55 protein-coding genes are annotated in these 50664 nt (G+C 34.7%); 26 read left to right on the forward strand and 29 right to left on the reverse strand.

The features are described from left to right. From Q0Y61_RS05860 to purH, 4 genes are all read left to right on the forward strand, one after another. Positions 1–261: 50S ribosomal protein L25 (locus Q0Y61_RS05860; protein WP_297812825.1), on the forward strand; the 261-nt coding region annotated here is incomplete at its 5' end. Between the two features lie 3 nt (positions 262–264). Beyond that, positions 265–885: an aminoacyl-tRNA hydrolase gene (pth, locus tag Q0Y61_RS05865; protein ID WP_297812828.1), complete on the forward strand. Its 621-nt coding sequence runs from the start codon at positions 265–267 to the stop codon at positions 883–885. Between the two features lie 18 nt (positions 886–903). Then, positions 904–1980, forward strand: a complete 1077-nt coding sequence (locus Q0Y61_RS05870) for an LptF/LptG family permease (RefSeq protein ID WP_297812832.1) — start codon at positions 904–906, stop codon at positions 1978–1980. Positions 1981–2000: 20 nt separating this feature from the next. After that, the gene (gene purH / locus Q0Y61_RS05875) at positions 2001–3533 is read left to right on the forward strand and encodes a bifunctional phosphoribosylaminoimidazolecarboxamide formyltransferase/IMP cyclohydrolase (RefSeq protein WP_297812837.1); all 1533 of its coding nucleotides are present in this window, start codon (positions 2001–2003) and stop codon (positions 3531–3533) included. Between the two features lie 72 nt (positions 3534–3605). Here purH and Q0Y61_RS05880 read toward each other — a convergent pair whose 3' ends face one another. Together Q0Y61_RS05880 and Q0Y61_RS05885 are read right to left on the reverse strand one after the other, a co-directional pair. Beyond that, entirely contained in the window at positions 3606–4253 is a 648-nt protein-coding gene (locus tag Q0Y61_RS05880) for a hypothetical protein (RefSeq protein ID WP_297812841.1), read from the reverse strand. Between the two features lie 59 nt (positions 4254–4312). Beyond that, positions 4313–5377 (reverse strand): tyrosine-type recombinase/integrase, encoded by a 1065-nt coding sequence (locus Q0Y61_RS05885; RefSeq protein ID WP_297812844.1) that lies wholly within the window; start codon positions 5375–5377, stop codon positions 4313–4315. A gap of 223 nt (positions 5378–5600) precedes the next feature. Here Q0Y61_RS05885 and Q0Y61_RS05890 point away from each other — a divergent pair, with 223 nt between their 5' ends. Further along, the gene (locus Q0Y61_RS05890; RefSeq protein WP_297812847.1) at positions 5601–6830 is read left to right on the forward strand and encodes a hypothetical protein; all 1230 of its coding nucleotides are present in this window, start codon (positions 5601–5603) and stop codon (positions 6828–6830) included. A gap of 34 nt (positions 6831–6864) precedes the next feature. Here Q0Y61_RS05890 and Q0Y61_RS05895 read toward each other — a convergent pair whose 3' ends face one another. From Q0Y61_RS05895 to Q0Y61_RS05955, 13 genes are all read right to left on the reverse strand, one after another. Beyond that, positions 6865–7404, reverse strand: a complete 540-nt coding sequence (locus Q0Y61_RS05895) for a hypothetical protein (RefSeq protein WP_297812850.1) — start codon at positions 7402–7404, stop codon at positions 6865–6867. Further along, complete coding sequence (rsmH, locus tag Q0Y61_RS05900) at positions 7391–8347, reverse strand: 16S rRNA (cytosine(1402)-N(4))-methyltransferase RsmH (RefSeq protein WP_297812984.1); 957 nt, start codon at positions 8345–8347, stop codon at positions 7391–7393. Before rsmH ends, Q0Y61_RS05895 begins: the two co-directional genes overlap by 14 nt. A 6-nt stretch (positions 8348–8353) precedes the next feature. Then, positions 8354–9622 (reverse strand): UDP-N-acetylglucosamine 1-carboxyvinyltransferase, encoded by a 1269-nt coding sequence (gene murA / locus Q0Y61_RS05905; protein WP_297812853.1) that lies wholly within the window; start codon positions 9620–9622, stop codon positions 8354–8356. A 9-nt stretch (positions 9623–9631) separates the two neighbouring features. Continuing rightward, a complete protein-coding gene (locus Q0Y61_RS05910) occupies positions 9632–10084 on the reverse strand; it encodes a hypothetical protein (RefSeq protein WP_297812857.1) in 453 nt (150 codons plus the stop codon). Further along, the gene (gene galU / locus Q0Y61_RS05915) at positions 10085–10912 is read right to left on the reverse strand and encodes a UTP--glucose-1-phosphate uridylyltransferase GalU (RefSeq protein ID WP_297812860.1); all 828 of its coding nucleotides are present in this window, start codon (positions 10910–10912) and stop codon (positions 10085–10087) included. Positions 10913–10923: 11 nt separating this feature from the next. Further along, a complete protein-coding gene (locus tag Q0Y61_RS05920) occupies positions 10924–11688 on the reverse strand; it encodes an ATP-binding protein (RefSeq protein ID WP_297812864.1) in 765 nt (254 codons plus the stop codon). Next, positions 11685–14012, reverse strand: a complete 2328-nt coding sequence (locus Q0Y61_RS05925) for an AAA family ATPase (protein ID WP_297812867.1) — start codon at positions 14010–14012, stop codon at positions 11685–11687. The genes Q0Y61_RS05920 and Q0Y61_RS05925 overlap by 4 nt, the downstream gene beginning before the upstream one ends. 9 nt (positions 14013–14021) lie before the next feature. Next, positions 14022–14327, reverse strand: coding sequence for an ATP-dependent Clp protease adaptor ClpS (locus Q0Y61_RS05930; protein WP_297812870.1), 306 nt, complete (start codon positions 14325–14327; stop codon positions 14022–14024). A gap of 120 nt (positions 14328–14447) precedes the next feature. Continuing rightward, the gene (locus Q0Y61_RS05935; RefSeq protein ID WP_297812873.1) at positions 14448–14858 is read right to left on the reverse strand and encodes a hypothetical protein; all 411 of its coding nucleotides are present in this window, start codon (positions 14856–14858) and stop codon (positions 14448–14450) included. Between the two features lie 73 nt (positions 14859–14931). Then, the gene (locus tag Q0Y61_RS05940; RefSeq protein WP_297812876.1) at positions 14932–15645 is read right to left on the reverse strand and encodes a glycosyltransferase family 8 protein; all 714 of its coding nucleotides are present in this window, start codon (positions 15643–15645) and stop codon (positions 14932–14934) included. Then, entirely contained in the window at positions 15590–15847 is a 258-nt protein-coding gene (locus Q0Y61_RS05945) for a hypothetical protein (protein ID WP_297812879.1), read from the reverse strand. The genes Q0Y61_RS05940 and Q0Y61_RS05945 overlap by 56 nt, the downstream gene beginning before the upstream one ends. 94 nt (positions 15848–15941) lie before the next feature. After that, a complete protein-coding gene (locus Q0Y61_RS05950) occupies positions 15942–16289 on the reverse strand; it encodes a hypothetical protein (protein ID WP_297812882.1) in 348 nt (115 codons plus the stop codon). A 95-nt stretch (positions 16290–16384) separates the two neighbouring features. Continuing rightward, on the reverse strand, positions 16385–16834 hold the full coding sequence (locus Q0Y61_RS05955; protein ID WP_297812885.1) for a DMT family transporter: 450 nt from the start codon (positions 16832–16834) through the stop codon (positions 16385–16387). Positions 16835–16938: 104 nt separating this feature from the next. Between Q0Y61_RS05955 and der the strand changes: the two genes are divergently transcribed. Further along, entirely contained in the window at positions 16939–18324 is a 1386-nt protein-coding gene (gene der / locus Q0Y61_RS05960) for a ribosome biogenesis GTPase Der (protein ID WP_297812887.1), read from the forward strand. Positions 18325–18592: 268 nt separating this feature from the next. Here der and Q0Y61_RS05965 read toward each other — a convergent pair whose 3' ends face one another. The 5 genes from Q0Y61_RS05965 to Q0Y61_RS05985 form a co-directional block, all read right to left on the reverse strand. Further along, positions 18593–19135 carry a hypothetical protein gene (locus Q0Y61_RS05965; RefSeq protein ID WP_297812897.1) on the reverse strand — a complete coding sequence of 181 codons (543 nt, stop codon included), beginning with the start codon at positions 19133–19135 and terminating at the stop codon, positions 18593–18595. Positions 19136–19161: 26 nt separating this feature from the next. Further along, positions 19162–19431, reverse strand: coding sequence for an AtpZ/AtpI family protein (locus Q0Y61_RS05970; protein ID WP_297812987.1), 270 nt, complete (start codon positions 19429–19431; stop codon positions 19162–19164). Positions 19432–19531: 100 nt separating this feature from the next. After that, positions 19532–20851 carry a glutamate-1-semialdehyde 2,1-aminomutase gene (gene hemL / locus Q0Y61_RS05975; RefSeq protein WP_297812899.1) on the reverse strand — a complete coding sequence of 440 codons (1320 nt, stop codon included), beginning with the start codon at positions 20849–20851 and terminating at the stop codon, positions 19532–19534. A gap of 73 nt (positions 20852–20924) precedes the next feature. Further along, positions 20925–22094: a glutathionylspermidine synthase family protein gene (locus tag Q0Y61_RS05980; protein ID WP_297812990.1), complete on the reverse strand. Its 1170-nt coding sequence runs from the start codon at positions 22092–22094 to the stop codon at positions 20925–20927. 1 nt (position 22095) lies between these two features. Beyond that, positions 22096–22731 (reverse strand): UPF0323 family lipoprotein, encoded by a 636-nt coding sequence (locus Q0Y61_RS05985; protein WP_297812901.1) that lies wholly within the window; start codon positions 22729–22731, stop codon positions 22096–22098. A gap of 215 nt (positions 22732–22946) precedes the next feature. Between Q0Y61_RS05985 and Q0Y61_RS05990 the strand changes: the two genes are divergently transcribed. From Q0Y61_RS05990 to Q0Y61_RS06035, 10 genes are all read left to right on the forward strand, one after another. Further along, the gene (locus tag Q0Y61_RS05990; protein ID WP_297812902.1) at positions 22947–24308 is read left to right on the forward strand and encodes a major outer membrane protein; all 1362 of its coding nucleotides are present in this window, start codon (positions 22947–22949) and stop codon (positions 24306–24308) included. Between the two features lie 53 nt (positions 24309–24361). Next, positions 24362–24505, forward strand: coding sequence for a FeoB-associated Cys-rich membrane protein (locus Q0Y61_RS05995; protein ID WP_297812904.1), 144 nt, complete (start codon positions 24362–24364; stop codon positions 24503–24505). A 185-nt stretch (positions 24506–24690) separates the two neighbouring features. Then, a complete protein-coding gene (locus Q0Y61_RS06000; protein WP_297812906.1) occupies positions 24691–25104 on the forward strand; it encodes a hypothetical protein in 414 nt (137 codons plus the stop codon). Next, the gene (locus tag Q0Y61_RS06005; protein WP_297812908.1) at positions 25082–27211 is read left to right on the forward strand and encodes an STT3 domain-containing protein; all 2130 of its coding nucleotides are present in this window, start codon (positions 25082–25084) and stop codon (positions 27209–27211) included. Before Q0Y61_RS06000 ends, Q0Y61_RS06005 begins: the two co-directional genes overlap by 23 nt. Before the next feature lie 9 nt (positions 27212–27220). Then, on the forward strand, positions 27221–27694 hold the full coding sequence (moaC, locus tag Q0Y61_RS06010; RefSeq protein ID WP_297812910.1) for a cyclic pyranopterin monophosphate synthase MoaC: 474 nt from the start codon (positions 27221–27223) through the stop codon (positions 27692–27694). A 225-nt stretch (positions 27695–27919) separates the two neighbouring features. Beyond that, positions 27920–28315, forward strand: coding sequence for a FlaG family protein (locus Q0Y61_RS06015; RefSeq protein WP_297812912.1), 396 nt, complete (start codon positions 27920–27922; stop codon positions 28313–28315). 23 nt (positions 28316–28338) lie between these two features. Next, positions 28339–30411: a flagellar filament capping protein FliD gene (fliD, locus tag Q0Y61_RS06020; protein ID WP_297812914.1), complete on the forward strand. Its 2073-nt coding sequence runs from the start codon at positions 28339–28341 to the stop codon at positions 30409–30411. Between the two features lie 16 nt (positions 30412–30427). Continuing rightward, a complete protein-coding gene (gene fliS / locus Q0Y61_RS06025) occupies positions 30428–30805 on the forward strand; it encodes a flagellar export chaperone FliS (RefSeq protein WP_115550738.1) in 378 nt (125 codons plus the stop codon). Beyond that, entirely contained in the window at positions 30792–31043 is a 252-nt protein-coding gene (locus Q0Y61_RS06030; RefSeq protein WP_297812917.1) for a hypothetical protein, read from the forward strand. The genes fliS and Q0Y61_RS06030 overlap by 14 nt, the downstream gene beginning before the upstream one ends. Positions 31044–31083: 40 nt before the next feature. Beyond that, positions 31084–31989 (forward strand): phosphatidylglycerol lysyltransferase domain-containing protein, encoded by a 906-nt coding sequence (locus Q0Y61_RS06035; protein WP_297812919.1) that lies wholly within the window; start codon positions 31084–31086, stop codon positions 31987–31989. A gap of 69 nt (positions 31990–32058) precedes the next feature. Here Q0Y61_RS06035 and Q0Y61_RS06040 read toward each other — a convergent pair whose 3' ends face one another. From Q0Y61_RS06040 to truB, 9 genes are read right to left on the reverse strand one after another with little or no spacing between them, the layout of a single operon-like run. Next, the gene (locus Q0Y61_RS06040; protein ID WP_297812922.1) at positions 32059–32847 is read right to left on the reverse strand and encodes an OmpA family protein; all 789 of its coding nucleotides are present in this window, start codon (positions 32845–32847) and stop codon (positions 32059–32061) included. Then, on the reverse strand, positions 32847–35522 hold the full coding sequence (locus Q0Y61_RS06045; protein ID WP_297812925.1) for a hypothetical protein: 2676 nt from the start codon (positions 35520–35522) through the stop codon (positions 32847–32849). Before Q0Y61_RS06045 ends, Q0Y61_RS06040 begins: the two co-directional genes overlap by 1 nt. Before the next feature lie 9 nt (positions 35523–35531). Beyond that, on the reverse strand, positions 35532–35723 hold the full coding sequence (locus tag Q0Y61_RS06050) for a hypothetical protein (RefSeq protein WP_297812929.1): 192 nt from the start codon (positions 35721–35723) through the stop codon (positions 35532–35534). 11 nt (positions 35724–35734) lie between these two features. Then, the gene (gene exbD, locus Q0Y61_RS06055; protein WP_297812932.1) at positions 35735–36124 is read right to left on the reverse strand and encodes a TonB system transport protein ExbD; all 390 of its coding nucleotides are present in this window, start codon (positions 36122–36124) and stop codon (positions 35735–35737) included. Beyond that, positions 36121–36573 carry a TonB-system energizer ExbB gene (exbB, locus tag Q0Y61_RS06060; RefSeq protein WP_297812935.1) on the reverse strand — a complete coding sequence of 151 codons (453 nt, stop codon included), beginning with the start codon at positions 36571–36573 and terminating at the stop codon, positions 36121–36123. Before exbB ends, exbD begins: the two co-directional genes overlap by 4 nt. A gap of 8 nt (positions 36574–36581) precedes the next feature. Continuing rightward, complete coding sequence (smpB, locus tag Q0Y61_RS06065) at positions 36582–37040, reverse strand: SsrA-binding protein SmpB (RefSeq protein ID WP_297812938.1); 459 nt, start codon at positions 37038–37040, stop codon at positions 36582–36584. Beyond that, complete coding sequence (locus tag Q0Y61_RS06070) at positions 37037–37921, reverse strand: 4-(cytidine 5'-diphospho)-2-C-methyl-D-erythritol kinase (RefSeq protein ID WP_297812941.1); 885 nt, start codon at positions 37919–37921, stop codon at positions 37037–37039. Before Q0Y61_RS06070 ends, smpB begins: the two co-directional genes overlap by 4 nt. A 5-nt stretch (positions 37922–37926) precedes the next feature. Further along, entirely contained in the window at positions 37927–38163 is a 237-nt protein-coding gene (gene csrA / locus Q0Y61_RS06075; RefSeq protein WP_297812944.1) for a carbon storage regulator CsrA, read from the reverse strand. Continuing rightward, on the reverse strand, positions 38157–38999 hold the full coding sequence (gene truB, locus Q0Y61_RS06080; RefSeq protein ID WP_297812947.1) for a tRNA pseudouridine(55) synthase TruB: 843 nt from the start codon (positions 38997–38999) through the stop codon (positions 38157–38159). The genes csrA and truB overlap by 7 nt, the downstream gene beginning before the upstream one ends. A 71-nt stretch (positions 39000–39070) precedes the next feature. Here truB and Q0Y61_RS06085 point away from each other — a divergent pair, with 71 nt between their 5' ends. The 10 genes from Q0Y61_RS06085 to Q0Y61_RS06130 form a co-directional block, all read left to right on the forward strand. Then, positions 39071–39514 (forward strand): hypothetical protein, encoded by a 444-nt coding sequence (locus tag Q0Y61_RS06085; protein ID WP_297812949.1) that lies wholly within the window; start codon positions 39071–39073, stop codon positions 39512–39514. A gap of 3 nt (positions 39515–39517) precedes the next feature. Then, entirely contained in the window at positions 39518–40639 is a 1122-nt protein-coding gene (gene hypD / locus Q0Y61_RS06090; protein ID WP_297812952.1) for a hydrogenase formation protein HypD, read from the forward strand. Beyond that, positions 40599–42293 carry an AAA domain-containing protein gene (locus tag Q0Y61_RS06095; RefSeq protein ID WP_297812957.1) on the forward strand — a complete coding sequence of 565 codons (1695 nt, stop codon included), beginning with the start codon at positions 40599–40601 and terminating at the stop codon, positions 42291–42293. The genes hypD and Q0Y61_RS06095 overlap by 41 nt, the downstream gene beginning before the upstream one ends. 39 nt (positions 42294–42332) lie before the next feature. After that, positions 42333–43769: a hypothetical protein gene (locus Q0Y61_RS06100; RefSeq protein WP_297812960.1), complete on the forward strand. Its 1437-nt coding sequence runs from the start codon at positions 42333–42335 to the stop codon at positions 43767–43769. 67 nt (positions 43770–43836) lie between these two features. Beyond that, positions 43837–44940, forward strand: a complete 1104-nt coding sequence (gene hisC / locus Q0Y61_RS06105; RefSeq protein WP_297812963.1) for a histidinol-phosphate transaminase — start codon at positions 43837–43839, stop codon at positions 44938–44940. A gap of 9 nt (positions 44941–44949) precedes the next feature. Then, positions 44950–46668: a flagellar basal-body MS-ring/collar protein FliF gene (fliF, locus tag Q0Y61_RS06110; protein ID WP_297812966.1), complete on the forward strand. Its 1719-nt coding sequence runs from the start codon at positions 44950–44952 to the stop codon at positions 46666–46668. Further along, positions 46668–47702, forward strand: coding sequence for a flagellar motor switch protein FliG (gene fliG / locus Q0Y61_RS06115; protein ID WP_297812969.1), 1035 nt, complete (start codon positions 46668–46670; stop codon positions 47700–47702). The genes fliF and fliG overlap by 1 nt, the downstream gene beginning before the upstream one ends. After that, positions 47695–48531, forward strand: a complete 837-nt coding sequence (fliH, locus tag Q0Y61_RS06120) for a flagellar assembly protein FliH (protein ID WP_297812973.1) — start codon at positions 47695–47697, stop codon at positions 48529–48531. The genes fliG and fliH overlap by 8 nt, the downstream gene beginning before the upstream one ends. Beyond that, complete coding sequence (gene dxs, locus Q0Y61_RS06125; protein ID WP_297812977.1) at positions 48531–50393, forward strand: 1-deoxy-D-xylulose-5-phosphate synthase; 1863 nt, start codon at positions 48531–48533, stop codon at positions 50391–50393. The genes fliH and dxs overlap by 1 nt, the downstream gene beginning before the upstream one ends. 8 nt (positions 50394–50401) lie before the next feature. Next, positions 50402–50664: MlaA family lipoprotein (locus Q0Y61_RS06130; protein WP_297812980.1), on the forward strand; the 263-nt coding region annotated here is incomplete at its 3' end.

Below are 50664 nucleotides of genomic sequence, written 5' to 3' on the forward strand. Positions count from 1 at the left end.
GGTATAGAGGCAAAATATTCCGTTAAAGTTCGCACAATTGGCACTCCAAAAGGTCTTAAAAATAAAGGTGTTTTAATGATGTCCAAAAAACGCATTAAAGTCAAATCTAAACCTGAAAATTTACCAAAAGACTATGAAATCAATGTAACGGATTTAGATGTAGGCGATGTTGTGCTTGTAAGAGATCTACCAGCATTTGATGGTGTAAAGATTGTTGAACGTGATGATGTAGCCATCGTTGGTGTTATAAAATCTCGCTAAAATATGTTTTTGATTGTAGGTTTAGGGAATCCGGGTCAAAAATATCAAAATAATCGCCACAATATCGGTTTTAGAGTTGTGGATTCCCTAATCTCTTCACTTAATGCAGTAAAGCAAAGTGATAAAAATTTTCAAGGTGAAGTTTATAAATCTAATCAACTTCTACTCTTAAAACCCCAAACTTTTATGAATCTATCTGGTAAATCTGTCCAAAGTGTTAAAAGATTCTATAAAATCACTAACTTTTTAGTGATACACGATGAGTTAGATTTGCCTTTTGGTGCAGTGAAATTTAAATTTAATGGAGGAAATGGCGGACATAATGGATTAAAATCTATTGATTCTTTGTGTGGGAGTGAATATTATAGAATCCGCTATGGAATAGGTAAGCCAAATATCAAAGAACAAGTGACTCATTGGGTGTTAAGTGATTTTAAAAATGAAGAAGAAAATGAGAATTTAACCCTGATTGCACATTGTGCTAAAGTGGCTTTAGAAATTGCAAAGTTGCAATCCCCGCAAGAGTTAGCTAGTCAAATTTCTAGCCTTTTTACTTTAATGCCAAAATTACAAAATGAAACTCTTGGTCAAAGATTGAATGCAGATTTCATAAAAGGGCCATAAAAGCGGTAGAAAAATCAAATGAGTTTATTTTTTCGTTATATTGGAATTTTATATTTAAAATACTTTTTTATTTTATTTGTTTCTTTAGAATGCTTTTTTGTTGTGATTGATTTAGTAAAATATCTAGATGAGTTGCCTGATTCTGCAAACTTAATTGTGCTTTTATTAATCTATGATTTTATGTATGCTAGTCAATTTATCTTGCCTCTTTCTTTAATTTTAGCACAAATTGTGCTGACAATTGTTTTACTTAAAAACTCACAATGGACTGCATTTTTAGCACTTGGTTATTCAAAATTTAAAATATTTTTACCTATTTTTATCCTTAGCTTCTTAATAACATTGTTTTTCATTATATTGAATGCAACGCCCTTTGCTTACGCAAAAGAAAGGGTAGATTTAATTATTAACGAAGGTTTCTTGGGAAACTTTAAAAATGACTTATTTGTGAAATACAATAATACCTATATCTATTTTGAAAAAATTTTTCCATTATTGCAAAGTGCAGAAGGGGTGTATGTGTTTGAACTTAATCAAGATAATAGTTCTATTTTAAGCATTGTAGAGTCTCAAAAAGCAATTTTTAACGGGGAAGAATGGGAGTTACAGAATGTTATGATTACAAATTTTAATGATGATAATTTGCAAATTGGACAAAATCCTCTCATAATCCAAAAGAGAGAAACTTATGTAACCTTATATGGATTTAAGCCTAAGATTTTAGAAAACATTTATGAAAAAAAAGGGAGCATCTCTATTATGGACGCATATGAAGCCATTTCACTTTTAAAAGAACAGGGTGTAAATACGCAAAAAATTCGTGGCTTACTCTATAATTTAATCTTTTTTCCACTTTTTGCACCTTTGGTGATGGTTTGTCTTGTTAACTTTACCCCAAATTCTAATCGTTATGTAAATTTAAGTCTGATTACATTGAGTATGATATTAGGAATATTGGTAATGTGGGGGGTATTCTTTAGCTTTTCGAGGTTATCTATCAGTGGATTCTTGCAGCCAGAAATTAGTATTTTAATACCTATTTTTATACTATTTTTAGTAAGTTTTTGGACATTAATCAAAATGCAAAAAGCATAATTTATCCTAAGGAGTGAAAAATGACAGCACTTTTAAGCGTCAGTGATAAAAGCGGAATTGTAGAGTTTGCAAAAGGTTTGCTTCATTTGGGCTATACAATTCTATCCACAGGTGGGACATTGAAAGCCTTGCAAGAAAATGGCGTTCAAGCATTAGATGTTGCCGAATATACACAAAGCCCAGAAATGTTTGATGGACGTGTGAAAACTTTGCACCCCAAAATTCACGGCGGGATTCTATATCGGAGAGATAACGCGGAGGATAGAGACAAGGCAGAAGAGTTCGGAATCTATAACATTTCTTTAGTATGTGTTAATCTTTACCCCTTTAAAGCCACAATAAAGCGCACTAATGATTTTAATGAAATTATTGAAAACATAGACATTGGTGGTCCATCAATGGTGCGTGCTGCGGCAAAAAATTTTGAATCTGTATTAATTGTTACAAATCCTAGCGACTATAAAGAAGTTTTGACACGTCTTAAAAACAATCAAAATACATTAGAGTTTCGTCAAGGTATGATGATTAGAGCTTTTGAACATACTGCGCACTATGATTGTATGATTGCAAATTATATGAATCAACGTTTTAATAATGGATTCGGTGAATCTCATTTTATCTCTGGAAAGCTTGTCTCTCCAACGCGTTATGGAGAAAATCCTCATCAAAAAGGTGCATATTATGAATTTGGCGATTTTTATTCCAAAACTTTTAAGCCACTTAAGGGAGAAATTAGCTTTAATAATCTAACAGATATTAATAGTGCAGTCAAAATCGCTTCAAGTTTTGGCAAACGCCCTTGTGTATGTATCGTTAAACACGCAAATCCTTGTGGATTCGCACTTAAAAATACTCCAGTGGAATCTTATATAGAAGCACTCAAATGTGATTCTATCTCTGCTTTTGGGGGTGTGGTAGCAGTCAATGGAATCGTAGATTTGAATCTTGCAATAGAAATAAATAAGATTTTCATTGAAGTATTAGTTGCCCCACAAATCACATCTGAAGCTTTAAATCTTTTTACAACAAAGAAAAAGATAAAAATTTTTGTCTGTGGTGGAGAATATTTGGAATTTCCGCAAGATGCACAAGATTTTAAACATATTGAGGGTGGATTTGTTTTACAGGATTCTGATTCCATTACAGAGAATGAAGTAAAAAGCGCCAGGTGCGTTAGCAAAACACAGGCGACAGAATCACAAATGCAGGATTTAGAAATCGCCTATAAAGTCGCAAGTTTAGTAAAATCAAATTGTGTAGTTTATGTGAAAGATTCCGCAATGGTGGCAGTGGGTATGGGCATGACAAGTCGCGTAGATGCTACAAAAGCTGCTATTAGAAAGGCACAAGAAATGGGACTAAATTTAAAAGATTGCGTTTTGGCAAGTGAGGCATTTTTTCCTTTTAAAGACAGCATTGAAGAGGCGCATAAAGTAGGCGTTAGTGCAATAATACAGCCCGGTGGAAGTATCCGAGATGAGGAAGTCATTGAATGTGCTAACACTAATGGAATTGCGCTTTATTTCACAGGTAAAAGACACTTTTTGCACTAATTCTTACGCTTACCAAAGGGGTAGGGTAGGGATTCTATGCTATGGAATCCCAAAGCCTCTTGTAAGTTTTTGTTATATTTCCAAATTCAAGCGATTTTGTCCTTGCAAAGATTCTTGAAATTTCTCTTGAATCGTTTGCATATTAAGCCCACTAACACTGAAAATATTATCTTGCTTTTGTTCCTGCGAGATTTTTAGCGATTCCTCAAACTCTTTTTGTTTCTCTAGTCGCTTTTGCTCTTGCTTTTCTTGCAGTCTTTTTTCCTCTTGTTTGCGCGCTGCATTCTCTCTTGCGATTCTGCCATCAGGGTCGCTTGAACCGCTTGTTATCATCGTGATTTCTCCTTTGGCGTCTATGCTATAACTTACTTGCGTGAGAGTTCCTGCAAACATTCCTGTGTTTAAGGATTGCATTGCCGCTAAATTTTCCTCTAGCCACTGCATTTTTTCAGGATTTTTCAGTGCTTCTTGCAAGAAGGCAGGGGATACGCTAATAGAAGCTGGGATTCCCTCGATACTTTTACCTGCTTGATTGAACCCATATTTTTGCTTTAATTCCTCTTGCAATTCCTCCAAAGTTTGCGGCTTTTTAGAATCGTTGGTGATAGTTGTAGCTACCATATCGTCTGTTTCATAATAGCTTATGAGTTTCGCTCCTAATGCCGCTGCATTTGCCTTTGCTGCTTGATAGCCACTTGTGTTTGTGTGAATGGGATTCATCATTGCTCCTAAGAATTAATTTAGGAATATATCGGCTTTTTTTAAAAAAAATTTATAACTTAATTCATTATTTCTGTTGTGTTTTTTAGTTTTTGTTTGTCAAAATGCGTGTAAATGCGCGAAGTATCTAGACTCGCGTGTCCAAGTGCTTCTTGGACTAGCACTAAGTCTTGGCTTTTTTGATAGAGTAGGGTGGCAAAACTATGTCGCAACATATGCGCACCATTTTTCTCCTTGCGGATTCCATTGGTTAGTAAAACTTGCTCAACAATGCGGCTAACATAAGCTTGTGTCAGCTTTTTACCCTTATGGTTACAAAAAATCAAATCGTCTTGCACTTCATTAGGACGAGAATTTACCCAACCTGAAAAGTCATTATGAATGTTTTTTGTTTTTATCATTACAACACGTGGTTTATTACCTTTACCACGCACTTGAATGATGAAAAATTCCCCATCTAACATAATGTCTTTGATTTTCAGATTCAATGCCTCACTGACGCGAATCCCTGTATAAATAATGATTTTTAATAGCAGACGATTGCGTGCGCCCAAAGACTCGTGTTTAAAGGGAAAACAATCAATTCCATTTAAAAAGCGATGCACCTCATTTTCATTCATATAAGAGGGTAATTTTTGCCCACTTTTGCCACGTAATCCACCCCAATTTTTAAGTTCAATGCGAAAATTATAAGAAGCGCCATCCTCATCTTCATTTTGTTTATCAATAAAGCTAAAGAAATTTAAAAGTGTTATGCGATAATTTTTTTTTGTTGCATCTGAAAGCGCACTCGTATGAATAGTCAAAAACTCCTTAAGCATCTCTTCATCTACTTCTTTAATACTTGCAAGTCCTAGATAAGTTAGATAATTATAAAGTTTTAAAAGCGGTTGAACATAAATATTAATACCGATTAATCCAGCATTTCGGCATTGCTTACAAACCTCTTGTAAATCTTTAATCTCTGTAATTCCACGTCTTAGTTTATTCAAAGCATTGATGATTTCCTTCTTATCTCTTACTTGATGATTGGATAAGCTATTAAGTTTGCTATAAATAAAACGTTCCATCCAAAATAATAAATTCATTGAAAAATCATCTTTAAAATCAACCGAATAACGCAATAAGGATCCTTATAGTTTTTATGGCTTTATTATTATACAGAAAAATTATTAATTTTGTATTGAAAACTATAATTTTCAAACTTTTTTTATTTGGAATCGCAAAAATGTGCTTGTGGATTCTATGTGCTCTATTTTTTAATTTTTGCTAAATCTTTGTTCTTTCTCTAAAGTTTTTTTGAGACTTTTACGATATTATAATATATTAAAATTTGGGGAGCTAAAAATGGCAATTGCATTTCAAAACAACAATCCATTTGGCACTTTTAATAATCCTTTTGCAAGCAATTCATTTGAGAATCTCAAGCCACATATCAAGCAAAATGGTAGAGAATCCAACGCAAAAGAATCAAGAAAAGTAAATGAAAACACAGAAAATCAAGTAGCAGAAACAACAAAAAACCCATTGGACGTATTAAGGTCAAGTCTCACAAGCAAGATTTTGGGTGGGCTTTTGAACTTTGGGCTACAAAATGCAAAAAACAATGCGGCAAATTTACATAATCTTAGAACTCTACCCAATGAAATGAAGCCAAAAGAGGAGCAAGGTAAGCCTCTAGCATTTTCAAATCCGCTAGACACTTTAAAGGAAGTTACAAAACGAGATAACACAAGCAAAAATACTCCTGAATTAAATGAACTAACATTTCTCAATGGCGACAAAGCTGGTACTATTGGCAGTGTGAAGCCAGAGGATATAAATATTGTCCGTGCAAGTAGCATTGAAATCCAAGAGAGTATCACCTACACAATCAGCTACGATAGCGCAAGTGGGCAGTATGCACAAAGCCTCTCCTACTCTTCCTCGTTGGTCGCAAATTTTGATTCTGAAATCACAGATAAAAATGGCAATACTTTCATTTCGCGCGCACAGCTTGTAATAGGCAAAAGCCTTGAAAGTCAAATCACAGGTGGTGTAGAGAGTGTCAATGACACACTTAAAGGTTTCTTGGAAGGACAAAAATTTGCACTAGAATATGATGGCGAACTAGACGAGGAAAGCTTCAAAAACAGCGGATTAGACAATATGCTTTTGATTATGAATAGCAAGAATAATGCTATTGCAGACACCTTTAAAGAAGTTTTGGGACAAAAAAATGACTTCGGTAAAATCTATGGAAGAGCTGATGAAGAGCTAGTTTCACTCTTTGAAAATTTGCATAATCAAAAAGCACGAGAGAAAAACTCTAGCTTACAAACAAAAGAGGATAAAATAGCTTTCCTCCAAAATTTGATTAATTCTAGCCTTGAAATATTTGTTGGGATTCCTAAAGAAAATCAAAACAACCCTACTCTCCAAGATTGGCTCAAAAGCTCAAATGCGCTTACGATTTCTACTTCCTACGAGCAATATAGCGCACAATGGATAGGTAAAAAACTTGACAATTCTGAATCTGGCTTGTGGTGGTATGGCTCTTATTCTTCCAAGAGTGCTTCTTTCAAATTTGAAGCCTAAAGGGATTCTACAACCACCCTCCCCCTAGCCTTTGCTAGAAATCTAACTCGTGCGTCAAATTTTTAAATTTAATATCCTCTAGCTGTTTTTTAATATGTTTATTTTCTTCGTTCAAAGAATCTAGTTGCGCTTGAAGTTGAATCAAATTGCGACTTGTATAATAAATATTATTACGAACATAGATTTTTGGCACAAAAATTAAAAGGGCAATAAACATAAAAACAAACACAAGGCATACGCTTTTAAATGGAATTTCTTTATAGTTTAAATCTACTTCTAAAACTGCTTCTTTTTCCTCTAAATTTAAACTTGTGGTTTGTGATTCTGTTGATTGAAAGGAGTTTCCCATTTTTCTTTTAAGCAAGAAATTATCTAATGAAATGAGGTTTTCTTCTGGTTCTTGTGCTTTGGAATCCTTATAAATAAACTCTTGGTTAGCTTTTGCGTAACGTTCTTCTAAAAAATCTAAATTTTCTTCAGAGATATTACTTTCTTTTTTGAAAAGTTTTTCCCAAAAATTTCGTTTTTGTATTTTGTCTTTTTGCTCTAAACGTAGATTTTCATAAGATTCCATTTCGCCCTCTAAACTCAAAGCTACGCAACTTTGCACTGCGTGAGCGTGGGTTATTTTGCAATTCATCAGCATTTGCACTAAGTGGTTTTTTATAAAGATTCCGACCTTTTTGATGCCCTCCTCCACACGCACAGCGCATAACATTGGAATCACAAATGCAATCCTTCTCCCATTCCCTAAAAGTCATTTTAACGATTCTATCCTCTAAGGAGTGAAAAGTAATGATGCAAACCCTCGCACCCTTGCACAAAGGATTCTCTTCTATAACTTTTAACAACCGCTCCAATTCACCTAACTCATCATTAACTGCGATTCTTAAAGCTTGAAAGGCTTGTGTAGCAGGGTGAATCTTAGGGTGCTTAAAGTGCTTGGCAATAAGAGAACTTAAGGCTTTTGAGCTTGTAATTTTCTCTATTTTACGCGATTCCACAATCAAACGCGCAAGCTTTTTATACTCTCTAATCTCTCCAAAATCTCTAAAGATTTGCTCCAATTGATTGGGGGTATAATGATTCACGATTTCTTTTGCATTTAAAATTTGCTTTTGATTCATTCGCATATCTAATTGTTCTGAATCAAAGCAAAATCCACGCTTTTTGTCGTCAAATTGCAAGGAAGAGACGCCAATATCTGCTAGGATTCCAACGATATTTTGATGTAATTCCACATTTTCCAAAAGTTGCTTTAGCACCTCACTATATCTACCAAATTGATAAGAAAATCGTTTTCCAAACCCCCTTAATCGCTCACTAGCAAAGGCAATAGCATTTTTATCTTGGTCAATCCCAATAATTTGTAGTTTAGGATAAGCTTTTAAAAGTGCTTCACTATGCCCACCAAAGCCTAATGTGCAATCAAGGAACACCCCACCCTTTTGCACTAAAGGGGTCTCAAAGGATTCCAAAACTTGCTTTAATAAAACGGGAATATGTGGAATCTCCATCATTATTTATTCTTGTAAGCGAGAAATTTGTGCGCCTAGTTTTGTAAGTTTTGCTTCCAAATCCTCATAGCCTCTGTCTAAATGATAGATTCTATGGATATTTGTTGTGCCTTTTGCGACTAAACCCGCAAGAACTAATGCGCTAGAAGCGCGCAAATCAGTTGCCATCACATCAGCTCCAATCAATTCATTGACTCCATAAATTGTCGCTGTATTACCACGCAAACTAATATTTGCTCCCATACGTTGCAATTCGCTTACGTGCATAAAGCGATTTTCAAATAACCTCTCTTCTATGATACTGCTTCCTTCGCATTGTGTTGCAAGCGCCATAAATTGTGCTTGCATATCTGTGGGGAATCCAGGATATTCTGCCGTAGAAAGCTCAAAAGCATTGTGTTTTTGTGCTGGATAAATTGTAATAGAATCGTGATTAAAAGTAAGCTTAAAACCGATTTCTTCAAGCTTAGAAATTACTGCACCTAAGTGGTGTGGGTTAATTTTATGCAAAGTGATTTGAGAATTTGTGATTGCTCCAGCACATAGATAGGTTCCTGCTTCAATGCGGTCTGGAATCACTATGATTCTATCGGGTAATTTCAAACCTTCTCTATTGGTGCCATAAATTTCAATTTTATCACTTCCAATCCCAAGAATCTCTACGCCACTTGCTTTTAAAACCTCACAAAGTTGCACAACCTCAGGTTCTTTAGCCGCATTGATAAGAGTTGTTTTACCTTTTGCCATTGCCGCTGCCATCAGAATATTCTCTGTGCCTGTGACGGTGATTTTATCAAAGTTAATCGTTGCACCTTGAAGTCCCTCTTTGGCTGTTGCAACAATATATCCCCCTTCAATACGAATCTCTGCACCCATTTTTTCTAAAGCTTTAATATGCAAATCCACCGGACGCGCACCAATGGCACAACCTCCGGGCAAACTCACTTCACAATGCCCAAATCTACCCAAAAGTGGTCCTAGCACTAAAATAGATGCGCGCATTTTACGCACAATATCATAAGTTGCTTTGGTGCTATTTAATTTAGAAATTTCAACACTTGTGGTGTGTTCATCTATTTTACAAACTTCACAACCAAGCATAGTAAGGAGGTTAAAAAATGTTTTCACATCTACAACATTGGGTAGATTTTCAAGTGTAATTTTGTTAGTAGTTAATAAAGTGAGCGCAATCAAAGGTAAAGCAGAATTTTTTGCTCCTGTGATATTGATTGCTCCTTGCAAACGTGATTGACCTGTTAATGCTAAAAAATCCATTTTACCTCCCTATTTCTTTTTTCCTTTTTTTTCATCGCGATTCTTTAAAGCAGAACCAATCACCGTTTCTATTTCTTTTTTATAATTTGGGTTTGCTTTCACAATCTCTTCTCTATAATTTACAACTCTATCAATATCCATTTTAGGACACCAAGAAAGAGCACCAATAAAGTCAATGCGTCCTTGATATTCTTTACTCTCTTTGCTTATATCACCAAAATGCAAAAAATATTTATTAAAAGATTCTAATGCTTCTTCTAATAACTCTTGTTCAGAATTTTCATCTTTAAAGATTGAAATAAGATAATTAATATTTTGAAATTTTTTCTCTCGCCCTTTTAGCACTGCAAGGTAAGATTGAATTCTTTCATAAATGATGAATCCACCGCCAAGTAAGAAAAATGGCAACATCAAAATAAACAAAAATAAAAAGGTAAAAAGGTAAAAATTAAAATTATACATTTATTGACTACTTTTTAATTTATCATAGAAAATGTTTGTTGCTTTCACGAAGCCATCTGCGCTTCCACAATCATAACGCACGCCTTTAAATTTATATCCAAGCACCATTCCTTTTTTGCATTGCTCAAAGAGTGCATCTGTAATTTGAATCTCGCCATTTTTACCCGGTTTTGTGCGATGAAGAATCTCAAAAATATCTGGCGTTAAAATATAACGTCCAATGATTGCTAAATTACTTGGAGCTTCCTCTTGACTAGGTTTTTCAATCATATGATCTATCATAAAAACATCATCATCTATTTTTCTTCCTGCAATCACGCCGTATTTACTGACTTCCTCTAGAGCAACTTCCTCTAGAGCAACGATGGAACAACGATATTTTGCATAAATTTTGCACATTTGACTTAACACGCCCTCACCTTCATTATCACACAAATCATCACTCAAAATGACTGCGAAAGGTTCATTTCCGATTAAGCTTTCTCCAACTAATATTGCGTGTCCTAGACCTTTCATCTCCATTTGTCGCGTATAAGAAAAATTACAAGATTCCAAAACACGCCGAATATCTTTTAAGAGATTTTCTTTGCTTGTGCCTTTAAGCTGGTGTTCTAATTCATAATTGATGTCAAAATAATCCTCTAGCGACCTTTTTCCTCTTCCCGTAACGATTGCCATATTAAAAATTCCTGCTTCCATCGCCTCTTCTACACCATATTGAATTAGTGGCTTATTAATAATGGGCAACATTTCCTTTGGTGTTGTCTTAGTTGCAGGTAGGAATCTTGTGCCATAACCTGCAGCTGGAAATAAGCATTTTTTAATCATTTTTTCTCCCTTTATAAATAATCTAGCAAACCACTTTGATAAAGCGCATAAAATTGAGCGGCAGTGCGTGGATTCCGCGAACCTTTTTGAGTAGCGTATTGGAGTGCGATTCTGCGGATTTTTTCCCATTGTTTTGTATTTTTCAGGTCTTTAAAATATCCCGCCAATACTTCTAAATATTCTGCATTGCCTTGTGTATAAAATCCAATACATAAAGGAAATCTATCACTTAGAGCAATTTTATCCTCATTCCCCTCATAACCAAAGAGTTCATTCTCATCGTAAAATTCTGGCAATAAATGGCGGCGATTAGAAGTAGCATAGATTTTAATATTCCTAGGTAATGTTTCTAAGCCACCTTCTAATAGACTTTTTAAGCTTTTATACGTTTTTTCATCATTCTCAAAACTTAAATCATCGCAAAAAATAATGAATTTATAATGTTTATTGCGTAAAATATCCAAAATCTCTGGTAAAATCTCTAAATTTTCCTTTTCAATTTGCAAGACTCTTAAGCCCTCTTTGGAATATTGAAGTAAAATTGCCTTGATTAAAGAGCTTTTTCCACAACCTCTTGCGCCCCATAATAACACATTAACGCCTAAGTTTTGATATAAAAAAGCTTCTGTATTGGCGCATAGAAGTTTTATTTCTTTTTCTAAACCTAAAAAGGAATCTAAATCTTGTGATTCCACTTGACTAATGCCGTGTATATAGCCACTTTTACGATAAACTGCTGCAATCTGCAATTCCAAATTCCAAGCAAAGTCTATCATTCACCTTTCCCTTTATCTTTTAGTGATTCTTTAGGTATTTTCACAAGTGACTTAGAAATTGCCTTTTTTGATTTGATATTCTTTTGTTTTGTATTTTTAAGTTGGTAAATTAATTGTTCATTTTTGTATGAAAAATAAACAATTCTCCCTTTACTTAAGTTCCCAAATAATATTAAATCACTGATTGGATTTTTAATCTCTTGTTGAATTGTAAGTGCTAAGGGACGCGCACCAAGCTCTACATTAAAGCCTACTTTTGCCAAATATTCTTTTGCACTTTTTTCCAAAACGATTTGAATGCCTTTGGATTGGATTTGCTCGTTTAAATCTACAATGTTTTTATCTACGATTTTTAAAATCTCTTTTGGACTTAAAGCATTAAAGGCAATAATAGCATCTAAACGATTCCTAAACTCTGGAGAAAAGGTTTCTTTGATTGCACTAGAAAAGCGTGTATTAGAATCTTGTTTAAACCCAAGCACAGGAGATTCTTTAGAACCAACATTAGAGGTTAAAATCAAAATCACGGAAGAAAAATCCACACTCTGCCCGTTGTTATCTGTTAATTTGCCGTAATCCATTACTTGTAAAAATACATTCAAGACCTCTGGGTGTGCCTTTTCTACTTCATCTAATAGTAATAAGGTATGCGGATTCTTTTTAATCATTTCTGTTAAAATTCCACCTTTTTCATAACCTACATACCCTGCTGCTGCACCGATTAATTGCGAAGTAGAAAACTTTTCCATATATTCACTCATATCAATGCGTTCAAAGTTGATGTTTAATGACTTGGCAATCTCTTTGGCAAGTTCAGTTTTCCCTACGCCGCTTGGACCACTAAAGAGAAAAGAACCAATCGGTTTATTTGGCGCACTTAAACCAGCTTTATTGCGTTTTAACGCACTAACAACTTCCTTAATAGCATTTTCTTGTCCAAAGATTCTGGTTTTGAGATGTTTTTCAAGATTTTTAAGCAAACTTTTATCATCTTTTGTCGCTTCAATCTCTGGAATCCTAGCCATTTTAGCTACCATTTGTTTGATGCTTTGTAGGTTTATCTTTCCACTTCTGCCATCTAATTTATAGCTTGCACCCACTTCGTCCATTATATCAATGGCTTTATCAGGCAAAAATCGTTCGTGCAGATAACGCACAGAGAGTTCTACCATTAATGCAATCCCCTCATTAGTATATCGGACATTATGATGATTTTCGTAATATTTCTTCACTCCTTGTAAAATCAGAATGCTTTCCTCAATGCTTGGTTCTTTGACTTCTACTTTAGCAAAACGGCGAGAGAGGGCTTTATCTTTATCCAAAAAGGAACGATATTCCGCATAAGTGCTTGCTCCAATGCAACGCAACTTCCCATTACCTAGCATTGGTTTTAATAAATTGCTTGCATCCATACTACCACTATTAGTTGCTCCCGCGCCAATTAACATATGAATCTCATCAATAAAAAGCACGATATTCCCGCGTTCTAGTACTTCTTCACTTAAGAGTTTAATTCGTTTTTCAAAATCTCCCCTATATTTTGTGCCTGCCACAAGCGAACCCATATTTAACATATAAATTTCTGTGTGATTTAAAGGACTTTCTTCTTGCACAATTTTAAGAGCTAATCCTTCAGCTACTGCTGTCTTACCAACACCCGGTTCTCCGACAAGTAAAGGATTATTTTTCTTTTTGCGCAACAAAATCTCAAAACATCGTCTAATTTCTGTTTCCCTCCCAACCACAGGGTCAATCCTGCCCTCTTTTGCCTCTTTAGTCAAATTGGTGCAATATTTTTCTAGTGCGGATTCTGATTTATCCTCCTGTTTTTCGCTAGAATCTAGTGAGTTTTTCTCCCCTGCTTTATGTAAATTCTCATTAAACTCTTCTTGATTTTCTGTAATGTATTCTAAAATATTTAAACGCGTGATTCCTTGTGTCTTTAAAATTTGTGTGCAAAATGCTTTTTCTTCTTCTAAAATGGCTGCCAACAAATCACTGACTTGTGCTTGCTTGCGTTGTGAGCCTCGCACGTGGCTTATCATCATCTCAATGACACGGGTAACTGCTAAAGTTTCTTGTGGCATTTCACTATTACTTTTATATTCTGGAAAAGTGGTTAAGAAATGCTCTAAGTATCTTTTAATTTGCTGTTTCATAATATCAATGTTTCCACCACATTCTTGAAGGGCTTTAATAACCTTTTGATTCTCCAATAATGCTTGAAAAATATGCTCTAGCGTTAAATACTCGTGTCCTCTAGTTTTTGCTTCTTTTTGTGCATTTTGTAATACAACATTTAATTCTTTACTAATTTCAAACATAATTTTCTCTTATATTTTTTCTAAAATTGCACGCAGTGGATACTGCTTTTCTTTTGCCATTTTACGCACCTGCACAGCTTTAATCTCTGCAACATCATAAGGATAGATTCCGCAAACCCCCTTACCATTATGATGAATTTGGAGCATTAGATTGAGCGAATCTTCAAAGTTTTTATGAAAGACACTTTGCAAAACTTCCATTACAAATTCTTGTGTTGTGTAATCATCATTTAGCAAAATGACTTTATAACGGATAGGTTCTTGGAGTTTTTCTAAAACTTCTGTTGTGCTTTCATATTGTGCGTCTTTTGGCACGGATATTCCTTTTTGTCTTTATAACGCTAAATAAAATCTTTAATTATAACGCTTTTTCATTGATTTTTACAAGACATTTGCGCTTTAATTGCGGGAAAAGATTTGATTTATTGCTTTTAATTATAAAATTTTTATAAATTTTCCTTTAGACCATTGTTTGCAAGAGTTTGGGAATCTTTCTCCTGTTTGATAAAAAATGCTGTTTTGATAGGACAATGCCTCTTGCAAATCGCTATATTGCGAAAGTTCTGGAGGCTTTATGTGGGGGTTAAGCGCATAAAGACTTTGGAGGATTTTAAGCTGTTTTTTGTGCAAATAAACAATCCGTGCCATTCTAAATGGCAAAATCACTTTCTTAAAAATATTTTGCGATTCCACAATGACCAAGCCTAGTTTGCAGTTTAAGTGATTTTGCACCCGCTCCTTTGCACCATAGATTTTCTGCGATTTCTCTACTTTTTGCACTCTTGCTTGTAATTGTGATAACTTATTCTCCCAAGGTTTCGCGCCCAAATAAGGTATAATGCACAATCGCAATTTGCCTTAAGGATTCCTGATAATCTTTGTTTGTATAACCATAGAGGCAATTTTCATTCTCATCAGCTCAGAAGTTATCCGCCCTTCCCAATCTCTCTGCGTTGAAATGATTGATAAAGAAATTCCATTTAGGAGTGAGTTTAAGCGTTTCTTTGCCGATGACTGCGTTTGAAATATCTTGGTCGCCTACTCTTGTAATAAAAGTGTGCATAAATTCTAACGCTCTACTCTCTACTTGAGATTCTCTCCATTTCTTAAGGTTAATCAACATAAATCCTGTATTAAAATACTCTTTCCTAAAAGGAAAGACAAAATCCGCTTGTGTGGAATCTCGTGCCTTTAAACGCTTTTCTTGATAGGGATTGCTACAATCTAGCACAACTGCGGCGATATTTTCCCCTAAATCCAAAGCAAACAATTCCTCTAAGGGGCATAAAACAAGCATTTCTATATCTAAATATAAACATCTGTCAATTTCTTGTGACAACACGGAAGCAAGTTTGATTCTAAAATATGTCAAATGATTCGTATGGTTTGTCCATTTGGGCGAATCCTTAAATTCCTCGTCGCTAAGAAAATGCACGAGAATACGACAGGGATAAAGGGCATCGAGTTCTTTTTCAAGCTCTTGAAGTTTATTTTGCACACAGAGAGAAAGAGAATCACTCAAAATATGGGAGCAATAGCCTTGCTCACTAGAGTCTTGCGGGGGGGGGGGGGGGGATTTAGTTGCCTCTTGTTTGCAAGTTTGCTTCAATGCAGTTTTGATAATGCTCATCATCAAAAACTGCATTGTATTTTATGTAATTTTCATCAGCATTAAAAACAATATGAAACATCAACCCTCTTTGTGATTTAAATAATGGCGGAATTATAGCATAAAATGGTGTTTTAAAGCGGTAGGGATTAGTCATTGCGAGAGGCTTTAACCTCGTGGCAATCCATAATGTTGGTTGAAGTAAAGATTCTATGGAATCGCACATTTAAAATTCTGTATTTTTGGATTCTTATGGAATATTTTTTGATTGTCAAGATTATAGATTGCTTCGTCATCGGTGATTCATCACACGTTCAAACTCATTTTGCTTTTTTGATTTTTCTTGAAAATGCAGCCAAGATTCCACCGCACGCAATGCAAATCATACCGATGACAACTAAGCCGTGTGGCACTTGGTCTCCTAGAATGATTCCTGCCAAAGTCGCCATAAAAATAGTAATATAAGAGATTGCCCCAATCATCGGTGGATTACCTAAGCTATAAGCCTTAGTCAAATAAATTTGTGCATAAGTTGAGACGATACCAAGTCCCAAAATCAAACCCCATTCTTGTAAATTTGGCATTACAAAAGGGGCAAACAAGGCAATGGGATAGCTTTCATAAGGCATAAGCTGCGTTAAAAGCGACAAAATAGAACCACTTAGCATTAAAGAGCCAATAATCACTCTTGGGTCATAATTTTTAGCAAGTTCCGCGATAGAAAGGTATGCAAGCGCCGCACCAATCCCACTATAAATACCAATTAAGAATCCAAAAAGCTTAAATCCGTGCTTTGAGGATTGGAGATAAGCAAAATTCCACTAAATCCCATTAAAATCGCTATCCAAACCTTTAAAGATACATTTTTATGAGCAAAAATTACACTTAAGAGAGCCAAAAAAATTGGCGAAGTGTAAGAAAACGCATAGGCAGTTCCTAGAGACATTACAGACATATTATAAAAATACGCCATCATTGCGCTTCCACCTGCAAATCCACGAAAAAATAGAATGAAAGGCTTACCACCTTGTTGAGATTTAGGAGGATTTAGAATTAACGCACCTATAATCCAAATCAAACCAAAAAAATTCCGAGCAAATGCCACTTCTATTACAGGTAAATTAGGTGTCAGCATTTTGACAAACATTCCCATAGCCGTAAAAAGCAATGCAGCAAGAAATATAGCAATGATAGCTTGTTTATTGGATTCCAATTTTGATCCTTTTTTAAAAATTGTGGAATCTTACTAAAATTAAGATAAGATTTGACAAAGACAAAAGCTTAAAGTAAAATAAAACTTTAATTTAAAGGCTACAAATGGATAAAATTTATGGAAGCATTGCAATTATTGGACGACCAAATGCTGGAAAAAGCTCCTTATTTAACCGATTTTGCAAACAAAGAATCGCAATCACTTCAGAAATTGCAGGAACAACACGAGATATTAAAAAAGCAACGATTTCTTTACAAGGTTTGCCTTTTTTGATTTTAGATACTGGTGGATTAGAGAATAAAGATTCTTTGTTTGCAGATGTCTTTAAACATTCTATACAAGCGGGCGAAAGTGCGGACTTAATTCTCTATTTAGTAGATGGCAAAACTCCACCACAAACAATGGATAAAGAGATTTTTTATGCACTAGAACGCAAAAATCCAAATATTTTTTTGGTTATCAATAAAATAGATAATGACAAGGAAAAGCAACAGGCTTGGGAGTTTATGGAGTTTGGAGCAAAACAAGTCTTTCCTATCTCTGTCTCCCATAATCGCGGAATCTTGGAGCTTGAAAATGCAATTCTCTCCACTCTTAAAAATGATACATTAGAGCAACTTTTAAATGCAAAGGTAGAAGAGGATTTGGAGGAATTTTTAGAATCTGAAAACTCAACGCAATCTCAAGAGGATTCTATCATTAATATCGGAATCATCGGACGCGTCAATGTAGGGAAAAGTTCATTATTGAATGCTTTGCTTAGGGGCGAACGAGCCATCGTCTCCCCTATTGCCGGGACGACCATAGACCCCGTAGATGAAAAAGGAGAAATCAAAGGGCAATTAGTCAATTTCGTAGATACTGCTGGAATACGAAAAAGAGGTAAAGTTGAAGGTTTAGAGAAATTTGCGATGCAACGCACACGCGAAGTGCTAGAGCGCACAGACATTGCGCTTTTGGTGCTTGATGCTTCCGCACCTTTTGTGGAATTAGATGAGAAAATCGCGGGATTGATAGACGAATACAAACTCGGTGTGATTGTTGTTTTAAATAAATGGGATATTGCACATAAAGACTTTAAGGGGATAATGGAGGATTTTAAATTGCGTTTTAAGTTTTTAGAATACGCACCAACACTCACAATATCTGCTAAAAATGGGCGACACATTCAAAAGCTAGAAGAAGAAATTTTAAAAGTTTATTACAATTTTTCTTATCGGATTCCAACGGCAAAACTTAATGCAATCATCAAAGAAGCAACCTCTCGCCACCCGATTCCCAGCGATCACGGCAAAATTGTTAAAGTCTATTATGCGACACAATTTGAAAGTAAGCCGCCACAAATTGCATTGATTATGAATCGTCCTAAAAGCCTACATTTCAGCTATAAGCGGTATCTAGTAAATTTCTTGCGAGAGCAATTTGACTTTAGTGGCACACGTGTGATTTTCATTGCTAGGGGAAAAAATGATTTTGAGGAGGAATCTTAAAGTATTTTTCACTTCGTCATTGCGAGAATCCGTAGTATTTGTGGCGTACATTGCATTAGTAACTCACCTGCTTTATCGCAAATCTATAATTTGGAATCTTACTTGAAAGCTAACCACTTTGGCATTTCAAGACGCACAGAGTGCAACGAAGCAATCTATAATTGCACTTCTTTAAAGATTCCATTGCAAAGGCTTCTTTATGCACGATGATAGATTGCAACACTTGCGTTTGTAATGAAGAATTTCTGCCCTCTCTGTGAAACCTCTATCAATGACTTTTGAGATTGCGCAAACAAGCCATTAAAATAATCAGCAGATTTGCGACAATTAATCCACTAAAAAAGGCTAAAGCATTGAATGATTGCTGTTTTATAAGAGTCAAGATTCCAATCACAAGGAATCCATACGCAAAAAGACGCAAAGGAAGAAAAAACATTTTTGCACCTGTTTTGACATTGATAGTGCTGAAATTTTTCCAAATCTTACGCTTAGATCTTTTTGGCTTCTTTTGTGATTCCGCTTTGTCTATCTCCATTGCTTCTGATAGGTTGTGTAAATCTTTAGATTCTTCTTCCCGCAATTCCTCTTCAGCAATTTCTTGCTTACTTCTATAAAACTGCGCCAATGCTTCTAGCTCCTCTTTGGTTGCATTTTTGATAAGACTTTGGATTTTATGCTTTTGTATATAAAAAACGATGGAAACAATCAGCCCAAACGAAAGAAACGCAAAGATAAAATTAAGTGCAAAGGTTGTCCCAAAACCAATCCATACTCCTAGAGAGAATAATCCTATGATAAAAACAAAAGCCAAAAATAACTTTGAGAATCCCATTTTATTTAATCATCATCGTCTTCATCATCAAAATCTTTTGGATTATTTGCAGTAGAGGCATATTTTGGGTCTTTTGCAAGTTCGTCCAACTCTTTTTTTTGACGCTTGTAGGCTTTATAAACATTCAAAATCGCCGCACACACGCCCCACACAACACCAAGCCAAAAGAGCCAACGCATACTAAAAAGTGATTCTAAGCCATAACCAATCCCTACCCCAATTAACACCGCAACTACAATAGAAATCCCGAGTGTGGCATTAGAATACGCCAACATTGCATCTTTGTATTTTAACTCTTCTTTGGGTTTGAAATCACTTTGCGATTCTGTATTTTGTGTATTTTCTTGTGGATCTTTATTCGTGATAGATTTTTGTTTATTTTCCATAAGTTTTTATCTCCAACAGCACTTCTCTTGCCCTTTCTAACACACCATCTATTAAATTCTCGTCCATTACAGCGCAAATAAATCCTGTTTCAAACTGCGAGGCAGCAAAATAAACTCCCTTATTTAACATTCCTTGATGAAAGCGCGCAAACATTTCTGTATCACTTTTAAGCGCGTCTTGGAAGTTTCTTACCTTTTTGTCGTTAAAAAAGAATCCAAACATACTTCCACGCACACAAGTTTGCAAAGGAATCTGGAACTCTGTGCAGAGGCTTTCTAGTCCTTGCGTGAGCTTTAAGGCTAAACCCTCCAATCTTTCATAGATTTTGGAATCTTCTTTTAATTTCCGCAATGAAACAAGCCCAGCACTCATTGCCACAGGATTCCCGCTTAAAGTGCCTGCTTGATATACTGCACCCTTAGGAGAGAGCAAATCCATAATCTCTGCTCTCCCACCAAACGCACCCACAGGCATACCACCTCCAATCACTTTGCCAAAAGTTGCCAAATCACCCCGCACAGAATAGAACTTTTGCGAACCACATAAACTTGCCCTAAATCCACTCATCACTTCATCTAAAATTAGTAAAATTTCGTGTTTGTCACAAAGTTTTCTTAATCCCTGTAAAAACTCTACTTCGCTTGGCACAAGTCCCATATTTCCGGCAATTGGTTCTAGGATAATACAAGCAACACCTTTTCCTTGCTTTTGACTTAAAGCAATGCAAGATTCTACACTTGCTAAATCATTGTATTGTGCAACAAATGTATGCTTGACAAAATCTTGCGGCACACCGGGCGAGCTAGGATTTCCAAAGGTCGCCATTCCACTTCCAGCAGAAACCAACAGAGAATCACTATGCCCGTGGTAACAACCCTCAAACTTGATAATATCCTCTCTTTTTGTAAAGGCGCGAGCAAGACGAATCGCACTCATCGTTGCTTCTGTTCCGCTTGAAACAAAACGAATCTTTTCTATCCCCTCTACAATCTCAATAACTTCTTTAGCAAGTGCGGTTTCTAAAGTCGTAGGTGCGCCAAAAGATAAACCCTTTTTCACAGATTCTATGACTGCTTCCTCTATCTCTTTATCACAATGTCCAAAAATCAATGGACCCCAGCTCTGTACAAAGTCAATATAGCGATTCCTATCTTCATCAATCAAATATGCTCCCACCCCATTGGTAATAAAAGGTGGAGTGCCACCAACACTTTGAAAAGCACGCACAGGAGAATTAACACCGCCGGGAATTACTTGCTTTGCTTCATTGAAGTCATTAATACTATTGAGATAATTTAAAGATTCCATTTTTTCCCTTTCAAAAATAAATTACAAAGATGTTGAAATTTTAGGCTTCTAGACATCAATATTCAAAGCTTGCTCATTTAATCTTATGTGCGACAAATTTTGATAGATTATTCAAAATTTCTCCTCCCTTGCGGAATCCCAATGCACAAGCCTCATAAGCATAAAAAACATTGGGTTGATAGAGGCTCCCATTATGATGATTTTGCATTGCAAATGCTTGGTAAATCTCTGGATAGTTTTCATATTCCCCACTGCATTTATGAAGGATTTTCCCTTGTGCGTCCAAGATACTTACACTCTCTCCCTCTCTCCCAAAAGCGTGCTTTTTGACTTGTTTTTGATGGAGTGGTTCATAAGAGGTTTCAAGTAATAAAGGGTGATTGGGAAACAAATCCCATAGAACCTTTAACATTCGTTTGCTTTGAAACATCAATGTATAAGCAGGATTTAAAAAAATTGTATTTTTATTGGCTATCATTGCTGTGATGAGTTGTGCTAACTCTGGTTCATCTACTGCAATGCTTTCCCAAGGAATGAGTTTAAACCAAAATTCGTAGTTCTTATTATCAAAGCTTAAGCCATTTTGCTCCTCTAGCACTGCTTCGTGTGCATAACAAAAATTTGTTTCAAATCCTGCTTCTTTAGCGATGACTTCTAGCAATCGCACCGTGCGCTCTTCCTCTTCGCTGCCTTGAATGCTAGAAAAAAGGATCTTCCAACCCTCATAAATTTCATTAAAATGAGAAATATCCTCACCTAGTGTAATCATTCGTTTGAAATTATCCCCTAGCGCTTCATAGAGATTATTAAATTGCAAAGATTCTTTAAAACCATTTTTTTTCAACAATGCCCATTGGATAATGGCACTTTCATAAACCATTGTAGGCGTATCAGCGTTAAACTCCAATAGCTTAATGGGATTTCCATCTAATCCACCAGCTAAATCAAAGCGTCCATATAAATGCCAATGCACTTCTTCCTCCCAACTTCGTTCAATAGCTTCTACAAGATTAAATGGAATTCCAATTTCAAAAAACAAATCATTATCTATGACATATTGCCCTGCTTCTACATACATCTCATAGAGTTCGTTGGCAGCATCATAAAACCCCTGTGCCTCTTCCTCACTCATTTCAATAATCTCATCACTGACATAAGGTGTGTTATCAATATCTGTGTGCCAATTAAGCCCTAAATCTTCTAAATCCGCATTCGTAAGAGGTTGTGCATTTAAAATCTGCATTTTAGCCACCATAACTTGAACGAGAATTTGAAGTGCTAGAGCGATTCTGTGTAGAGCCTGTGTTGTTTGGAGAATAAAACCCACTGCGTCCGGCTGCTGCACCTGTTCTTGTATTGGCATTTTGTTTAAAAGAACTTTGGGAGCGTTCATAAGCTTGAGGGGTTTTATAGCTTGTTCTTTGTTGGGATTGGTAATTTTGATTATTAAAGAGCTTGCTTCCAATCCAACTTCCAAGAATTGCTCCTGCTGCACTTGCTAAAATAGTCTCTCCAAGTGATAATCCCCCTCCTGTTGGATTCGTAAGCTGCGAAGTGCCTGCTTCTATCTTTTTATTTTCCTCTGCGATGATTTGGTCAATTTCTTCTTGGCTTAAGATTCTCTCTTCCCCATTTTCGCGCAAAATTACGCGTGTTTGTGCGCTTGGAACTTCATCAAGTATTTTATAACTACCATCGGGTTGCTTTTCAATCGTAACAGTAGCACCTTTTTTGGCTGCCTCTTGAATGCCACTTTGTGCATTTTCTTGTGTGCCATTTCCGCAACCAACGATAAGTAAAACTGCGGCTAATCCCAAGCCGCTTTTGCTAAATTCACCCACGATTCTTGGGTCAGAAATCTTTTTTAAATACTTTTTCATCTAAACACTCCTAAAAAATATAAAGATTCTGTGCATTATACCAAATACAATTATAAATAAGTTATAAATAAACTCTTGGCTTTAAGTTTTTTGGAAAAAATCCTTAATTTTTTAAAATTATATTATGATAATTATTTTCATTTAAGTTTTTTAATTGTAAGATTCTATCTCATTTTTAATCACCTTGATTGAAATTTTGAAATGAAAGGGTTTTTATGAACATCAAAAAATCAAGTTTAAGTCTAATAGGGCTTTTGGCGCTTGCGACAAACGCAAATGCGCAGAGCTTAGAGGAAGCAATAAAGGGGATAGATGTCAGCGGATTTTTACGTTATGAATATGAAGACAATCGTTTTAAAAATCCTCAATTTAACAAAGACGGCGAAAAAAGCGGCGATGTAGAGCATACTTGGCACGCAGAAGCAGAGTTTAAAATCCCTGCTTCAGAGAATCTCGCACTTAATCTCGGAATTTATTATGAAACCTCTCAAAACACAAACCACGGCAAAGGCGTGGATTTAAACAACGATGGCATAATAGATAATTCGGAATCCTTTTGGGGTTATGGGCTTGGCTCGGGTAAAGATAATAGCTTTGGCGTAAGCACCTTTAATGCCTTGATTACACCGGATTCTACAAGCACAAATATCACGCTTGGAAAAATGCGCTTAGATACGCCTCTAAATGACGAAGGAGAGGACAGAGGAACAGGAATTTTGATTGTTAATAGCGATTTGCCTAGCATTAGTTTAGTCGCAGGAGCGTTTGATTCTTGGGCATTAGACGACATAAAAGATGATTTACCAAAAGAAGCAAGCATTACCAAACCGCTCTATCTGCTTGCGGGAATTGGGAATTGGGAGTTTGACTTTGGCAACATAGAATCGCAACTTTGGTATTTCCATATTGATGATATTGTGGATTCTGCATTCTTTTATCAGCTCGGATTCTATCAAGATTTCTTTCATTTAAGCGGACAATATGCTTATGCACAAACCAAAAGCTCCGGCGTAGCAAATCTCATACAGGCTTTGGGTGGAAATTATAATAGAATGCAAACAAAAAGCGACTTTATCAGCCTTGAAGCCGGTGTAGATTTAGCAAAATTGGAGATTCCATTAGATTTGAATCTTGGCTATATTACCAACACAAAAGATAATTTCGCAGTCTCTTTGGACGATGAGGGTGCATTGCAAATGGCGGGTGCGGTTTGGTTTGATAATTATGACACCACAGGAGTAAATTTTTCTGCGATTGGGGGCGCAATCAACAAAAATGCAGAAAAAGACTTAGATGTCTTTTATGCATTTTTGTCCTATGATTTGCTTGAAAATCTAAATATGGGAATAGATTATGTCAATGGTAAAAATAAAGTCAAAGATATTTCAAGTCGTGTTACAACAAACATTGACTTTTATGAAATTACACCAAATCTTACTTGGGGATACAATGAAAACTTAGAAATCTATGCCTATTATGCGTTTTTAAAAACAGAGCGTAGCGGAAATTATGTCTCTCCAGAAACAGGTTTGGAAAATAGAAATCAATTCAAAGTAGAAATTGTTTATACATTTTAATGGTTAAAATTTAAGATTCTATGAATCTCATAGAATCTTGTTTTGGAGGTTAAATGGAAACTTTTATCTTAGGATTTATTTTCGTTGGTGCGCTTTTATACTTTGGCTATAAACTTTACCCCAAAAAAGATAAGGGTTGCAGTTGCGGTTGTAGTGATTCTTCAAAAAAACCTCACAAACTGCAAGACAACCCATAATCCACATAGATTGCCACGACTTCTACGAAGTCTCGCAATGACAAAAACAAGCTACTGCGTCCTTAGCAATCTATTAAAAATCGCCTTTAAGATTTCATTGCAGAGTTTAGGAAATTTGCAAAAATTATTATAAAATATCCTTTTACATCGCTAAAAACTATCAAATATCAAACTTGGACAAATCAATGAAAAAATACCCATTAGGAATCCTACTTTGTGCGACTTGCGATTCTGCCTTTGTGATTGGTGCGCTTTTGGCTAATATCAAGGAAAAATGTGCCGATAAGGTGGATATTTTCTATTTGATTCACGATGGTTTTAGCAAGAGCGACAAAAAAGCCTTAAAACACAGACAAGAAGCAAGATTTTATGCGCACATCATTGCTAAAAAGCCCCATTTAAAATTGCCTCCTTTGGAATCTTATGAGGATTACAAGAGCGCAATCTACGAAAAGCAAACTTTCTCTTATCGCTTAGGTGCGAGCTTGATTCAAGCCTGCAAAACAATCCATAAAGGCGGATTAGTAAAATTCTATAAAGAAGCTAAAAGACTGCAAAAAGAATCACGGGAAAAATATGCGCCTAAAATCCTTTCTTAGTCTAGCATTTTTTGTCTTTTTGCTTTGCGTGTTACTTCGGCTTTATTATCTTTTCGCCCTTAGTGCCTATCCGCAATATTTTTACAATCAAGCTCCCTTGCTTAACACGCACGATGGCTATTTCTACGCACAAGGCGCAAAGGAACTCTTAAGACTTTATCAAGAATTTCGGCAGTCTTTTATTTGGGAGATTTTGCAATCTCCTATTTGGCATCTTCCAAACTTTTTGCAAGACTTTTTTACTCTTTCTATCTCCCCTCATCTGCCCCTTTATAAATCCACAAGTGAGATTCTTTCTCTCTTGACTGCATTCCTCACCCTTTGTCTTCCCTTTAATTTGGAGCAAGTCTTATTCATTCTCCCTGCAATCTTTGGAAGCTTAATTGTTTTTCCTCTTATGGCTTTGACGCGCAATTTTGGAGCGATTCCGTGCGCATTAAGCGGATTTTTGGGCGCAATGAGTGTGAGTTATTATAATCGTACGATGTTTGGTTATTATGATACAGATATGCTTGTCATTGTTTTAGGTTTGAGTGTTGGAGCGATAATCCTACGCACTCTTAGGACACAAAAAGCATTAGATTTTGCGACTCTATTTTCTTTGAGTGCTTTTTCCCTTTTGTATTATTCCCATTTGCGCTATGTTTTATTGGGTTATCTTTTAATTTTATTATGCTTTTTCTTGAAAGACTTATGCAACAAATCATCAAAAGAATCCCCAATGCAATGGATTATTTTAGGTTTATTTTTCATCTTAACTTTAGTAATTTTTTTTCCAAAATTCACTTGGATTTGGATATTTTTAGGATTCTTTTTAGGGTTTTTCTTGGATATTTTACACAAAACCTTTCCAATCCATAAAATTTTATTTTTTCTTTACTTTTTATGTAATCTAAGCCTTTTGCTGTGGAAATTATTACCCAGTTTCTTACAGAGCCATTATTTAAGCGATTATCTTGCCGACACTACAAATACAGGATTGCATTATTTTAATGTTTTGGATTCTATTGCGGAGGTTTCAAATATTGATTTTGGCGAGTTTGCCTATCGCGTCAGTGGTGGAATCGCTTGGTTTATTTTAGCGATTTTGAGCTATTTTGGATTGATTTTCAAGGACAAAAGATTCATTCTCTTTCTACCCTTTTTGGTTCTAGGTTGTTTTGCGCTTGTGCAAGGCTTGCGTTTTAGCTTTTATACTGTGCCAATCTCGGCACTTGGAATGGGATTCTTACTTTTTAAACTCCAAGAAATTTTAAAAAACTTTTCATATAAAATCCCAAAATTTCTTTTGATTGTTGGATTGATTTTGCTTGTCATTGCGCCGCATTTGTGGCATATTAGAAATTATGTCATTGCGCCGATTTTGGAAGCGAGCGAAGCAGAGATTCTGCGCTCTATTCCTACCAAAAAGGGAGATTTTGCGCTCACTTGGTGGGATTATGGCTATTTTGTCCATTATTTTAGCGATTTGCAAACCTTTGTAGATGGCGGAAGGCATTCAGGAATGCAAAATTTTCCTATTAGCCTTGCGCTTAGCACAAAAGAGGAGAGAATAAGCTACAATCTAGCCAAAATGCTTTTAAAGGGCGAGACTTTGGAATCTCATTTTCAAACACTTGGTATTCCAAAAACATTAGAAAATCTTAAAAACAAGCAAGAATGGACGCGTTCCCCTAACACACTTTATTTTATTTTGCCTTGGAGAATGCTTGAGATTTTTCCTAATGTAATGCGTTTTTCTCAAGTGGATTTAAGTAATGGAAAATCAACAAAACTTGATTTTTTTGCGCTTTCTCTTGAAGCAACAAAGGATAAGATATATTTCAAAAACGATATTACCTTAAATCCAAATACAGGCGAAGTTACTACACAAAACTTGCATTTTAAGATTCTTAAAAGCATAGATTTAAAGCAGCATACAACACAAATCTTTGATACACAAAGCTCACTTGTAGCCGTCTTTTTGCCCAATGGAAAAACTCTGCTTTGTGCGGAATCGTATTTAGAGAGATTCTATTTCAAAGGATTATTTTTTGAAAACTTGGATAAAAATTTATTCCAAAAAGTGCTAAAAAATGACAAAATAACCATTTACAAATTATTATAAAGGATTCGTATGGAGCTTACGCATTTAGATAAACGACAAAATCCCAAAATGGTAGATGTCTCGGCAAAAGATTCCACACACAGAGAAGCAATCGCAAGGGGCAAAATCACAATGAACTATGAAGCCTTTTGCGCAATTAAAGAACAAAAGGTAAAAAAAGGTGCAGTATTGCAAACCGCAATCATTGCAGCAATTATGGGAGCAAAGCGCACAAGTGAGCTAATCCCAATGTGCCACCCCTTATTTTTAACAAACATTCAGTGTAATATAAAAGAGATAGAAAGTGAAAATGCGTTTATTTTAGAAGTTAGAGCAAAAACCTATGGACAAACCGGTGTAGAAATGGAAGCTTTAATGGGCGTTAATATCGGTCTTTTGACAATTTATGATATGGTAAAAGCAATAGATAAAACAATGGTTTTAAGTGAAATTTATTTGGTTGAAAAAAGTGGCGGGAAGAGTGGTCATTTTGTGCGATTTTAATTTACATAAAACAAAATATTCTTCAAATTTTCTTTATTTTTTAATAAATTGTAATTTCTGAACATTTTCTTGCAAATTTTGCTTATTTACTCTTTATTTTTTTAAAGAATATCCGATATACTTTCATAAATTAAGTTGCATAAATTCATAAATGCCTTAATTACTAGGTTAAAAGCCACGCAATTTAATTCTAAATAATTTCGCCTAGATAATAAGGAGGTTACTATGGTTGTTACTGAAAGTGGAATAAATATTGCTAGCACACAAGGAAGCCTTTATACTCCAAGGAGTATTAATGGACAAAACAACGCAAAAGCACGAACAGAGTCAATGACTCAAACGCAACAAGCGCAGACAGAAATTGACAAATCGAGTGAAGAGCAAAAGATTCAAGAACAAAAACAAAAGCTCAATGAATTGGCTCAACAACTCAATCAAGAGTTGAATCCATTAAATACAAATGTTACCTTTGGGTTTAATGAAGAGATAGAAGGACTTTTTATCACTGTGAGCGAAAAGGATACCAATCGTATCATTCGCAAGATTCCAAGTGATGAAGCAATGCAACTTATGGCAAAGATGCGAGAAGTAGTTGGAATCATTTTTGATAAACAAGTTTGAGATTATAAAATAAGGAGATTATTATGGCTTTAGGAACTTTTGCTTCATTAGGACTTGGAAGTGGTGGCGTTCTTTCTTGGGATATTATCAACCAAATGCAAGAGCAAGAGGTCAAGAATCGCGTTAATCCAATTACTAAAAAAATTGAAACCAATATGGAGAAACAAACAGAACTTACATCACTTTTGACACTAATGGGTTCTTTGAACACCAACTTCAAAAACTTATCAGATTTCAGCACTTACCAAAAACGCTCTGCTTCTGTGGAGGGCAGTGGTGTTAAGGCAACAGCAGGTGAAGGTTTAGCGATTCAAGATATCAAAATTAATGTCAAACAACTTGCACAAAATGATGTCAATCAAGTGGGATTGAAATTTGCTTCAAGAGATAGTGTCTTTAGCACAGAGAATACAACCCTTAATTTCTATCATAATGGCACGAATTATAACATTGATATCAAAGCGGGTATGAGTGTAGCAGAAGTCGGACAAGCCATTACTGATAAAACCGATGGTGCAGTGATGGGTATCATTATGAAAACAGGTGGGGACAATCCCTATCAATTAATGATTCAAGGCAAAGATTCTGGTGCGCAAAACAAAATCTATTTTGGAAGCACACTTGAAAGTGCTGCAATGCCCGGTGGACAAATTAAAAGTGGAACATTAAAGATTGAAATTGGCGGCAAAGATGTCAGCATTGATTTATCAACCATTGGAAGCGAATTAGGAAATTCTGCTGAAGATAATGCTAAAGCGGTTTTACAAGCAGTTACCGACAAAATTAATAATGATGCTAACCTAAAAGATAAACTACAAAATGGCGACATCACTATTGGCTTAAATAGCACAGGAAAAGGTTTGCTTATTAATGACTCCAAAGGCGGTGATATTAAAGTAAAAGTTGAAAATGCTAAAATTCAAGCTGCTGCTGGAACTAGCGAAGTTGATACGGATTTAGGATTCGTAAAGACTTATGCAGGACCAAGTGATTTTGACCTTGTGAAAGGTTCAACTGCTGTGAAAAGTGGGAATCTACAAGGTGCTATTCTTATCAATGGTGAAAAAATTGATTTAAACACAATCAGCAACACAACAGGTGTAGATAATGCCCAAGCAATTGCTGATGCAATTAACAATAATACAAATTTATCAGGAAAAGTCTCTGCACAAGTCAAAGATGGTAAATTAGTTCTTAATAGTAATGATGGTAACAGTATAAGAATTAGTGCGGAAGGCACAGATGCAGAGGCTCAAAAGAAAGTTTTAGACCAGGTGGGTATAAGTGCAGGTAGTTATACAAATAGCCAAGAATTTTTATCCAAAATGGATATTACTAATATTCAAAATGCACAAAATGCAAAATTTACCTATAATGGGATTGAAGTGGAACGTGATAAAAATAGTTTTGATGATGTGGTTTCTGGACTTTCCTTAGAACTTACAGCAATTACAGAGACGAACAAAGATGTGATTGTGCGTGTTTCGCGTGATGACAAAGGAATTGCAGAAGAAATGGAAAAATTCGTAGAAAATTATAATGCAATGTATAACAAAATCACCGAGTTAATGAAGTATGATAAAGACACCAAAATTGCGGGTGTATTTAATGGAAATAATGATATTAGACAAATTACCAGACAATTCAACACTATCATTTCTTCTAATGATGTAAAAGGAAATAATCTCGTCAAATACGGAATCTATTTCAATGATGATGGCACATTAAAAATGGACAAAGAGAAATTTAACTCTGCATTTAAGGAAGATCCTGATGCCGCAGTGGCTTTTTTTAGAAGCACGACTAGCACGATTAGAGGAGAAGAAAAAGAAGTAGATGGCGTTTTTACAAAACTTCGTAATACAATGGATAGTTTAATTACAGGTAGCAAATCTACCTTAAAAGTTTTAGAAACCTCTCTTGTAGATGAACAAAAATCTCTGAATGAGGATAAAACTAAAACACAAGAAAGCATTAATACGCGCTATGATATGATGGCAGAGAAATGGTCAGCATATGACCAAATGATTGCCAAAATACAGAATCAGCAAAACACAGTGAATGCAATGATTCAATCAATGTATTCTTCAAATTAAGAAAGGAATTTAAAAGATGAAAAGCAGTTTAGCCTACAATTCTTATCAGCAAAATTCCGTTGCAGTAGAATCTCCAGCGAAGCTTGTAGAAATGCTTTATGAAGGTATTTTACGCTTCGCTTCAATGGCAAAACGTTGCATCGACTCTCAAGATATTGAGAAAAAGATTTATTATATTAATCGCACCACAGATATTTTTGTGGAGCTTTTAAATTCGCTAGATTATGAAAAAGGTGGTCAAGTTGCTCATTATTTAACAGGGCTTTATACGCACCAAATCAAGCTTCTCACTCAAGCGAATATGGAAAATAACAAAGATAAAATTGACATCGTGATAAAAGTAGTTAAAGGATTACTTGAAGCGTGGAAAGAGGTAAATCATGAATTGGCTTAATGAATTAAAAGTGGCATATTTGAATAAAAATGATAGCAAGATAAACGAGCTTTTAGACAATACACCTATCCTAAAAACTCGTGATGAAATGTTTGAAGCACTAGCAATTATGGAGCAAATTACTGAATATGCTAAAGCCCAAAAAGAAAAGTTAGGCTTAGAAATGCGCAAACTTAAGCAAACAAAAAATTTCTTCCCCCAACAAGAAAACTCTCAAAGGCTTAATATTTCTTTTTAATTGTTTGTATTAAAATACCTTTTTAACTAAAGGAATACAAATGCATTGGAAACCTATTGATATTGAAGATAAAGATTTGCTAACTAGCTTCTTTACTTCACAAAATATTCTTGTTTCGGACTTAACTTTTACAAATCTCTATCTTTGGCATTATGCGCGTCATATCAGTTGGGTAATTTTAAATGATTGCTTAATCATTAAAACACAATATCCCAATGAAAATCCATTTATATTCTACCCTATTCATAAACAAAATGATTTAAACAGCAAAAAACAGGCTATTATGCAACTACAAGAAATCTGTAAAGCAAAAGGCTTAACATTTTCTATCCATTCCTTAAGTCAGATAGATAAAGAAGAGTTAGAATCCCTCTTCCCTAACGAATTTGATTTTATCTATCGCGAAGATAGAAGCGATTATATTTACTCTACTCCCGAACTCATTGCGCTAAAGGGTAAAAAATATCATAAGAAAAAAACACATTTAAATCGCTTTACAGAACGTTACACTTTTACCTATGAAACCTTAAACGTGGATAATCTTAAGGAACTGATTGCTACCTATCAAAACTGGTTTGGAAAAATAAATGACACAGCAAGTGAAGGTTTAAGAAACGAATACATCGGAATCATAGAATCTCTTAAACAATTTTCAAAATTAGATTTTAAAGGTGGAATCTTGCGTGTAGAAGGAAAAATCATTGCCTTTAGCTTTGGAGAACCTCTTAACACTAACACCGCAGTCATTCATATTGAAAAAGCTGATATTGAATATCAAGGAGCTTATCAAGTGATTAATCGTGAATTTTTAGCCCACGAGTGGAGCACCTATCCTTTAGTTAATCGCGAAGAAGACTTAGGGCTTGAAGGTTTGCGCAAAGCCAAACAATCCTATAAGCCACTTTTTTTACAGACTAAATTTGATGCCATTTTAAAATCTAATTAAAAATCAAAATCCATTTATCTCCCAATTGTCAAAGCTTAGAATAAAGAATCCTCCACTTTATCAATAGTTTTATTGGACTTTTTCTAAAAATTCTTTTGAAATTTCTTGGTAAGGCTTTTCTTCTAGAGTCTCCTCTTCTTGTAATTCTTGTTGGACATCTAAAATTTTAAGAATTTTTTGATTACTTTTTGTTAATGCTTTAAATTCTACACGGCGTGAGAGTTCAGGAGTCTCTAAAGGCTTAGCAAAAGATAACCCATTTGCACGTAAAACACTAATGAGCCATTGTTTTTGCGCATCAATTTGCTTATTACCAAAACAATACTTTAAGACTTCTAATGCTCTTGCTTGAGAAAGTTCCGCATTTCCCAAATAACGAGATTCTAAAGTATTGGCGTTTTGCCATTCCGTGGAAGTATGCCCCTCAATGCGAATCTCTTCAATATCTTGCTTATATTTTTCTTGACTTAAAATTTTAATATAACGTGGAAAAAAGTCGTCCAAAATCTCTTTAAAACGCGCTTTAACCTCCTTTTGTCCTTGGTCAAACAAAATATCTGGCTCTTTAAATCTCACCGTATTATCTATATCTATTTCAGCGTTCCAATGTTCTAAATTCGTAGAAAACTCTGAAATCAAATCTTGATAAAGTTCCATTTGCAAATCTTTATGTGTCTTTGCAATATCACTCATTTGACGATTTAATTCTAAAAGTTCGGCGTTTTGAATCGCAAGTTTTTTTTCTGTTTTACTAATGACTACCATATAAGAGACAGCAACAAGCAAAAAAATCATCATAACGCCTGCCATCATATCTGAAATACTAATCCACTCGTTACCTTTATGAGAATTTGCCATTAACCTCTAGCTCCCATTAATTCTCGGATTCTACGCAAAAACCATTCATAATCTTGACGAAACCCTAAAGTAATATTTGAAAGCGCGCCATCCAAATCACCTAATGATTTACAGAGATTTTCATTTAAGCTAGAAGTCTGATTCAAGGAGGTAGAAATGTTAGCTTGTATGATTTTTAAAATTGTATCAATTTCCTTTCGGTTATTTTCTAGCGATAAATAGGTCTTTGCAAGTGCATCGCTTAGATTGTTTTGCAATTTATTAAACTCATTTAATAATTCTACGCTTGCATTTTTAGGCGTTTCTATACTTTGCCTTGTAAGAACTTCAAGATTTGCAAGATAGTTTTTTGCCATTTCAACTAAAGTTGTTTTAATACTTTTATCCAAAGTATTAAAGCTTATCATTATTTCTTTTGTATGAGATTGAAGTTGTGTATTGCTAATTTTCAACAAATTATTTGCCAAGTTTTCAGAATTCTCCAAAACCTTGTGTGCATTACTCTCAAAGCCTTGCGCAATAGCTCTTAAGCGCATTTGCAAATCTTGCTCTAGCTTCTCTTGAGTTTCTAAGCTTGTTTTATGAGTATTTTGAGCCATAGTGGTTAATTGCGTTTGATAAGCACTTGTTGTGTTTTTTAGAAATGCACTTAGAGATTCCAAAGCATTTTTATAAGATTCGCCAAAGCTACTACGAATTTGATTTTGAATTTCTACATTATGGTTTTGGCTCTCTTGTTGCATTGCAATTAAACTTTGATTAAACTCATTCATATTTTTTGCCATTAAATCTTGCAAATTTTGGCTATGTATTTGGTTTTGTTCTAGCAGAGTAGTTACACTTGTTCCAATTGTGTCGGTAGTTTTTGTCAAATTGTCTCTCAAATTTTCATTAAAGACTTGAAATCCCTCTTGTATGCTTTTTGTACTTTTTTTAAAAGAATCCATTAAGGTTTGATTCGTATGCACTAAAGATTCCTCAATGTTTTGTGTGCTTTGGCTTAGGGTATTTGCAGTATCATTTAATAAAGAATCCAAAGACTTAGTTGTCGTTAGCATAGAGCTTTCTATTTCTTTACTAAGGAGTGTTAAGGTTTCTTTGGAATCTTTGAAATTTTCTTCTAAAGTTTTAGTGGTATTTCCTAAGAGTTTATCAAAGTTTAACACAGCATTTGCAATATGTTGTTCTAATGTATCAGAATTTTTTACCAGACTTTTTTGTGTTTGCTCACCTAACTCTTGTAAATTCTGACTTGCTTTTTCTAATGTGCTTCCCATTTCTTGTGAATGGCGCAATAATGCCTCATCACTTCGTTTTGTTTGTTCCTCAATTAAAAGTAATGATTCTTTTTGTGCATTCTCCAAAGTATCCAAACTTTCTTCAAAGCTTTCTTTAACACTTTCTACACGTTCTTTAACACTATTTTCGATTTGTGCTATCATCTCTAAGTTTTTATGTTTCAATGCAGAATCACTCTCCATTAAAGATTCCATAAACTCTTGCGCCTTAGACTTTAAAAATTCCAAAGCCTCTTCTAAATGTTCTTTATTTTGCTCCAAATAGGAACGATTAAACGCATCAAAAGCACTCTGCAAAGCATTTAATTGTTCAGATTGCTTTTGTGTATCCTCTTCAATAGCTTTAAAACTGCTTTCTAATATTTCTTGTGTATTTTCTTGATGTAATTGTGTGCTTTTTGTTAAAAAGTTTTGCACTTTTTCAAGAGATTCTTTAGTAAATTCTAGTGCTTGTGCGTGCGTGTGCTGTAAATTTTGACTTAAATTCTCCACACTTCCTAGAGCCTTACTCGCATTTTCGTGCATTTTTTCAAAACCTTGTAAAAGCGAGGAAAGTTTTTCATTCTCAATTCTTGAAGCTTCAATGCTATGCGCTAAAGCATTATAAACTTCCAACACTTCTGTATTGCGTTTAGCAACTACTTCTAACGATTCTTTGGTGGATTCAAAAAGTTTCAAGCTATTTTTAAGACTTGAATCCAAACCGATAATGGAATCCTTATAATTGCTCTGCCATAAAATCATCTGCGACACGGCACTATTTAACTCTTTAAAATTATCTCCAAACTGGTCAGTAATTCTTTGATTAAAGTCTTTAATGACTCCTTCAAGTGCCGTAATCAATTCTTTTGAAGCCCCTTGCGCTAGATGATACATCGCTTCTTTTAAAGCAATATTTGTTTTGATGAAATTATCCTCTAAAACCTTAAAATTGTGTGTTTGTTGTTTATAATAAGTGTTTTGAGATTCTATTTGGGCTTGATTTTGTGTAACAATTTCTTGTAATTTGCTAAGAGATTCTAACTTATCTAGTTTCCCAGCTTGCAGAGAAAAATAATCTAACATATTCTCAAAATCACTTTTCACTGCTTTACTTTTTTGCAGAATAGAAAGCAAAATTGCTAGTGCCATTCCCAAAATAGAAGTATAAAATGCAGTTTTTAATCCCGCAAGAAGGGAAGGAACAGAGTTCTCTACATTACCGACATCAAAATCTTGCAAACCTACAAAAATACCTACAAATGTCCCCAAAACCCCTGCACTCATAATGATGGATTTAAAATCACGATGTTTTTGTTTGCCATAGCTTAAATAGTCCCAAAGTGCTAACGCAAACATAAACGCAGTGAAAAATAAATTAATAATTAGATTCTCCATTGTTTTTCCTTATTTTGATTTATCTTTTTTACCTTTTTTTCTTTGCACATCAAAACGTTCATCTTCCAACCAATCAGGTTTCTGAATCTGCGAATTTTTGCGATTAGCAAGATAAAGCACAAAGCGAATCGTTAGCACAATTACCATAAAAGTAACTACAGCTGAAATAATCATAGACAAATCATAGCTTTCCCTAAACATTCAACGCTCCTTTAACGACTTTGTTCCACTTGCACATCTACATTATCGTGTCCGCTAGAGCTTAAAACCCCAACTAATGCGACAAATTTTTCAAAAGTGCTTTTTTGATCTCCACGCAATAAAATTGGTGTATCCTTTGAAATCTTTACAATCTCACTTTGAATTTCCCCTAAACTCATCGGCATTTTATCCAAATAATATTGCCCTTGTGCATCAATCGTAATTTCAATACTCTTTAAAGGTTTGGTAATTTTATCAGAACCTTGTGCTTGTGGAATTGCAATAGGAATCTTGCCTTGTGCAATAAAAGTAGCACTTGTTAAAACAATCACCAACAAAACAAGCATAATATCAATAAAAGGCACAATATTAATACTATCCATTCTCCTAAAATTTCTCATTGTGCGCCTTTATTCTCCTTCTTTTCTTGCATAATCTCCCATTGCGCAACTAAAACTTCACTTCTACGCATTAAAAGGTTATAAAACACAATACTTGGAATCGCAACTAACAGCCCCCCTGCTGTGGCTTGTAACGCAAGTGCAAGTCCTGTCATAATGTTTGCAGTATCCACCATACCCGATTGTCCAATCTGGACAAAAGTGATAATAATCCCAAACACCGTTCCTAGAAGTCCGACATAAGGAGCATTTGAACCAATAGTTGCAATCAAAGTAAGATTCTTTGAAAGGTCTATTTCTAGTTCCGTCTTATTGGTATAAAGCACTAATTTAATGTATTTATAAAACAATAACCTCTCTAGTGTTGCCCAAAGTGCTATTATGCTCATTAAAACTAACACACCAATCACTCCATATTCTACGATTTCTTTTAAAGATACCTCTGACATTTTTCTTCTTACTTCCTTTGCATCTCTTTTAAAGTCTGTGCGATTTCTCGCTTTTGGATTTTTTCTTTTAGAGATTCGCGTTTATCGTGCAAATTTTTACCCTTTGCCAAAGCAATTTCTAATTTTACCCTATTACGAGAATTAAAATAAAGCTTCAACGCAACAATGCTCATACCAGAAACTTGACTTTTGCCAAAAAGTTTATCAATCTCTTTGCGATGTAGAAGCAATCTGCGCGGACGTTTCTCATCAGGTTTGTAGTGTAGGTTTGTAGTAGCAAGTGTTGCAATATGTGCTTGAAACAAAAATGCTTCTCCTTGAATAATTTTGACAAAACTATCTTTTAAATTCACGCGTCCTGCGCGAATAGATTTCACTTCACTCCCCTTTAGTTCAATTCCCGCTTCTAAACGTTCTAAAATGAAAAAATCAAAAGTAGCTTTTTTATTGGTTGCGATGATTTTCATTGCTTTACCTTTAGAGATTCTATTGGCTTATCCATATATTTTTGGTATTCTTTAAATAATGACTTCTTGCACCAAAAGCAACTTCCGCTTCCACTTAGAAATAAGCCTTCTTTAACATAAGATTCCAATTTTGGATAAAGCGCCAAAACTGCTACAAATAAATCATTATTTTCGAAAGCACTTTTTTGTAAAATCTCTTGGTTTGATATTTTTAGCCAATTTTGTGCTTTTGTTTGCTGAATTTTTGCTTCTTTATAAAAAGAATCGGAATATTTTTTGAAAACCTTTGCTGTTTCACAATGAATCTTTGGAGTAACAATTTCCACTTCAAAAGGTGCAAAATCTTGTGATTCTTTTCCTTTATTACACGATTCTATAATCTCTCCCCTCCCCTCAACATTAGCAATTTCTAAACCACTTAAAAAAAACGGCACATCACTCCCTACTTGCGCACCGAGATTTATCAGGGTTTGCCAATCCAAATTAAGCTTCAATTCTTGATTTACAACTTGTAAAAAACAAGCTGCATTAGAGCTTCCTCCACCTAATCCTCCGCCACTTGGTATCTTCTTATCCACGCAAACTTTCAAATGCTTTAACGCTTTATTTTGCGATTCTCTCAAATAGGGTTTTAGTAAGTCATAGGCTTTATAAATTGTATTTTGTTCCATTGAGCAACCAAAACAACCCACAATTTCAAAACTCTGTGCATTCCAATCAAAAAATAATGTATCATAAAGGTTTGACACTTTCATAAAGCGTGATTGCAACAAATGATAATTTATGCCATTAACATTAGTTTTACCAACTATTTTTAAAAATAAATTGATTTTTGCATAGGACTTATAAGCAGAATTTTGCGCCAAGAAATCGCAAACCATTATTTTTAAACTTTCTTTCTAGCTGCCACAAGCCTATCAAGCATATTCCCTTGTGTTTGTTGCTGAAGAGATTTTTTGTTTTCTTCTGAAATGGCAAGTTTTAATTCCTCACGCAAAATGAGTAATTCTGGCGGTGCATCAAAACCAATTTTTACATTGCCTTTATCAATAGAAATCACCTTGATTGTGATATTTTCGCCAATGGTAATGCTCTCATTTTCTTTTCTTGATAAAATCAACATAAAGGAATCCTATTTGCTAAATATTGTAAGTTTTGATTTTCGTATGAAATTATAGAGAAAAAATCTTCAAATTGCACTATATATTTTCCAAATTCATTAATTTTCAATATTTCTGGAGAAATCTTTTGACCCTCTTGCATATTCTTGCGCGTAACAAAATCATTTCGCAAATCAATGGTTTTAAAAGGTAAAATTTTTAAAGGATTGAGTGCTTTTTCCCCCTCATAGTATAATCCTCCCTCACTAATGCGCTCCAAATAACTAAGTGAACCTCTGCAACCTAGCTCCTTTGCAATTAATGCTCCAAGAGAGCGAATATAAGCTCCCTCACTCACCCATACCCTAAAACTAACAAAAGGGTGAGAATAATTCAAAAACTCTATTTTTTCTATCTGCATTGTTTGTTCTCTTAAAGACCGCTCTAATAACTCATTTTCTCCTTTGCGTGCCAGTTTATATGCCTTGACGCCTCCTATTTTTTTTGCACTATACTTTGGCGGGGTAAAACACACATTTCCAACAAAGCTTTGTAAAAGTGATTCTATCGTTTCTTGAGAAATCTTAGGCACTTTTTGCACTTCACGCACATTTTCCAAATCTAAAGAATCACTCTCCATTCCAAGCCAAAGTGTTGTTTGATAAACTTTAGGAGATTTTTTTAAAAAGCTAAAAAGTTTGGTATATTGTCCTAGCGCAACGAGCAATACACCGCAAGCAAAAGGGTCTAAAATCCCGCTAAAACCTGCTTTTTTTTCACCAAAACGCCTTTTTAAAGTGTTTAAATAATGATTAGAAGAAATAAAAAGAGGTTTTTTGGCAACAAAAATACGATTCAAACTTTAAAATCCTCATTTATTTTGCTAAAATTTGCACTTCAAAAATCTTTAACTTTAAGAGAATTTATAGAATGCAAAGTAGAATTTTAACATTTTTTATTTTAATTATTAGCTTATTTATTTTTTCAAGCTGCGTCAAAGTGCCTTTGGCAAATCCCAATATTTCTTATCCTAAACTCGTTTATATGAAATCACGCAATACAGACATCGTGCCACAAGATTTTGCAAACACTTTCATTAATCGTTTTAAAATTCTTTACGAGCAATCACCTAATAGAAATTTGCAAGAAGTGCGATTCTACTTCAAAGACTATTATAATGAGGCAAGAGAAGAGTTTTCTCCCACCGCTTTATTTAGCTTCACTCCACGTTATTTGATGAAGATGTATGTGCAAGTTATTACCACTTCACATATAACAAACTTCGCACAAAATTACCAAATCCCCGTAATAGGGTTTAATCCACCCTATTCACATAATTTTGATGGTTTGATTTTAAAAATCTTGCAAGAATAGAATATGATACAAAATCCTCATATTGATACTTATCGTGATGGTCAAGCCATTCAAAGAATCTTTAATGCTTTAAAAAAATTAAGTAAAAATTTAACACACCCTTTAAAAGTAATGGAAGTTTGTGGTGGGCATACGCATACGATTATGAAATATGCCTTACCAGATCTTTTACCTAATTCAATTGAATTTGTGCATGGACCAGGCTGTCCTGTGTGTATAATGCCAAAAAATCGTATTGATTGTGCCTATAAAATTGCAAGTCAAAAAAATGTGATTCTCGTTACACTTGGAGATATGATTAAAGTTCCCGGAAGCTATGGTAGCCTACAAAATGCAAGAGCAAAGGGGCTTGATATAAGATTTGTTTATTCTCCCTTAGAAGTATTAAAAATTGCAAAAGAAAATCCAACTAAACACATTGTTTATTTTGCTATTGGTTTTGAGACCACTACACCAATGTCTGCGGCTCTATTAGAACGTGCAATTTCTTTGAAAATTCAAAACATTTCTTTGCATATTAATCACGTGCTTGTGCCACCCCCACTTGAAACAATCTTAAATGCTTCAAATTGCCAGATTAATGCACTCCTAGCACCTTCTCACGTAAGCGTTATTACAGGTTCTAAAATTTATCAACCCCTATTAGAAAAATTTAAGATTCCTATTGTCATCTGTGGATTTGAACCCGTAGATGTAGGTGAAAGCCTATTAAGTATTGTCCAACAAACCATCAATCAATCTCCTCAAGTAGAAACGCAATATGCGCGTAGTGTAACAACACAAGGTAATCAGAAAGCACAAAATCTTGTTGAAAAATATTTTGAACCAGACGATAGTTTTTATTGGCGCGGACTTGGGGAGATTCCACATTCTTCCTTGCGTTTTAAAAAGGAATATGCAAATTATGATGCAAGCCTTATTTTTAAGGAGTTTTTAGGTGGAATCGCAAAAGAAGAGCATAAGGGTTGTTTATGTGGAGAAATTTTAAAGGGCAACAAAAAACCTTTTGATTGTAAGCTTTTTGGCATTTCTTGCACTCCACATAATCCATTAGGAAGCTGTATGGTAAGTAGCGAGGGAGCTTGTGCGGCGTATTACAAATATCAAGGAATGCGCCCTGTCTAGTTTAATAGCTTTTTTAATTCAAGTAGCAGAAAATTATTTAGAATATATGCAAACCTATGATAAAGGCTTTGAAATTATCAAAATCCAAAATGTTTCTAAAGATATTTTTGGAATGCGTTTGCAACTAGAGTATAAACTCAAAAGCACCGAAAACTTGATTCTTTGCACTCGGCTAGGCGAATTTGTTTTAGAAAAAGAATCAGAAATTAGCATTTTATCGTATGATGAAAAATCCAAAGCATTGAGCCTGACTATGAGCGAAAACCTTTGCAATATGCTATTAAAACAAAAAGAATCTTTGCAACTTATTTCAGATTTAAAATTTCTCATTCAAAATGTTATTCATTTTTATTCTCAAAAGCACTCCTTGCAACTTCCTACTATTCCACCTCCATTAAAACCTGATATTGACGCGCTTAAAACACTTCAAACTCCGCCACATTTAGAACAATTAAATGCACTCAAAGGAATTTTTGAATACCCCTTTTGCTATATTTGGGGTGCCGCTGGAAGTGGTAAAACAAAAGTCGTTTTACTACACGCCCTCGCCTTTTATCTCAAGGCAAATATTAAAGTTGCAATTCTTGCTCCTACTAATAATGCACTAGAACAATGCTTAATCACTTTACTAATAAATTTGGACGAAATTGGGATAGAAACTTCTAAAATTCTAAGACTTGGCACACCTAGCCAAAGCTTTGCTGAAAATTTCCCTAAAAATTGTGATTTATTGCTAGAAAGCAAAAATATAGATTATAAAAAGTCTCTACAAGACGCTTTAGTCATTGCGATGACTTTGGATACTTTTTTACGTAGAAGCGATTTACACAGCATAGATTTCAAACATTTTTTTATTGATGAGGCTGGATTCTCGCCACTCATTAAAACTCTACCACTTTGCGCATTTAATAAACCCATTACATTATTAGGAGACCATAAACAATTACAACCTATCTGCATATTAAACTCCTCTAATATAAAAGAAGCGCAATGGAAACCCTCAAGATTTTGGCAATATTCTGCACTTTTTATGGAAAAATTCTTTGACACCCAAAAAGATTCTTGTTTCTTAGATTCCACTTTGCCAAATGAGAATCCACCCATTTCGCATACTTTTACTTTAACACAAACTTATCGCTATGGTCACAATCTTGCACAATTACTCAATCATTATATTTATAAAAACAACTTGCAAGGATTGAACACTTATACGCATTTATATTATTTAGATACCTCACAAATGAAAAAAATGCCGCCTTTAGATAAGGCGGATTATAATGAAGCCACACAATGCTGTAACTTAGCGCGTATTTTTCTTGATGCACACCAAGATTTTGCGATTCTAACTCCCTTTGTTAATCAACGTCAATTAATTCTTAAAATAATGCCTACACTTTATAAAGAGGAATGTGTTTTTACAATCCATTCTTCTCAAGGGCAAGAATTTGATTATATCTTTTTTTCACCTGTTATTTTACATTATCACTTGAATAATTCTGATAATCAAAATGCACTTTTTGCACTCAATGTTGCATTTTCTCGTGCAAAAAAAGGAATTATTTTAGTCTGTAACAAAACTTATTGGCTTCGTCAAAGCAATCAATTTTTAAGTGATTTAATAAAGATTGCAAAGCCTTATCTGAAAAATTTTTGATATAATCAGATTTCATAAAAAGTGCAGGATAAATTTAGAATGAATGGTTTTCTAATTGGGTTAAATGCGCAAACAAAACGTGGTTTAATTGAACAAGCGCACAATAAGCGTAGATTTGAATTTGATTTGCGTATATGGGACGGAGATTTTAAAGAAATTTCACCCAATATGGAAGTAGAATTTGAACTTACAGAGGATAAAAAACAAGTTAGCGTGGTGCGTCCCAAACAAATTGTCAAAGAAAATTTTATTATCAACCAAACCAAAAGTATTAAAGATTGCATTTATGATTATTTTGGTGGCACTGAAAATCTTATTAGGCATTACCAAAAAGAGATTCAATCCAACAAAGAATTAGATTTTTTACGCATTAAGAGATTCTTATTTACAGCTTATAACGACCTCTTTGAGCTAGATAGCACAATTCAAAATTTTGCTTTAAGTAATCTAAAGTCTGAACTTGGAAAACTAGATAAAGAATATGAAGCATTTATTAAAAAATCTTCTTATCCACCACAATATTCTTATGAAAAAATATTTCTTGCACGGCAAATTGAGTTTGTGAAAAACGAAGAATTAATCCAAGCAACACAATCTATTATTAGAAGCGCCTCTATCCAACAAGCCTCTATGGGACAAGCGCTCAAAAATATGGAAAACCAATTTGCTGCACGTAATGATACAAGTAGTGCAAGTTATCTACAAGCACAAAATAATCTCAAAAATTTCCGCAAACGTTATGTAGATTTGTTGCATTATCTTTCACAACAAAAAGAGAAATTAGCCAAGATTACCAAAGCAGGAGAGGAATTTTCTGATAAATTTTTTGAACCATTTTTAAAAAGTTATTTACCGCTTACAAAAGAATTAAAGCAAGATTTCATCAAACTTTTAAATGCTAAAGCCTATGATTTAGATTTCCTGCTATGGCAAAGAGCAAAACGTAGTTTAAGCGTGCGAAGATTTTTTATTGAAGCTGGGATTACAGGCACTTATAGTTCTAAGACTTTTTTAAAATATTTTTTACGCAGTTTAGACCACAACAAAATCCGCAAAGAAACGAAAGGACTTTTTGATTTATTAAAATATCTTGAAACCCTTTCTAAAAAAAACATTTTACTGATTCAAGAGGATTTAAAGGATAGCAAAAATTATAAAGAACATCTTAAAAACTTTGATAATGAATTACAAATTTCCACTTCTAATGAGCCACGAGATAATTTGCGTTTATCTCACCCAATGGAATTTCATATTATCGTTATGGAATGGAAAGTAAAAGAAATGGATATTTTAAGCTTCAGAAAAAAATACATTGAAATTTTTAAAAATTCTGTTGGCATACCCTTTTTTTGTGCAATTATTCCAAAAGGAATGGAGGAAAAAACACTACAAAATGCTAAAGAAGAAGGAATCTCTTATTTTATTGTACAGGGGAATATAGACCAATTTATTGATATGATGCGTATGATTTTGTAAAATTTTGCGTAACCTTTGGCTAAATTTTGCTACAATAGCAAAATTATTTTTAGTTTTAGGGTATTAAATGACTTTTAACGCGAAGCTTGATTCTATTAAAACCTATGAAGCGGGAAAGCCTATTGAACTTGTTGTTAGAGAATTTGGAATCCCAAAAAATGAAATTATAAAACTTGCTTCTAATGAAAACCCGCTAGGTGCTAGTCCAAAAGCAATGGAAGCAATCATTAAGAATGTTTGCAATGCACATTTGTATCCCGATGATTCTATGTTTGCTCTAAAGGGTGCTTTAAGTCAATATTATAATGTGCAAAGTAGCGAAATCATTATTGGTTCAGGAAGCGACCAAATTATTGAATTCTGCATTCACGCCAAAGCCAACCAGCAAAGTAAAATTTTAATGGCAAAAACGACATTTGCAATGTATGAAGTCTATGCAAAAGCCGTAGAAGCACAAGTGATTCGCACAGCAAGTCATCAGCATAATTTAAAAGAATTTTTAGAACTTTACCAACAACACAACCCAGAGATTATTTTTCTCTGTATCCCTAATAATCCTTTGGGAGAATGCTTAGGCGCAGAAGAAACTTTTGAATTTCTAAATCAAGTGGATAAAAATTGCTTAATTGTAATTGATGGAGCCTACCAAGAATACGCCAAAGCAAAAGATTCTAGCAAAGCAATCCATCCAAAGAATCTTATAGAGAAGTTTCCCAATACAATTTATTTAGGCACATTTTCCAAAGTCTATGGATTAGGTGGTATGCGAATAGGTTATGGAATCGCAAAACAAGAAATTATTCAATCTCTTTTAAAGCTTCGTCCTCCTTTTAATATCACAACTTTATCCCTAGCTGCAGCACTTGAAGCGCTAAAAGACCAAGAGCATATCCAAAAAAGCATTCAAAATAATCTCACACAAATGTCAGTATTTGAGAATTTTGCCAAAGAAAAAGGATTTGAATATACTCCAAGTTATACCAACTTTATCACTTACTATTTTGAACCTCCCTTGGATTCCTCCCAAATTGCAGATTATTTACTACAAAAAGGAATAATTATTAGAAATCTTGCTTCATATGGATTAAATGCAATTCGTATTACACTAGGCACAGAGGAACAAAACAAAAAATTTTTTACATTATTTCATCAATATTTAGAACAAAAGTAGGGTTAAACATTGGATTTAAAAGCATTATTTGACCAAATTAGAAGCCTTTATAAACGGCTAAATCAAAAACAAAAAATTGTTATTTTAGCGACAATTGTTGCCGTAGTTGGCTTCATTGCTGCTCTTGTTGTTTGGAATTCTAGCAATAAAGCAGGAGTTTTATTTCCGGGCTATGCAGTTTTATTTGAGGGAGTAAGCCCAGAAGATGGTGCATTAATCGTTCAGCAACTTCAGCAAGATAGAATCCCTTATAAAATCCCAAAAGACAATACCATCTTAATTCCTCAAGAATTTGTTTATGAACAAAGAATGAAATTAGCAAGCAATGGAATCCCAAAAAGTAGCAAAATTGGTTTTGAAATTTTTGATACTAAGGATTTTGGAGCAACAGATTTTGACCAACGCATCAAATATTTACGCGCACTTGAAGGCGAATTATCACGCACCATTGAAAGTTTAGCGCCTATACAGAAAGCCACTGTGCATTTAGCACAACCTGAAAAAACCGTCTTCGTCAGCGAACAAACACCGCCTACCGCCTCTGTTGTCCTTACTTTTAAACCCGCACAGGCTTTAACACCTAAGCAAATTTTAGGGATTAAAAATATTGTTTCTTCTGCGATTCCAAATTTGACGATTGAGAATGTGGAAGTAGTTAATGAAAAAGGTGAGCCATTAAGCGAGTTAGATGAGCTAGGAGGTGCAAGAGAACTTGCCGCAGCGCAATTGCGCTATAAAACTAACTTTGAGCAAACTTTAGAAGAAAAAATCATCAATATTTTAACACCTATTGCAGGCGGTGCAGAAGGTGTTGTAGCAAAAGTTACCGCAGAATTTGACTTTGCACAAAAAGAAAGCACACAAGAATATTATGACCCTAACAATGTTGTCCGAAGCATTCAAGATTTAGAAGAAAAACGTGAAGGATTCCGTCCAAAAGAAATTGGTGGAGTTCCAGGTGTTGTAAGCAATATTGGTCCTGTGCAAGGGTTAGAAGATGATGATTTAAAAGAAAAATACGAAAAAACACAAAATACTACCAATTTTGAAATCAGCAAAACAATTTCTAATATTAAAGGCGAGTTCGCCACTATTCGCAGACTCTCTGCTGCTGTTGTTGTAGATGGTAAGTATTCTCGCCAACTAGATGAAGAAGGCGTAGAAAAACTAGAATATACTGCATTAAATGACGAAGAAATGGAAAAAATTTCAGCTCTTGTGCGACAAGCCATTGGTTATAATCAACAAAGAGGCGATGAAGTTTCTGTAAGTAATTTTCAGCTCAATGGGCAGTTATCTGGATTTAAAGCACGTACGCCTTTGGAACGATTCTTAGAAACTACAGCTGCTCTTTTAGCACCTTTTATGCCTCTGCTTAAATATGCAATCGTAGGTTTAATTCTATTCTTCTTCTATAAAAAAGTTATTGTTCCATTTAGTGAGCGTATGCTTGAAGCAAGGGCAGATGAAGAAGAAGAGCTTGAATCTCTAATTAAAATTGATGAAGACGAAGAAGAAAATAACGACCGACTTAACGAAGTGCGGCGTAGAATTGAAGACCAACTTGGCTTTGGCAGTGGAAATGAAGATGAGATTAAATACAATGTTTTATTAGAAAAAATCAAGGAAATTGCGATGGAAAAACCAGCCGAACTTGCGAATCTTTTTCAAACCTTAGTACATGATGAACTTGGGCTTGATAATATGGGTGGAGGAGGAAAACACTAATGCCTTCTATTACATTAAGTCCGCGACAACAAGCACAATACGATGAATTTTCAATGGCAGAGAAAATCGCGATTCTGCTTGTGCAATTAGGCGATGAAATCACGGGTGAGATTTTTTCAAATTTAGATTTGGATTCTATTACTGAAGTTTCTAAATATATTGCGCAAAATTCAGGGATAGACAAGGCACTTGGTGGAGCTGTTTTGGAGGAATTTTATGCAATCTTTCAATCCAATCAATACATTTCTACTGGTGGTTTTGAATATGCTAAAGAATTACTCTATCGCACATTGGGACCAGAAGCTGCAAAAAAAGTTTTGGACAAACTTGCCAAATCTATGCAATCTTCGCAAAACTTTGCCTATCTTTCCCGTGTGCGTCCACAGCAACTATCTGATTTTATTATCCACGAACATCCACAAACTATTGCTTTAATTTTGGCACATATGGATCCAACTAATGCGGCAGAAACATTAAATTTCTTTTCTGATGATTTGCGTGCAGAAATTGCGATTCGTATGGCAAACTTGGGAGATATTTCTCCTAATGTCGTCAAACGCGTTTCCACCGTGCTAGAAAATAAACTAGAATCCTTAACAAGTTATAAAGTAGAAGTGGGTGGAATTCGTGCAGTAGCAGAAGTTTTTAACCGATTAGGACAAAAGGCAGCCAAAGCAACTATTGCTTATATTGAACAAATTGATGACCAATTGGCAGCAGCAATTAAAGAAATGATGTTTACTTTTGAAGATATTGAAAAACTTGATAATAATGCGATTCGTGAAATCTTAAAAATCGTGGATAAAAAAGACCTGATTTTAGCCCTTAAGGCTTCTCCTGAAGAATTAAAGCAAAAGTTTATGTCCAATATGTCTCAAAGAGCTGGGGAACAATTTCTAGAAGAAATGCAGTTTTTAGGTGCCGTAAAAGTGAAAGATGTTGAAGCTGCTCAACGTAGAATCGTAGAAACCGTCCAATCTCTTTCAGAACAAGGCATCATTCAAATTGGCGAACAAGAGGATACCATTGAATAATATTAACGAACACGAAAATATCATTACAGAAGCGCATAAAGAAAGGCACGATATTAAAAAATATAATTTTAGAAATATGGAAATTTCTAATGAAATAGAATCTCCTGTTCAGCCGAATATGGAACCAAAAGTCATTGAAACACCACAACCTACTATACAAGTGCAAGAAGAGACTCCCAAACAATCTGAACCAAGCATAGATGCACCTGCTCTTAAACTTTTTGAAACTGAAGTGATTGATAAAATTCTTCAAAAAAGTGATGCTCTAGCGGAATCTTTACAAAAATTGCAAGAACAATTTGATAAACAAGAAAAAGAAATTGGTGAGAAAGTCAATGCCGCTAAATCCGAAGCTAAAGAACAAGGTATTAATGAAGGTTACCAAAAAGCTAAACAAGAGTTAGAATCTCAAATCAATAGCCAAAAGGAGCTTTATGGGCTAAGCATTCAACGCATTGATAACAATATTGCAGAATCCAAAAATCATATTTTAAGCTTAGAAAAAGAATTAAGCTCTATTGCGTTAGATATTGCTAGAGAAGTTATTGCAGCAGAAGTCAGTGCTAATAGTGCAAAAATTGCTTCTTCTCTAGCACGCACACTTTTACAAGATTTATCACAAAACACACAAGTAACACTCAAAGTCTTTCCCGGAGATTTAGAAGAACTCAAAGAATCTCTTAAAGATTTGAATTATGTTGTATTAGAATCTGACCAAGCTATTGCTAAAGGTGGTGTAGTGATTTTAAGCAGTGAGGGGAATATTGACGGAGATATTTTTATGCGCTTTGAAACTTTAAAAAAATCTATTTTGGAGAATAAGCTATAATGTCTTTGGATTCTAAATATTTAGATCTTCTATCACAAAGTGAATTTAGTGAAGAAGACTTAGCTACATTAAATGAACTTGCTCAAAAAGTGCGTGATAGAATCTTGGAAGTTGTTTCCAAAAATGGTGGTCATTTAAGCTCCACTTTAGGAGCAGTGGAGCTTATTATCGGTATGCACTGCGTTTTCAATAGCCCAAAAGACCCTTTTATCTTTGATGTAAGTCATCAAGCTTATGCGCATAAATTGCTAACTAATCGCTGGAATAGTTTTGAGAGTTTGCGACAAATTAATGGAATTAGCGGATTTACGAAGCCTAGTGAAAGTATGCACGATTATTTTATTGCTGGACATAGTTCCACTTCTATTTCTCTTGGCGTTGGAGTAGCGAAAGCATTTGCTTTGCAAGACATAGAAAATATCCCTGTAATTTTAATTGGTGATGGCGCAATGAGTGCAGGACTTGCTTATGAGGCACTCAATGAACTAGGGGACCGCAAATATCCAATGGTGATTATCCTAAATGACAATGAAATGAGTATAGCAAAACCAATAGGGGCAATTAGCAAATATCTTTCTGAAGCAATTGCGGGTAAATTTACACAAAACATTAAAAGCAAAATTGAAAATATTATCAATAATATGCCCAACACCACTTATCTTGCAAAACGATTTGAGGAGTCTATTAAATTAATTACACCTGGGATGCTTTTTGAAGAACTTGGATTGGATTACATTGGTCCTATTGATGGACATAATCTTAAAGAAATTATCAAAGCCTTACATCTTGCAAAGAGCATTAAAAAACCTATTGTTGTGCATGCGCAAACCCTTAAAGGTAAAGGTTATTCTCCAGCAGAAGGATATTTAGAGCAATGGCACGGCGTTAGCCCTTTTGATAGACAAAATGGCACAGCACTGACTAAAAATGCCACCAAATCTCCTACACAAATATTTTCTGAAACTTTGTTAGAAATTGCTAAACAAGATTCCAAAGTGGTTGGAATCACAGCAGCAATGCCTAGTGGCACAGGACTTGATTCACTCATCAAGGCATTTCCAGAGAGGTTTTGGGATGTTGCCATTGCAGAACAACACGCTACTACACAAGCTAGTGCGCTTGCTAAAGAAGGTTTTAAGCCTTTTGTTGTGATTTATTCTACCTTTTTGCAACGTGCTTTTGACCAAATAATCCATGATGTAGGTATTATGAAAACTCCTGTGAAATTTGCTATTGATCGCGCTGGAATCGTAGGTGAAGATGGTGAAACACATCAAGGCATCTTTGATATTGCCTATTTAAATATGATTCCGAATTTTGTGCTTCTTGCTCCACGCGACCAAGCGACTTTGCGCCTTTGTGTACATTTTGCTAATGAATTTTCCAATGCACCTTGTGCTTTTAGATACCCTAGAAAATCCTTTAAACTAAAAGAAAGTGTTTTTCAAGCCACACCTTTTAATCTAGGTAAATTAGAGGTTTTAGAGGAATCTAAAAGTGAAATTTTATTACTTGGCTATGGAAATGGCGTTGGTAGAGCCTATGAATGTTTGCTAGAATTGCAGAGAGAAAATATCACTTGCAGTCTTGTAGATTTACGTTTTATAAAGCCATTAGACAAGGAAAACTTGTTAGCTCTTAGCCAAACTTATAAAAAATGGTTTGTCTTTAGTGATAGTGTAAAACTAGGTGGTGTGGGGCAAATATTAAGCTCATTCGCGCAAGACTATGATTTGAGTATCAAAATTCATTCTTTTGAATTTGCAGACGCTTTTATCCCACACGGCAAAGTAGAAGAAATAGAAGAGCAGCTGGGATTAAACACTCACCAACTTACACAACAGATTTTACAGCTTCTATAAGGAAATTTATGCAAAAACTTCTTTTGATTTTATTTTTGAATCTTTTTATTTATGCACAAGATTCTGTAAAGTCAGAATCACAAAATGAAGAATTCCTCCACGAGTTTGAAAGTGAATACTCTCCACCCATCAAAGACCCTCTCATAAGCTATAATCGTTTAATGCACAATATCAATTGGGGAATCTATGATTATATTTTAAGCCCGACATTGGACATATATAATTACACAATACCACTTGGGTTAAGGATTGGAGTTTATAATTTTTTTGA

It is taken from the genome of uncultured Helicobacter sp. (assembly GCF_947367035.1).
Lineage (GTDB): Bacteria > Campylobacterota > Campylobacteria > Campylobacterales > Helicobacteraceae > Helicobacter_D.

Excerpts from the sequence above, each read along its gene's own strand:
- Q0Y61_RS05895 (WP_297812850.1), bottom strand. The coding sequence starts at position 7,404 with ATGGAATCTTATGAAAATCTACGTTTAGAGCAAAAAGACAAAATACAA.
- Q0Y61_RS06005 (WP_297812908.1), top strand. The coding sequence starts at position 25,082 with ATGCGCCTAAAATCCTTTCTTAGTCTAGCATTTTTTGTCTTTTTGCTT.
- Q0Y61_RS05980 (WP_297812990.1), bottom strand. The coding sequence starts at position 22,094 with ATGCAGATTTTAAATGCACAACCTCTTACGAATGCGGATTTAGAAGAT.
- moaC (WP_297812910.1), top strand. The coding sequence starts at position 27,221 with ATGGAGCTTACGCATTTAGATAAACGACAAAATCCCAAAATGGTAGAT.
- Q0Y61_RS05970 (WP_297812987.1), bottom strand. The coding sequence starts at position 19,431 with ATGTTGGCGTATTCTAATGCCACACTCGGGATTTCTATTGTAGTTGCG.
- hemL (WP_297812899.1), bottom strand. The coding sequence starts at position 20,851 with ATGGAATCTTTAAATTATCTCAATAGTATTAATGACTTCAATGAAGCA.
- galU (WP_297812860.1), bottom strand. The coding sequence starts at position 10,912 with ATGATTAAAAAATGCTTATTTCCAGCTGCAGGTTATGGCACAAGATTC.
- Q0Y61_RS05890 (WP_297812847.1), top strand. The coding sequence starts at position 5,601 with ATGGCAATTGCATTTCAAAACAACAATCCATTTGGCACTTTTAATAAT.
- Q0Y61_RS06035 (WP_297812919.1), top strand. The coding sequence starts at position 31,084 with ATGCATTGGAAACCTATTGATATTGAAGATAAAGATTTGCTAACTAGC.
- Q0Y61_RS05920 (WP_297812864.1), bottom strand. The coding sequence starts at position 11,688 with ATGATAGACTTTGCTTGGAATTTGGAATTGCAGATTGCAGCAGTTTAT.
- dxs (WP_297812977.1), top strand. The coding sequence starts at position 48,531 with ATGTCTTTGGATTCTAAATATTTAGATCTTCTATCACAAAGTGAATTT.
- Q0Y61_RS05995 (WP_297812904.1), top strand. The coding sequence starts at position 24,362 with ATGGAAACTTTTATCTTAGGATTTATTTTCGTTGGTGCGCTTTTATAC.
- Q0Y61_RS06040 (WP_297812922.1), bottom strand. The coding sequence starts at position 32,847 with ATGGCAAATTCTCATAAAGGTAACGAGTGGATTAGTATTTCAGATATG.
- Q0Y61_RS06070 (WP_297812941.1), bottom strand. The coding sequence starts at position 37,921 with ATGGTTTGCGATTTCTTGGCGCAAAATTCTGCTTATAAGTCCTATGCA.
- purH (WP_297812837.1), top strand. The coding sequence starts at position 2,001 with ATGACAGCACTTTTAAGCGTCAGTGATAAAAGCGGAATTGTAGAGTTT.
- exbB (WP_297812935.1), bottom strand. The coding sequence starts at position 36,573 with ATGTCAGAGGTATCTTTAAAAGAAATCGTAGAATATGGAGTGATTGGT.
- Q0Y61_RS05925 (WP_297812867.1), bottom strand. The coding sequence starts at position 14,012 with ATGTTTGAAATTAGTAAAGAATTAAATGTTGTATTACAAAATGCACAA.
- der (WP_297812887.1), top strand. The coding sequence starts at position 16,939 with ATGGATAAAATTTATGGAAGCATTGCAATTATTGGACGACCAAATGCT.
- fliS (WP_115550738.1), top strand. The coding sequence starts at position 30,428 with ATGAAAAGCAGTTTAGCCTACAATTCTTATCAGCAAAATTCCGTTGCA.
- fliD (WP_297812914.1), top strand. The coding sequence starts at position 28,339 with ATGGCTTTAGGAACTTTTGCTTCATTAGGACTTGGAAGTGGTGGCGTT.
- Q0Y61_RS05950 (WP_297812882.1), bottom strand. The coding sequence starts at position 16,289 with ATGCTAAGTGGTTCTATTTTGTCGCTTTTAACGCAGCTTATGCCTTAT.
- Q0Y61_RS05880 (WP_297812841.1), bottom strand. The coding sequence starts at position 4,253 with ATGAATCCCATTCACACAAACACAAGTGGCTATCAAGCAGCAAAGGCA.
- pth (WP_297812828.1), top strand. The coding sequence starts at position 265 with ATGTTTTTGATTGTAGGTTTAGGGAATCCGGGTCAAAAATATCAAAAT.
- smpB (WP_297812938.1), bottom strand. The coding sequence starts at position 37,040 with ATGAAAATCATCGCAACCAATAAAAAAGCTACTTTTGATTTTTTCATT.
- fliG (WP_297812969.1), top strand. The coding sequence starts at position 46,668 with ATGCCTTCTATTACATTAAGTCCGCGACAACAAGCACAATACGATGAA.
- hypD (WP_297812952.1), top strand. The coding sequence starts at position 39,518 with ATGATACAAAATCCTCATATTGATACTTATCGTGATGGTCAAGCCATT.
- rsmH (WP_297812984.1), bottom strand. The coding sequence starts at position 8,347 with ATGGAGATTCCACATATTCCCGTTTTATTAAAGCAAGTTTTGGAATCC.
- Q0Y61_RS05945 (WP_297812879.1), bottom strand. The coding sequence starts at position 15,847 with ATGTGCGATTCCATAGAATCTTTACTTCAACCAACATTATGGATTGCC.
- Q0Y61_RS06045 (WP_297812925.1), bottom strand. The coding sequence starts at position 35,522 with ATGGAGAATCTAATTATTAATTTATTTTTCACTGCGTTTATGTTTGCG.
- Q0Y61_RS05910 (WP_297812857.1), bottom strand. The coding sequence starts at position 10,084 with ATGTATAATTTTAATTTTTACCTTTTTACCTTTTTATTTTTGTTTATT.
- Q0Y61_RS05940 (WP_297812876.1), bottom strand. The coding sequence starts at position 15,645 with ATGATGAGCATTATCAAAACTGCATTGAAGCAAACTTGCAAACAAGAG.
- hisC (WP_297812963.1), top strand. The coding sequence starts at position 43,837 with ATGACTTTTAACGCGAAGCTTGATTCTATTAAAACCTATGAAGCGGGA.
- Q0Y61_RS05985 (WP_297812901.1), bottom strand. The coding sequence starts at position 22,731 with ATGAAAAAGTATTTAAAAAAGATTTCTGACCCAAGAATCGTGGGTGAA.
- Q0Y61_RS05870 (WP_297812832.1), top strand. The coding sequence starts at position 904 with ATGAGTTTATTTTTTCGTTATATTGGAATTTTATATTTAAAATACTTT.
- Q0Y61_RS06015 (WP_297812912.1), top strand. The coding sequence starts at position 27,920 with ATGGTTGTTACTGAAAGTGGAATAAATATTGCTAGCACACAAGGAAGC.
- Q0Y61_RS06050 (WP_297812929.1), bottom strand. The coding sequence starts at position 35,723 with ATGTTTAGGGAAAGCTATGATTTGTCTATGATTATTTCAGCTGTAGTT.
- Q0Y61_RS06000 (WP_297812906.1), top strand. The coding sequence starts at position 24,691 with ATGAAAAAATACCCATTAGGAATCCTACTTTGTGCGACTTGCGATTCT.
- Q0Y61_RS06100 (WP_297812960.1), top strand. The coding sequence starts at position 42,333 with ATGAATGGTTTTCTAATTGGGTTAAATGCGCAAACAAAACGTGGTTTA.
- Q0Y61_RS06085 (WP_297812949.1), top strand. The coding sequence starts at position 39,071 with ATGCAAAGTAGAATTTTAACATTTTTTATTTTAATTATTAGCTTATTT.
- murA (WP_297812853.1), bottom strand. The coding sequence starts at position 9,622 with ATGGATTTTTTAGCATTAACAGGTCAATCACGTTTGCAAGGAGCAATC.
- Q0Y61_RS06030 (WP_297812917.1), top strand. The coding sequence starts at position 30,792 with ATGAATTGGCTTAATGAATTAAAAGTGGCATATTTGAATAAAAATGAT.
- Q0Y61_RS05990 (WP_297812902.1), top strand. The coding sequence starts at position 22,947 with ATGAACATCAAAAAATCAAGTTTAAGTCTAATAGGGCTTTTGGCGCTT.
- csrA (WP_297812944.1), bottom strand. The coding sequence starts at position 38,163 with ATGTTGATTTTATCAAGAAAAGAAAATGAGAGCATTACCATTGGCGAA.
- exbD (WP_297812932.1), bottom strand. The coding sequence starts at position 36,124 with ATGAGAAATTTTAGGAGAATGGATAGTATTAATATTGTGCCTTTTATT.